The sequence below is a fragment of the Methylobacterium sp. yr668 genome (genome assembly GCF_900116245.1).
Taxonomy (GTDB): Bacteria; Pseudomonadota; Alphaproteobacteria; order Rhizobiales; family Beijerinckiaceae; genus Methylobacterium.
This window is the reverse complement of record NZ_FOZY01000036.1, coordinates 1-42,203: the sequence shown is the minus strand read 5'-3', so window position 1 is coordinate 42,203 and position 42,203 is coordinate 1. Positions and strand designations below refer to the sequence as shown.

At 64.3% G+C, this 42,203-nt stretch carries 42 protein-coding genes and 2 pseudogenes; 22 read left to right on the top strand and 22 right to left on the bottom strand.

All coding sequences use genetic code 11. The features are described 5' to 3' along the window. The coding region (locus tag BM419_RS27455) for a transposase (RefSeq protein WP_139257112.1) at positions 1–292 on the bottom strand (292 nt) is incomplete at its 3' end. Between the two features lie 44 nt (positions 293–336). On the opposite strand from BM419_RS27455, the gene BM419_RS27450 reads away from it, so the two are divergent. Further along, positions 337–1,731, top strand: a complete 1,395-nt coding sequence (locus tag BM419_RS27450) for an ATP-binding response regulator (RefSeq protein WP_244540887.1) — start codon at positions 337–339, stop codon at positions 1,729–1,731. Between the two features lie 81 nt (positions 1,732–1,812). Here the strand turns inward: BM419_RS27450 and BM419_RS27445 are convergent, their stop codons facing one another. Then, positions 1,813–2,256 (bottom strand): PACE efflux transporter, encoded by a 444-nt coding sequence (locus tag BM419_RS27445; protein ID WP_020094459.1) that lies wholly within the window; start codon positions 2,254–2,256, stop codon positions 1,813–1,815. A gap of 89 nt (positions 2,257–2,345) precedes the next feature. On the opposite strand from BM419_RS27445, the gene BM419_RS27440 reads away from it, so the two are divergent. Beyond that, positions 2,346–3,245: a LysR family transcriptional regulator gene (locus BM419_RS27440; protein WP_056527083.1), complete on the top strand. Its 900-nt coding sequence runs from the start codon at positions 2,346–2,348 to the stop codon at positions 3,243–3,245. Between the two features lie 167 nt (positions 3,246–3,412). Then, a complete protein-coding gene (locus BM419_RS27435) occupies positions 3,413–4,315 on the top strand; it encodes a LysR family transcriptional regulator (protein WP_020094457.1) in 903 nt (300 codons plus the stop codon). A gap of 168 nt (positions 4,316–4,483) precedes the next feature. Here the strand turns inward: BM419_RS27435 and BM419_RS27430 are convergent, their stop codons facing one another. From BM419_RS27430 to BM419_RS27410, 5 genes are all read right to left on the bottom strand, one after another. After that, positions 4,484–5,176: a helix-turn-helix domain-containing protein gene (locus tag BM419_RS27430; protein ID WP_056527092.1), complete on the bottom strand. Its 693-nt coding sequence runs from the start codon at positions 5,174–5,176 to the stop codon at positions 4,484–4,486. 156 nt (positions 5,177–5,332) lie between these two features. Further along, on the bottom strand, positions 5,333–5,671 hold the full coding sequence (locus BM419_RS27425) for an SPW repeat domain-containing protein (RefSeq protein ID WP_082557873.1): 339 nt from the start codon (positions 5,669–5,671) through the stop codon (positions 5,333–5,335). A gap of 343 nt (positions 5,672–6,014) precedes the next feature. After that, positions 6,015–7,703 (bottom strand): methyl-accepting chemotaxis protein, encoded by a 1,689-nt coding sequence (locus BM419_RS27420; RefSeq protein WP_091928300.1) that lies wholly within the window; start codon positions 7,701–7,703, stop codon positions 6,015–6,017. A 207-nt stretch (positions 7,704–7,910) separates the two neighbouring features. Beyond that, positions 7,911–8,456 carry a P-loop nucleotide/nucleoside kinase family protein gene (locus BM419_RS27415; RefSeq protein ID WP_091928299.1) on the bottom strand — a complete coding sequence of 182 codons (546 nt, stop codon included), beginning with the start codon at positions 8,454–8,456 and terminating at the stop codon, positions 7,911–7,913. Positions 8,457–9,217: 761 nt separating this feature from the next. Then, a complete protein-coding gene (locus BM419_RS27410; RefSeq protein WP_091928298.1) occupies positions 9,218–10,606 on the bottom strand; it encodes an MFS transporter in 1,389 nt (462 codons plus the stop codon). A gap of 91 nt (positions 10,607–10,697) precedes the next feature. On the opposite strand from BM419_RS27410, the gene BM419_RS27405 reads away from it, so the two are divergent. The 6 genes and pseudogenes from BM419_RS27405 to BM419_RS33030 all read left to right on the top strand — a co-directional run. Then, a complete protein-coding gene (locus BM419_RS27405; protein ID WP_091928297.1) occupies positions 10,698–11,612 on the top strand; it encodes a LysR family transcriptional regulator in 915 nt (304 codons plus the stop codon). 329 nt (positions 11,613–11,941) lie between these two features. Next, positions 11,942–12,511 (top strand): hypothetical protein, encoded by a 570-nt coding sequence (locus tag BM419_RS32105; RefSeq protein WP_139257139.1) that lies wholly within the window; start codon positions 11,942–11,944, stop codon positions 12,509–12,511. A gap of 364 nt (positions 12,512–12,875) precedes the next feature. Further along, positions 12,876–13,214 carry a hypothetical protein gene (locus tag BM419_RS32100; RefSeq protein ID WP_139257138.1) on the top strand — a complete coding sequence of 113 codons (339 nt, stop codon included), beginning with the start codon at positions 12,876–12,878 and terminating at the stop codon, positions 13,212–13,214. A gap of 328 nt (positions 13,215–13,542) precedes the next feature. Beyond that, entirely contained in the window at positions 13,543–13,944 is a 402-nt protein-coding gene (locus BM419_RS32095) for a hypothetical protein (protein ID WP_139257137.1), read from the top strand. A gap of 337 nt (positions 13,945–14,281) precedes the next feature. Further along, a complete protein-coding gene (locus tag BM419_RS27400; protein ID WP_091928296.1) occupies positions 14,282–15,229 on the top strand; it encodes a helix-turn-helix domain-containing protein in 948 nt (315 codons plus the stop codon). Positions 15,230–15,447: 218 nt separating this feature from the next. Beyond that, a pseudogene (locus BM419_RS33030) lies at positions 15,448–15,651 on the top strand (chemotaxis protein); the annotation flags it as partial. A gap of 179 nt (positions 15,652–15,830) precedes the next feature. On the opposite strand, the gene BM419_RS27390 reads toward BM419_RS33030, so the two are convergent. Next, positions 15,831–16,187 (bottom strand): stability/partitioning determinant, encoded by a 357-nt coding sequence (locus tag BM419_RS27390; protein ID WP_244540886.1) that lies wholly within the window; start codon positions 16,185–16,187, stop codon positions 15,831–15,833. Beyond that, positions 16,187–16,870: a ParA family protein gene (locus tag BM419_RS27385; RefSeq protein ID WP_091928294.1), complete on the bottom strand. Its 684-nt coding sequence runs from the start codon at positions 16,868–16,870 to the stop codon at positions 16,187–16,189. Before BM419_RS27385 ends, BM419_RS27390 begins: the two co-directional genes overlap by 1 nt. Before the next feature lie 865 nt (positions 16,871–17,735). On the opposite strand from BM419_RS27385, the gene BM419_RS27380 reads away from it, so the two are divergent. The 3 genes from BM419_RS27380 (at position 17,736) to BM419_RS27375 (ending at position 19,337) form a co-directional block, all read left to right on the top strand. Further along, positions 17,736–18,569, top strand: coding sequence for a helix-turn-helix domain-containing protein (locus BM419_RS27380; protein WP_091928293.1), 834 nt, complete (start codon positions 17,736–17,738; stop codon positions 18,567–18,569). Positions 18,570–18,744: 175 nt separating this feature from the next. Further along, complete coding sequence (locus BM419_RS32620; RefSeq protein ID WP_175556384.1) at positions 18,745–18,906, top strand: hypothetical protein; 162 nt, start codon at positions 18,745–18,747, stop codon at positions 18,904–18,906. 203 nt (positions 18,907–19,109) lie between these two features. Further along, positions 19,110–19,337: a hypothetical protein gene (locus BM419_RS27375; protein WP_091928292.1), complete on the top strand. Its 228-nt coding sequence runs from the start codon at positions 19,110–19,112 to the stop codon at positions 19,335–19,337. A gap of 291 nt (positions 19,338–19,628) precedes the next feature. Here BM419_RS27375 and BM419_RS27370 read toward each other — a convergent pair whose 3' ends face one another. Continuing rightward, positions 19,629–20,069 carry a ProQ/FinO family protein gene (locus BM419_RS27370; RefSeq protein WP_244540885.1) on the bottom strand — a complete coding sequence of 147 codons (441 nt, stop codon included), beginning with the start codon at positions 20,067–20,069 and terminating at the stop codon, positions 19,629–19,631. A 979-nt stretch (positions 20,070–21,048) separates the two neighbouring features. Between BM419_RS27370 and BM419_RS27365 the strand changes: the two genes are divergently transcribed. Both BM419_RS27365 and BM419_RS32090 read left to right on the top strand, forming a co-directional pair. Next, on the top strand, positions 21,049–22,869 hold the full coding sequence (locus BM419_RS27365; protein WP_244540884.1) for a type IV secretory system conjugative DNA transfer family protein: 1,821 nt from the start codon (positions 21,049–21,051) through the stop codon (positions 22,867–22,869). 434 nt (positions 22,870–23,303) lie between these two features. Further along, a complete protein-coding gene (locus BM419_RS32090; RefSeq protein WP_139257136.1) occupies positions 23,304–24,626 on the top strand; it encodes an N-acetylmuramidase domain-containing protein in 1,323 nt (440 codons plus the stop codon). A 292-nt stretch (positions 24,627–24,918) separates the two neighbouring features. On the opposite strand, the gene BM419_RS27355 is transcribed toward BM419_RS32090, so the two are convergent. From BM419_RS27355 to BM419_RS27345, 3 genes are read right to left on the bottom strand one after another with little or no spacing between them, the layout of a single operon-like run. Next, a complete protein-coding gene (locus tag BM419_RS27355) occupies positions 24,919–25,491 on the bottom strand; it encodes a hypothetical protein (RefSeq protein WP_091928289.1) in 573 nt (190 codons plus the stop codon). A gap of 4 nt (positions 25,492–25,495) precedes the next feature. Next, positions 25,496–26,224: a P-loop NTPase family protein gene (locus BM419_RS27350; RefSeq protein WP_091928288.1), complete on the bottom strand. Its 729-nt coding sequence runs from the start codon at positions 26,222–26,224 to the stop codon at positions 25,496–25,498. Positions 26,225–26,228: 4 nt separating this feature from the next. Continuing rightward, a complete protein-coding gene (locus BM419_RS27345; RefSeq protein ID WP_091928287.1) occupies positions 26,229–26,705 on the bottom strand; it encodes a hypothetical protein in 477 nt (158 codons plus the stop codon). A gap of 227 nt (positions 26,706–26,932) precedes the next feature. On the opposite strand from BM419_RS27345, the gene BM419_RS27340 reads away from it, so the two are divergent. Together BM419_RS27340 and mobF are read left to right on the top strand one after the other, a co-directional pair. After that, a complete protein-coding gene (locus BM419_RS27340; RefSeq protein WP_091928286.1) occupies positions 26,933–27,229 on the top strand; it encodes a hypothetical protein in 297 nt (98 codons plus the stop codon). Then, positions 27,226–30,171, top strand: a complete 2,946-nt coding sequence (mobF, locus tag BM419_RS27335; protein WP_091928285.1) for a MobF family relaxase — start codon at positions 27,226–27,228, stop codon at positions 30,169–30,171. Before BM419_RS27340 ends, mobF begins: the two co-directional genes overlap by 4 nt. 159 nt (positions 30,172–30,330) lie before the next feature. Here mobF and BM419_RS27330 read toward each other — a convergent pair whose 3' ends face one another. Next, positions 30,331–30,510 (bottom strand): helix-turn-helix domain-containing protein, encoded by a 180-nt coding sequence (locus BM419_RS27330; RefSeq protein ID WP_210188183.1) that lies wholly within the window; start codon positions 30,508–30,510, stop codon positions 30,331–30,333. Between the two features lie 144 nt (positions 30,511–30,654). On the opposite strand from BM419_RS27330, the gene BM419_RS27325 reads away from it, so the two are divergent. From BM419_RS27325 to BM419_RS32085, 3 genes are all read left to right on the top strand, one after another. Beyond that, entirely contained in the window at positions 30,655–31,131 is a 477-nt protein-coding gene (locus BM419_RS27325; protein ID WP_244540883.1) for a hypothetical protein, read from the top strand. Beyond that, a complete protein-coding gene (locus tag BM419_RS27320; protein WP_175556383.1) occupies positions 31,128–31,601 on the top strand; it encodes a hypothetical protein in 474 nt (157 codons plus the stop codon). The genes BM419_RS27325 and BM419_RS27320 overlap by 4 nt, the downstream gene beginning before the upstream one ends. A gap of 523 nt (positions 31,602–32,124) precedes the next feature. Next, positions 32,125–32,553, top strand: a complete 429-nt coding sequence (locus BM419_RS32085) for a hypothetical protein (RefSeq protein ID WP_139257135.1) — start codon at positions 32,125–32,127, stop codon at positions 32,551–32,553. Positions 32,554–32,559: 6 nt separating this feature from the next. On the opposite strand, the gene BM419_RS27315 is transcribed toward BM419_RS32085, so the two are convergent. Beyond that, the gene (locus tag BM419_RS27315; RefSeq protein WP_139257134.1) at positions 32,560–32,985 is read right to left on the bottom strand and encodes a hypothetical protein; all 426 of its coding nucleotides are present in this window, start codon (positions 32,983–32,985) and stop codon (positions 32,560–32,562) included. Between the two features lie 351 nt (positions 32,986–33,336). Here BM419_RS27315 and BM419_RS27310 point away from each other — a divergent pair. After that, positions 33,337–33,698, top strand: a pseudogene (locus BM419_RS27310) (resolvase); the annotation flags it as partial. Positions 33,699–33,711: 13 nt separating this feature from the next. Here the strand turns inward: BM419_RS27310 and BM419_RS27305 are convergent. Continuing rightward, positions 33,712–34,884 (bottom strand): AAA family ATPase, encoded by a 1,173-nt coding sequence (locus tag BM419_RS27305; RefSeq protein ID WP_091928282.1) that lies wholly within the window; start codon positions 34,882–34,884, stop codon positions 33,712–33,714. Between the two features lie 130 nt (positions 34,885–35,014). Here BM419_RS27305 and BM419_RS27300 point away from each other — a divergent pair, with 130 nt between their 5' ends. Further along, positions 35,015–37,558 (top strand): S8 family peptidase, encoded by a 2,544-nt coding sequence (locus tag BM419_RS27300; RefSeq protein WP_091928281.1) that lies wholly within the window; start codon positions 35,015–35,017, stop codon positions 37,556–37,558. 29 nt (positions 37,559–37,587) lie between these two features. Continuing rightward, a complete protein-coding gene (locus BM419_RS27295; protein WP_091928280.1) occupies positions 37,588–37,941 on the top strand; it encodes a hypothetical protein in 354 nt (117 codons plus the stop codon). 272 nt (positions 37,942–38,213) lie between these two features. Here BM419_RS27295 and BM419_RS27290 read toward each other — a convergent pair whose 3' ends face one another. The 6 genes from BM419_RS27290 to BM419_RS27260 form a co-directional block, all read right to left on the bottom strand. Next, on the bottom strand, positions 38,214–38,378 hold the full coding sequence (locus BM419_RS27290) for a DUF1883 domain-containing protein (protein WP_244540888.1): 165 nt from the start codon (positions 38,376–38,378) through the stop codon (positions 38,214–38,216). A 218-nt stretch (positions 38,379–38,596) separates the two neighbouring features. Further along, positions 38,597–39,064: a hypothetical protein gene (locus tag BM419_RS27280; RefSeq protein WP_091928277.1), complete on the bottom strand. Its 468-nt coding sequence runs from the start codon at positions 39,062–39,064 to the stop codon at positions 38,597–38,599. Positions 39,065–39,166: 102 nt separating this feature from the next. Next, complete coding sequence (locus BM419_RS27275) at positions 39,167–39,748, bottom strand: recombinase family protein (RefSeq protein WP_091928276.1); 582 nt, start codon at positions 39,746–39,748, stop codon at positions 39,167–39,169. Positions 39,749–39,987: 239 nt separating this feature from the next. Then, the gene (locus BM419_RS27270) at positions 39,988–41,040 is read right to left on the bottom strand and encodes an HD-GYP domain-containing protein (protein WP_244540882.1); all 1,053 of its coding nucleotides are present in this window, start codon (positions 41,038–41,040) and stop codon (positions 39,988–39,990) included. Positions 41,041–41,098: 58 nt separating this feature from the next. Next, positions 41,099–41,446: a hypothetical protein gene (locus BM419_RS27265; RefSeq protein WP_091928301.1), complete on the bottom strand. Its 348-nt coding sequence runs from the start codon at positions 41,444–41,446 to the stop codon at positions 41,099–41,101. Between the two features lie 7 nt (positions 41,447–41,453). Continuing rightward, positions 41,454–42,203, bottom strand: a 750-nt coding sequence (locus tag BM419_RS27260; protein ID WP_244540881.1) for a methyl-accepting chemotaxis protein, incomplete at its 5' end; no start/stop codon positions are given.

Here is a 42,203-nt window from a genome sequence, read left to right as displayed (position 1 = left end):
CGGTCAGCCACATGACCTCGACGTTGCGGCCCGCCTCGCGCTCCAGGCGTCGGCTTGACGGGACCCGGTTGAGATAGCCGTAGACGTACAGCTTCAGCAGGGCGGCCGGATGGTAGCCCGGTCGACCCGTGCGTGCCGCATCGACACCCGCAAAGCCGAGCGCGCCGAGTTCCAGGGCCTCCACAAAGGCATCGACGACGCGGACAGGATTGTCCTCGGCGATCCAGTCCTCAAGACAAGGCGGAAACAGCGTCGTCTGATCGCGCTCGGCACCGACAACGAACCGTCCCATGCCATCCTCCGGTCGTGCAGAGGAAAGCTACCACCTTCGGGGTTTTGACACAGCCAGGGTCGCTCGGCGGCGCGCCCTACCGCGCCCTGGCAATCTGCTCGATCCTCTTCGTGGTCGGGCAGTACGGTCAGGTCGTGCTCGCCAGCCGCCGCGTGCGGGAATCGATCGAGCTCCGCTTCGAGAACGCGGCCCTCGTGGAGCAGCTGCGCGCGGAGACCGCCGCGGCGCACCGGGCCCGCCGCGACGCCGAGCACGCCAACACCGCGAAGTCGCAGTTCCTCGCGGCGGCCAGCCACGACCTGCGCCAGCCGGTCCACGCCCAGGGCCTCTTCCTCCAGGCGCTGAGCCAGACGGATCTCGCCGCGCCGCAGCGGCGGATCCTGCAGAACGCCCAGACCGCGAACGTCGCGTCGACCGACATGCTCAACACGCTTCTGGACTTCTCGCGCCTGGAGGCCGGAGTCATCACGCCGCGGCCCCGCGCCTTCGAGCTCCAGCCGCTCCTCGACAAGATCGAGAACGAGCTGGCGCCGCTGGCCGACGCCAAGCGCCTGATCTATCGGACGCCCCAGACGGACCTGGCGATCGTCTCGGACCCGGCCCTGCTGGAGCTGGTCCTGCGCAATCTCGTCCTCAACGCCATCCGGTACACCGAGCGCGGCGGCGTCCTCATCGGCTGCCGGCGCCGGCGCGCGGGCGTGTCGATCGAAGTCTACGACACCGGGATCGGCATCCCGGTCGACAAGCGCGAGGACATCTTCCGGGAGTTCTACCAGCTCGGGAATCCGGAGCGCGATCGTCACAAGGGTCTGGGGCTGGGACTCGCGATCGCGCGCGGGATCGCCGCCTCGCTCGATCACCCGCTCTCCCTCTCATCGAAGGTGGGGAGCGGCAGCGTCTTCCGCATCCTCGTCCCCCGGACGCTCGATGCCGGGCGGGACGCGAGGCTCGACGACGCGCCCGCGGCCGCCAGCGCGGAGAGCGGCCGCCTGGTCGGCGCCCGCATCCTGATCGTCGACGACGATGCCATCGTCCGCGACGCGATGGTGGCGCTCCTCTCCGGCTGGGGTTGCCTGTGCTGGGCCTTCGAGGACCCGACCGACGTCACCGAACGGCCGCCGCAGGGGCCGCCGCCGGACGCGCTGATCTGCGACTACCGCCTGCGCAGGGGCCAGACCGGCGCCGAAGCCATCGCGACGCTGCGGCAGCATTGGGGACGGCCGATCCCGGCGATCCTCATCACCGGCGACACCGCGCCCGTCCGCATGCGGGAGGCCTTGGACAGCGGGGTCCCTCTGATTCACAAGCCGGTCCGGCCCGACCTTCTCCAGAAGGCGCTCGCCGCGCTGATCCTGCCGGGCCGGCCACCCGTCGGTCCCGTGGGCGCGGAGGTTCGGCGCGGACCGGAGACGACGGATCTCGTCCGCGCGGAGGGATAGCGGGCGCCTCACGCGGCGCCGCGGACCCTCGAACGCCCGCCGCGCCGCCGTCGCGGTCTCGCCGCGCGGCCGGCGCGAGCGTCAGCGGGACGGCTCGGCGGCAGCCTCGGTCCAGCTCGGAAGCGGGAAGGTTCGATCGTAGGCGAGATTGAACACGAAAGCGTAGGCCACGTAGAAGGCCGCGATCGCCAGATCCATGAAGAAGGCCTCCACGAGGCCGATGCCGAGATACCACGCGATCGGCGGCAGCAGGATCAGGAGCAGCCCCGCCTCGAACAGCACCGCGTGGGCGACCCGCAGGACGAGGCTCTTGCGCGTGTGCCCGGCGAGCCGCTGCATCGTCCGGTCGAAGCCGAGATTGTAGACGTAGTTCCAGCTCGTCGCGACGAGGGCGCTGCCGATTCCGATCACGCCCATGTCGGCGGCGTGCAGGCCGAAGGCCGCGGTCCCGAGCGGGACGATGAGGAGCAGCCCGATCACCTCGAACAGGATGGCGTGGCGAATGCGGTCGCGGGTGGTGCGCATGGTCTCGCTCTCGAGAGGCGGATTGGTCGGCCGCTCTCTATCTGCGATAAGGCGATCCACAAGTTAGGAAGTATCGGGTAATCAGATAGATGGCGGTCTCGCTCGACCAGCTCCAGGCTTTCGTGGCGGCGGCCGAGGCCGGGTCGTTCTCGGGCGCGGCGCGGGTGCTGCGGAAGGCGCAGTCGGCCGTCAGCACGCAGGTGGCCAACCTCGAGACGGATCTGGGGCTGGCGCTGTTCAGCCGCGCGGGCCGGAACCCGGTGCTGACCCCGGCGGGCGAGCGGCTGCTGCTGGAGGCGCGCGTGGTGCTCGACCGGCGGGAGCACCTGATCGGTGTGGCGAGCAGCCTGGAGCAGGGCGTCGAGAACCGGCTGGTGGTCGCCATCGACGAGCTCTACCCCGAGCACGCCCTCGGCGCCCTCTTCGCCAGCTTCGCCCAGTGCTTCCCCTTCGTGGAGCTTGAGCTGCTCTTCCCGCTGATGGAGGATGTCAGCCGCATGGTCCGGTCGGGCGCCGCCGACCTGGGCGTGATGTGGCGCCAGGAGGGGCTCCCGACGGAGCTCGGGTTCCGGACCATCGGCTGGGTGCCGCTCAAGCTGGTCTGCGGCCGCGATCACCCGCTCGCGAAGGAGCGGGTGGCGTGGGAGGAGCTGAAGCGCCACCGCCAGATCCTCGTGGCCGCCCGCGGCGACGGGGCGGAGAAGCGCCGTCTGCGGGTCGCCGCCGAGGTGTGGTGGGTGGAGAGCCACTGGGTCATCTTGGAGATGGTGAAGCACGGGATCGGCTGGGCCTTCGTCACCGACCACGTCATCGCCGCGTCCCTCACGGCGCCGTACCTCGTGACGCCCGACCTCCAGTTCGATGAGGGCGACTGGCCGATCGCCCTGGAACTGGTCTGGCACAAGCAGCGGCCCTGCGGCCCCGCCGCGGCCTGGCTCCGCGAGCGTTTCGCCGCGGAGCGCGTCGGGATCCACCCGGGCGGGACCTGAGCGCGGTGCGGGACGGACGCCTGCCGGGCCCCGCCTCGGCGACACGCCGCTGTCGACGGTCCTGACGGGCCGGCGAGATCCCGGCCGTCGAGGACGTCCACCCCGCGAGTCTAGACGCAAAAGACCTTCCGTGCTTCTATCCATTCGAAATTCCTATGGGTCGGCCCATGGAACTCCGGCATCTTCGCTACTTCGCCGCGGTGGCGGAGCATCTCAGCTTCACCGCCGCCGCCCAGAGCCTGGGCGTGTCGCAGCCGCCGCTGAGCCAGCAGATCCGCGATCTCGAGGTGGAGATCGGCGTCAACCTGTTCGAGCGCTCGAGCCGGCGCGTCGTCCTGACCGCGGCGGGCGAGGATTTCCTCGGGAACGCGCGGGCGGTCCTCGCGCAGGTCGCCGACGCCGTCGACCGGGCGCGGACGATCGGCACCGGAACGGCCGGCATCCTCAACATCGGCATGACGAGTTCCGTCCTCGCGGGGCCGGCCGGTTGCCTGATCCGGGCCTTCGAGCAGCGCTTCCGGGCGGTGGACGTGCGCATCCACGAGATGGCGCCGGCCGACCAGATCGCGGCCCTCAAGGCGAACCGGACGGATCTCAGCTTCCTCCGCAGCCCCCCCGAGGATCCGGATCTCGTCGCCCACCTGGCGTGGCCGGAGCGGCTCTGCGTGGCCGTGCCGCGCGAGCACACCCTCGCCGCCGGTCGCAGTGTCGCGATCGACGTCTTCCGCAGCGAGCCGCTGATCTCGCTCGGCCTCGAGAGCTCGCGCTTCGCGGCGGATATCTACCAAGCCTGCATCGCGCGCGGGTTCACGCCGAGCATCTCGCAGCAGGTCCGCGAGGCCTCGTCGCTGATCAACCTAGTCGCGGCGGGCTTCGGTCTCGCCATCATCCCAGAATTCGTCGGCCGACCGAGGCATCCGGACGTCGTCGTCCTGCCGATCAAGCCGCCGTTCCTGTCGGCGGACGTCTACGCGCTGCATCATCAGCGCCGGAACCCGGTGATCGACAATTTTCTCGGGCTGATCCGCGAGGAGGCCCCGGGCTTGATCGCGCGCTTCCAGAGGCGGTGACGCCCTTCGTCTCCGCACCCGCTCGCCGGCGCCGTCCGCGACCGTCTCCGAGGCAGCGTCCTGCGCGCAGGCGCCACCCCGAAGCCACCCCGAAGCCACCCCGAAAGCCAACGCGAAACCACGCGGTAGCCCGCAGCGGCGTTCCCGGTGGCGTCCGCGGCGCCTGTCTCAATCCTCGACGAGCCGGCGCAGCCGGGTCCGATGCAGGCACACCTGTCGGCCGCCGTCGCGTCGCAACACCCCGTCCTCCTCCAGCTGCGAGAGGGTGCGCGATACGGTCTCGATGGTCAGGCCGAGGTAGTCGGCGATGTCGCGGCGGGTCATCGGCAGCGCGAAGGTGCCGGCGGAGCCGAGGCGGTCATCGACTTCCAGCAGGAAGGCAGCGACCCGCTCCTGGGCCGAGCGCCGTCCGAGCAGGAGCGCCAGGTCCTGCGCATGTCGCAGGTCGCTCGTGGCCATGCTCCAGAGTCGGCAGGCGACCTCGGCCCGCCCGGTCGCGGCGCGCTCGACCTGTCGTCGCTTGAAGATCAGCACCTTGGTGCTGGTGAGGGCCTCGGCGGTCTGGCGATTGGTCTCGCCCTGCCCGAGCCCGAACAGGTCGCCGGGCAGGTGGAAGCCCGTGATCTGGCGGCGCCCGTCGCTCAGGACCCGGTGGGTGCGCACCGCGCCGCTGAGGACCTTGTAGACGAACTCGGCCTCCTCGCCCTCTCCGTAGATCTCCTCCTCGCGGGCGTAGGAGAACGGTGTCCCGACGACGTCGGGGCATCCCGCGAACAGGGTGCTCCCCTCGATCTCCGGGACGGGAGCGGGACGGGCTGCGGGCCCCTCCGGTGCTGTCCGTGCCGTGAACTCGGTGCTCATCGCTGCGCTCCTCGCCTGCGTCGGTCGGGACGAGATTGGCAGCGGGCGGGAGGCGGAGAAATTCCGGTCGGAGCCTTAAGGCGCGCCCCTTAAGGGCAATCCCGTAGTCGCGGGTGCCGGCCGGATGCCCGCGGCCGCGGCGGCGACGGGCGCGCCTCAGACGGAGCGCGCCTGGGGCGACACGAAGAGCCGCCACAGCGCGTACGCGGCCAGGGCGGCCACGGCGAGCCCGGTCAGGCCGTGCACCCACACGGGTGCCGTCGCGTCGGCGAAGCCGAGAACCCAGGGCGCCATGGCCGCCCAGAGCCCGAGGGCGACGTTGAGGTATTCCTCCCAGGCGCAGGTCACGCCGAGGGCCAGGAGTGCGACCACGGTGATGGCGCCCCCGGTCACGAAGGCGTTGCGCGCGGCGGCCGTCTCGTAGCCCAGATTCAAGTACCACGGTGCGAGGAGGAGCGCGACGCCGAGGAGCATGTTGAGCGCGTTCGGGACCATATCCGCCGTTCGGTTCTCGATCGTTCTCACCGGATTCCCCGCGCGGGCTGACGGCATCGGCGGCCCGATGTCCGGGCACCCGAGCCCTGAGCGACAGACGACCTGCCATCTTTCACGGCCCGAGCATCCGGTATCCGTGCAGCCGATCATTGATCTGGCTCAAGTCGATCGCGGCCTTGCCCGCGTGTCGGGATCCGGCAAGCTTGGCGCGCCGCGGATTTGCTGCGCGCTGTGGGTGGCAGACTCGATTCTCGAGATTGTCGTCGCCGACGGGACGCGCGCGTCGGCGAGATCCGCGTCCTCCCGTCGGACCGGGCGGACGCGGATCTCGGGCGTGGCGACCTCAGGCGGCCCGGACGGTGGCGAGGAAGCGGGCGACCTCGGCGCCGAGATGCTCGGATTGCCGCGACAGCTCCGAGGCCGCCGACAGGACCTGCGAGGCCGCCGCCCCCGTCTCCTCCGAGGCCTGCGCCACGCCGGCGATGTTGCCCGTCACTTCGTTCGTCCCCGCCGAGGCCTGGGCCACGTTGCGCACGATCTCCTGGGTCGCCGCGCCCTGCTCCTCGACGGCCGCCGCGATCGAAGTCGCCACGCTGTCGATCTCCCGGATCCGGCCCGTGATCCCGCCGATCGCCGTCACCGCCTGCGCGGTCACCCCCTGGACCTCGCCGATCTGGCGCGCGATCTCCTCGGTCGCCTTGGCGGTCTGCTCGGCCAGCGCCTTCACCTCGGAGGCCACCACCGCGAAGCCCCGCCCGGCCGCGCCGGCGCGGGCCGCCTCGATCGTGGCGTTGAGCGCCAGCAGGTTGGTCTGGCCGGCGATGCCGGAGATCATCCCGACCATGTCGCCGATCCGCGCGGCGTTCTGGCTGAGCGCCTGGACGAGGTGGGCGGTCTGGTCAGCCTCGCCGACCGCGGCCTGGGCGAGGTGGGCCGAGCCGGTCACCTGCCGGCCGATCTCCTGCACGGAGGAGCCGAGCTCCTCGGCGGCGGCCGCGACCGTGTTGACGTTGGTCGACGCCTCCTCGGCGGCCGCGGCCACGGTGGTCGACTGGGATGCGGTCTCCTGGGCGGTGGCGGTCATCTGCTGGGCGGTGGCCTGGAGCTCGGTGGCCGAGGACGAGACCAGGCCGACGATGCCACCGACGGCGCGCTCGAAGCCGTCGGCGAGTTCGATCATGGTGCGGCGGCGCTCGGCGGCGGCGGCCTCGTCGGCGCGGCGCTTAACCTCGGCCTCCTCGGCGGCCTTGCGGGCGACCATGGCCTTGATGCCCTCGACCGCCTTGCCAACGGCGCCGATCTCGTCGCCGCGGGCCGCCTCCTTGATCTCAGCGTCGATCTCGCCCTGCGCCATGCGCTGCAGCACGCTGACGAGACGCCCGAGCGGGCGAACGATCATCCCGAATACCAGGATCGAAAGCAGTATCGCGATCACGACGCTCGCGACGCTTCCGGCGATGCTCGTGAGATACGCCGTGTCAAAGGCCGATCGCTGACTAGCGCTGCGTAGGTCGAGCAGACCGCGCTCGGTCTTCGCCATCTCGGCGGCTTCAGCACGGAGGGCATCCATTGAGGCTTTGCCGGCGCCGCTCGCTTCCAGAGCTTGTGCCTTCTCGAGGTTTCCGCCCTCGACGAAGTGGATCTCCTTGGCCGCGATCTCGTTCGACCAAGCCTCCGCCGCGCGCTTGAGCGTCCCGAGCCGATCCTGCTGAGCTTGATTGTCCGAGGTCAGGCTCGCCACGCGCTCAAAATTTTCGCGAAAAGCCGTCTGACCCGCCTTGTATGGCGCAAGAAACTTCGCGTCGCCGCCGATCAAGTATCCTCGTACACCGGTCTCTTGGTTGACCATTGCAGTGATGACGCCGTCGAGTGATTGCAGGACAGCATACGAATGTACTGCCTGCGCGCTGCTTTGATCGATCGATGCCAACCGCGTGTAGCTGAACGCGCTGACACCAAGAGTGACTGCGGACAACGACATGAATGCCACCGTCAGCTTGGTGACGATCTTGGCATCAGAAAGGGCGAACATAATCGAAGCCTAGCCATAGGATCCGAGGAGAACGGAACCTGCATTGTATAAAATATGCTTCATGTATGAAGAAGGAATTACTGAGGGACCGAGTTTGTATACAATCATCCGTGATCCGTAATGAGCGACAGGATGCCGACCAAGAGTTGCCGTACCTAAGCGCCGCTATCTACCTCTGGTAGATTTGGGGCCGCGTCGACTTGAAGTCTAAAATGTTGCTCCTTGCGCCGAGGGACTCGTATCCCCTCCCGAAATCCCGTCGATGGCTGCTTCCGCCGCAGCGACCGCCTCATCCGGCGTGAGAAGGGCCGTGTCCACCACGAGCCTGGGTGAGGTCCATGGCACGTAGTCGCGTCCCATGACGGATGACCAAGATGGGAGCGTGAACCCCGCTATGTCCGCGGTTCTGGTTTCGACACGGCGTCGATGTTCGACCCTATCGCTACAGATGACCTCGATTTCGAGGAGGCGTGCGGTCTCTCCGTGCGCCACGTCCCGCCAGCCCTGTCGGCTCTCCGGGACTGGATTGACGCTGTCGGCGATCACGAGGCCGCCGAGCCTGAGGTTCGACGCGGCCACGGCGAAGGCCACCACGTAGCCTGCCGCACCGATGTTGGGGCCGAGTTTCGCATGGTGGGTCAGCGCATGCTCGATCTCGTCCAAGCGGACGTAGGTGGCGGAACGCTTGAGCGCGAGGGCCTTTCCCAGGGTCGTCTTGCCTGTGCCGGGTAATCCGCCAAGGACGACGAGCATGCGGGCCTCCAGGGCTCTGCTTCGTCCGCTTATAGGGGCAGCCGCGTTGGTCGTGAACGACCGCGTCGGGTCGCTATCGGAAAGGCGGCTCTATGGATTTGCGACGGTCGGCTTTCGCGTAAGGGCCATCATTCGCAGACGTTGCCGATGCGATTGCTTGCGAGCTTTTCGAAAACTAAATCACTTAAGGGGTTGGGGCACGGCATTCGTCCATAATCGTATTGAAAGAGCCTTTTCTGCCGTCAAAATCGGTTGGTGTTCCCCAAGCGTTGACCTCCCAAGAGACTTCGCGACACCCTAAGCTCTGACTGAAATATATGCCAGGGCAAATGACCGACCATCCCAATCCGGATCTGCCAGTCATTGAGCATTCGCTACGTCTGATTTTGACTATATTTCGCTCCTGCTCAAACGCAAGGATTGATAATCGAAACGCTTCATCATCCGTGGGCACGATTATTATTGCCCAGACGTAGCGACTTATGATAGCAAAGAACAGAATTCCGAACAATATCGCCGAGAGCCATAGCTTATCCCGCATGTTCCAAGCAGCAGGCGTGTCAGGGGATCGATCATCCATAGCCAGTTCTACATAACACTCCGAGTTGAGGTTGCCAGACAATCAATCCATGGCTGCTCATGGGAAGCCTACATGGCGATGCAGGCGACTGGGTTGGGTCGCAAGCAGCCGCCGGCTGCCTCGGCGCCCCTCGTCCCATAAGCCGACGTTACGCGAACGACAGCCGCTGCCTCTGTCCATATCAGGGTCTGCTGCGGACGGTCATTCGGGAGGGCAACAGAAGGCAGGCGAGGACGCCACCTGCCGCTGCCGCAGCTGCAGCTCCGAAGGGCCAGACGAAAGCGCTGACATGGAGGGGTACGGGGGTTAGAGCTCCAAGCGTGGCGACACCGAGCGCAAAGCCCGCCTGCCGCGCTATGATGGTCAGGGCAGATGCCATGCCGCTGACCTCCGGCGGCGCAAGCGCAATGACGGCTCCGGAGAGTTGCGGATGGGATAGCGCAGCCCCCATCCCGATCAACGCCATTCCGGCAAAGGCACACACATAGGCTCCCGCCGGTTCGCTCAGCGCGGACAGCGCGAGGATGCTCCCGCCGGCCGCGATCAGCGACAGTGCCACCGCAAAGAGACGCCGCCAGCCCAGGCGGGGCGCAAGGGTGCTGCCGAGGGGCGGGATGACGAGCATGGGCAGCGTTGCAGCCAGCATCGCCAAGCCAGCGGCTCCGGTAGCCCAACCGAAGGCGGTAGCTAAGAACAAGGGGAGGTAGACGAGGACGGCCCAGTAGCCGACAGAGACAGCAAGCAACAGGAGCGTCACGCCGCCCATGGGCCGGCTGGCAAAGACGATCGGGTCGAGCATCGGCCGCAGCTGTCGGCGCTGCCGGGCAGCGAACCACGCGATCAGTCCGGCACTCGCTGCGAGCCCGATGGCTAGACGGATCGGCGCGTGCCTGGCCTCCAAGATCGCCTCGATGGCAAGCCCCAACGCCAGGGTCAGGATCGCGATCCCGGGCCAGTCCAGCGGCTTGTCGGTATCGTCGCGCATCTCGGCCACGAGGCGCGGCACCATGAGTGTGATCAGAATGCAAAATGGCAGGTTGGCTAGGAAGATCCACCGCCAGCCCAGACCAGCGCCGATGATGCCGCCGAGGCTCGGTCCCATCGCCATGGCGACCCCGGAGGCGACACCGACGATGCCGAATGCGCGTGTCCGGGCCTCTGGAGCCGGAAACGCCGTCGCGATCGAGGCGAAGCCACCAGTCACGAGAAAGGCCGCGGCGGCACCCTGTGCCGCTCGAGCGGCAAGAAACAGCGGGCTGTTCCAGGCGAGGCTGCAGGCGAGCGATGCCATGAGGAACCCGGCGTTGCCGAGGAGAAGCGCTCGTCGCCGGCCCAACCGGTCAGCCAGAGCGCCCGCGATGAGCAGAGTCACGGTGAAAGCGAGGCTGTAGGCGTCGATGATCCACGCCCAGCTCGCCACATGGATGCCGAGAGTGGTGCCGATCGACGGCAGGACGACCACGACCGACGTCACATCGAAGTTCGTTAGGGCGGCAGCCAAGCCGATCGTGGCTGATGTCAGGCGGCTCCGGGTGTTCCAGGCATGTTCGACGGCGCGCTGCATGGCCATGCATGGGCCAGCCCACATCGTTACGGCAAATGAGCATTGTTCCGTGCCGCATGAAACGATTTAATGCGGTGTGTCCTCGCCTCCACCCCGCATGCCCCCGTTCGCGGGTCTTCTCGCCTTCGAGGCCGTATTGCGACACGGCAGTATGACGGTAGCTGGTGACGAGCTGGGCCTGACCCAGAGCGCCGTCAGCCATCGCATACGGGCCTTGGAGGATTTCTTCGGCGTCGCCCTGCTTGAACGGCTCAATCCGGGCCTGCGCATGACCGATGCGGGCACGCAGCTTGCTCAGGAACTCGCCCCATTGCTGGGTGCGCTCGCGGGCATGCGGCGGCGGATCACGGGGCAATCGGGAGCGCGCGTGTTCCGCCTAGGCCTCAGCACGCCTCTCCTGGCTTGGTGGCTATCGGCTCGCCTGCCCACCCTGTGCGATGCCTTCGCCGACCTATCCGTCGAGGTCGTGACCTGGGACACGCCGGCGGAGGCGGCGCGTGCCGGGGTCGATCTCGCCCTGCTGTGGCTGCCCCTCGAAGGTATGGCTCATGGGGCCTGTGAGTTGCCCTTCCCGACTGAGAGCATCTTCCCCGTTGCCGCGCCGGCGCTGCTAAGGGCCGCACGTCCAGGGCAGGACTGGCCGGCTTTGCCGCTGCTCGTGAAGGGTCGGCGCGGGGAAGAAACGGGACGGGAATGGTCCTGGGCGACGTGGCTCAAGGGGAGACCTGGTCGCGAAGCGATCCGTTTCCGCGACATCGGCAGCTCCCTTCAAGCCGCAGCGGACGGTAACGGTGTGGCTCTGGCTCGTTCACTCCTCGCCGCAGATGCCCTGCGTCAGCGACGTTTGGTGCAGCTGACCGATCCGGATGAGGTGTACGCCTGCTCGAAGACGCAAGTCGCTCGGTGGCGTGATCCCCGAGATGAAACGGCCGCGCGCATGGCGGCTTGGCTCGTCGCATCGGCAGGACAAGCCATCACTTCGATCAAACAAACGCTACCAAGGATAACTTAACGCGAGGGAGCTGGGCGACTTCGTGCCAGCTCTTACCAGCGACCTGAGCCCGCTTTGCCGAACGGACGACGAGTGGCAACTTCTTGGATACCGTGAAGACTTCCCGTGTCACCGAATTGGATCGCGAGCAAGCCGCTTGAAAATCGCAGTCGAGCTTCGGCGGCGTCCTCCGGAAGCGGACGTTCCGCATGCGACCCAACTCGGTCGCCTGCACGGCGCTCAATTCTTCCCGGAAGCGGACGCTGTTCCCTCGTCTGACGCCTATGGATCAGGCTGGTTGAGTAACGTTCACTGGACTACCTTCGAAGCCCTGAGGAGGTCCCTCGCGCATGAACGACGCCTCGTGGATCGACGCAACAGGCGCAGCGATGTGGGCGCTCGTGGAGCGGTACACCGGACAGGTGGGCTACAAGCGGGGAACCAAGGCGAGCGGGCTGAACGATCATCCTCCCGTCATCGACTGCTCGGGCTGGACCGCTCTGCTCCTGTCCGAAGGTATGGCTGCTGCGAACCGAAAAGCCGGACGCCTGCTCTTCAGCGATGCAGACGTGGCGGCGGTCCACACTTGGTCGGACCGCTTGATCGAAAACTTGGAGCGGCGCTCCGGCTTCATAGTGACGGGTGACCATATCACCGTCGCGGAACTGCCGCCCTTTGCGACTATCGGCTTGCAGCAGGGCGGAGGTACTTGGGCGAAGAACCACCCTCGCCCTCGTGGCATCACGCATGTTGTTCAAGTCGTCCATTGCCCCGGCGATCATGCACCGTATGTTTCGGAGGCGCAGCGTATGGCCGAGCCCTACGGCCTTCGGCTGTTGCCTTTAGCTGAGTGGATTGCAGGAACGCAGGACAATCTGAAGCCCGGCATGGCGTGGGCAGTAGCCCCTTTCGCGGGATGAGACTTCGGCTGATGAGAGGACCTTAGCGGGCGAGGTGCGGTGTCCTCTTCAACATCTTGTTGCTCGGAAGCAGACCGTCGCGAAACTACCCCGAGCCGCCCTTCCACACTCGACCCGTATCAGCCATTAGGCCGCTCGGCGGCGCTCCCCCAAAGCGGCCATTCCTCGGTCTCTCGGCAAATCCGGCACAAGGTAGATACCAGACCTAATTATATAGGTTCTCGATCCGAATTCCGCATCGTTCTCTCCATGCTCGCGGCAAAACATTCACAGCTGCTCTCATTGGCAATGCATAGAATTCGAGCGCTCGATAGCTCCAGGCATAAGGCTTGCAGCTCTTAAGCGCCGCCGTGTGCAGAAAAAATTGAAGATCTTCTGGCGCTTTGCGGATAGACGTGAAGAAGGAATGCTCTTCAACTTCGTCTGCGTCAAAGGCAATGACGGTCTGATGCCTAACCGTATCGGCAAGCAACCCAACAATTATAGTCGGCATAAGAACGCCAAGGATAACGAATGCTGTCGGCCGCAAGACGGCAGGGATCATGTTTCTGGGGACCTTCATGACGACCAAGGTGGAGGCCACAACGGAGATAACGGCGATCACTCGCCAGAAAGGAATGCCGAGCCGGTCAGCCCATCTGGTTGCAAGACCGATCGGCTGCAATGGGTCGCCGAAAAGCAACACGGTAAGAGTGAGATATGAAAGCGCGGCCAACCAAAGCTTCACTATCAACCTCTCTGCATGACCTTGCGTCTCTAGGCGCTTTGACCTTGAGAACAGAAGAAAGCACGCTGTGGTCACTTAACATGTATTACTATTGAGGTCACTATGCGCGGCGAGGATGTGTGCTTCGAAGCCTTGATGCCTGAAAGCGGACCAGCGGGAAACCACCCCCTGCTGCCGTTCCGGGAGCGAACCATGCCAGTCGCTCATGCCATCGTTGACCTTTGCCAAAAACAGCTATTCGTCGGCCGTCGGGGAACTGCGTGTCAGACTGGAAACCTGAACTTGAGCGTTCCATGATGCCACTATGGGAAGACGCACTCTCGTTCGCTCGCTTGGTACATCGGTCATCGGGCTGATTGCGGTCCTCGGGGTCTGCTACTGGCTTAAGCGTCCTGAGCACGTGTTCTTGCCATCCCTCGCACAGGGATTGCCTGCCGAATTCGAGAAAGCCAACGAAACCTTCAAGGCTCGTATAAACGAGAATTTTCCTGTTGGATCATCAGAGTCAGTATTAGTACGGCGGCTCCACGAGGACGGATTTAAACAGGGCGGACCATTCAGGGAAAATCCTGGCAAACCTGAAATGTATTCGGCAAGCTTCGTGCAACCGGGATTTCCTTGCAAGCTGGTGTGGGCGATCTATTGGCATGCAGAAAATGATAAGCTTACATTGGTGACAAGCAGCTACACCGGCACGTGCTTGTGAACGGACGATCCTATCGATCGATGGCTGGTGCGCGCAGCTTCAGCGGGGGGAGTGGTCCCAGCATGTCCGCTTCGATGCATGCGCTGTCTGGAACCAGACGAGCAGGAAACCACCCGAACCGGTCGTAGGCCTCTACGTCGTCGACAGCTTGGAAGCGGACCTTCCCAGGTCGCACACCGGGGCCCCGGCGGCCGCGGACTATCACGGCGCGCCTCGTTCCGTAGCGTGCCCCTCAACGAGCGGTTGCGCCTCTAGCAGATCAGTGTAAAGGCGGCTCAGGATTGGCCAAAAGCAATTTGAACTCAGTACCCGCAACCAATGGGCACGGGCACTCTCCATGCAACAAGTCTTCTCGAGCTCCGGCCATTCATTCCAAAAAGGGTTCAAGCTCTGGCGGGAATTCCTGAACGAGCGGCTGATACCGACTGAGATCACCTGTCTGAGTGAAGGTCCCTTCCATGCCAAGCTCGACATTGCGGAGATAGGTCCGCTCCAGCTCTCGCGCATCACGCAGGGTGCCCTGCGTTGCGAGACGACATCGGCTGGCGCCAGACGCCACAACAAGGCCGACATGGTCGCAGTGCTCCTCAGGAGGTACGGCGCGTCGACGAGCCTTCAAGACGGCCGAGAAGCTGTGCAGCGCGCCGGCGATATTCTGGTGCTTGACCCGCGGCCGTGTGTGGTGGCCACCCGCATTAAGAGCCAATCCTTGTTTGTCGAAATGCCACGAGAACGCCTTGAGGGCATGCTCGGCTCGACGCGGCTCTACAGCGGGCTGACAATCGGGGCGAACCTTCCCTCTACCAAACTGGCGACGAGCTTCATCCACGCGCTGACCGAGGTGAATCATCAACTCGCGCCAGATGGAATTGCTCGTATGGCCTCGATCACGCTTGACCTGATCGTTGCCAGCATCGCCGAGCGCCTTGCGCAAGATGTGCCTCGGCCTTTGTACGGTACTGTCGTGGTCCAGCGCGCCAAGGCCTTTATCGAGGCCAACCTCGGAGATCACGACCTCGATCCGCCTTACCTTGCAGCCGCGATGGGCATGTCGCTGCGAAGGCTCCAGGAGTTGTTCCACGAACGCGGCCGGCACATATCCGACTACATCTGGCAGCGTCGGCTGCAAGCAGCGGCCAAGCGCTTAGTTGATCCCGGTAGCGCTCATTTATCGATCGGGGCGGTGGCCTATAGTTGCGGTTTTGTAGATCAGGCGCATTTCTGTCGCCGTTTCAAGGCTTTGCACGGCATGACCCCGAGCGAATACCGGGTCTCAGCCCGGTGAGTCTACCATAGATGGCTATTTGAATTTGCCTATCTGCGTATCTTCGGACATGAATTCTCAGACCGGCATGCCTTGTCCCTGACTTGCCAACTTTAGAGCTATGCCTGAGCTTGGGGGACGACGGTGTGTTGAAGGCGGCGTATCGAGGCGGGTGTCGAGCCCGCCAGAACCTCTCAGCGAGAGCGATACGCCATACAGACACCTATAAACGTCGTCCGGCGACCTCGATTGCTGACACCGTGGAGCAACAGGGCGCGGCCATGCAGGAGATCGTGCGCAACGTCGCGCAGGCTTCGGCGGTCACCAACGCGGTGACGGGCAACATCGCGGGCTTGGCACAGGCGTCAGAGAAACCGGGTGCGGCAGCCAGCCAAGTCCTGCCGGCGGCGTCTGAGCTGTCGTGGCAAACCACCCTACTAGGTCGTAGGCCTCGTCGTAGCCCTCCCCCTCACCGACAGCCTGGGAGCGGACCTTCCAAGGGCGCGACCTGGACTCCAAGGAGCCGTGAAGGCACCGGGTCGCTCCATATCCTCCCCCTTATGCGAACAGAGATACCATCGCTAAGCCCCTCCGAGCCGCGGCATAAGCTGGTAGCTATCAGCTATCGTTTAACGGTGTCGTTCTGCTCTAGCAGAACGACAGCGCGTTCGAAGGCCTCGCCCAGTCCCCAGCCATTTGTGTCCGCGACGCGGGTGAACGCCTCGATGGTCTCTGGTTTTAGTTTAAGGTTTAGCTGGGCGGTGCGCCCGGTCCGGCGACGGCGCTGCTGCCGAGGCGTCACCGGCGCCTGCTCCATCTTGGTGGGTTCTCGGCTACGGAAGCCGGTCGCTTCGGCGGCCTGCCTCGTCATCTCGGGGGCAGGCTTGTCATCCCTAGGCTTTGGTTTGACCCATGCGGACGGATCAATGTCGTCAAGCTCGTCGCCGAAGCCGAGAGAAGCGCGTTCCTTGCCGGCCATCACGCTGCAGTCCTCGCGCTCGCCGCCTTCAGCTTAGAGACAACCTCCCCTGCGAACTCACGCGCGTTTTGGATGGCCTTTTCGAGGTTGCTTGTCTGCGCCGCGGCCAGCCCCGATAGTGTTCCGCCGAAATCGAACAGGTCCTTGAAGGCAGCCCGCTCCACGACCGCAGTTTCGAACATTTCGATGCCACCTGCTTGCAACTGCTCCTGCACGTTGCGCAGGGCGCGGGAGGTGACGGCCGCGCCGGTACGAGTGAGCAGGACCGCATGAGCGATCCGCCGGCGCGACAGCTTCTCGGAGTTGCGAATGAGGCGGATCGTCTTTGCCGCCCCTTTGGCATCCATGCTCGACCCTTGCGTAGGGATCACCACCAAGTCAGCCATGCCGATGGTATTGGCTACCAGCAAGCTAGCCGTACCCTCTAAGTCTACGATGACGAAGGCCGCTTCGCGCTCGGCGCTGTCGATAGCGTCCACGATGCTCTCTTCCGTCACGTCGCTGATGATTGCGACGTTCTCCGGCTTCCCGGGTAGTTTCGCCCATTGGCTGATCCAACGCTCCGGGTCAGCGTCGATGATGGTGACGGAAGCACCCTTCACGGCCAGCTCGGTCGCTAGCAGCAACGCACTGGTCGATTTGCCGGAGCCGCCCTTCGGGTTGGCAAAGGCTATAACAGGCATGGTTCCTCCGAATTCGGATGCCGCACTCACCACGTCATGCGAGGCTTAACAGCTAGCTAACGGATATCATGGAGTAGCCGCTAGCCACTAGATAGCTATCTGATAGCTACGACCTACTAGGTAGCCTTCAAGTGCCTCACAGCTACCAGATAGCTACCAGATATCCGTTAGGCTGATTCCCAGCTTCAGAGTTGGCACGTTCGAGCACCCGTTGGATCTGCGCGATCATGGCACCCTTCAAGCTGCTGGGATGCCAAGTGTGGTCAGCGCTGCTGCCCAAACGGCGGAGCGTCAGAACACCGGATAGGCGAGGGTGGGCTCCCGAGGACCGACCGGTCTGTTGGGGTCGTGTTGCACTCGAGGGATAGCCCGAGCCTGCTCGCCTCGACCGGATTAAAGGTCGAAATCTCGTGCTGACCGCGCCGGCGGAACGTCAATGATTCGCACGGACCAGGATTTCCCTACGAACGATCGGAATGATCATCCCTTCTGCCGTTCCTTCGTCAGCCAGCTCCGTTCCTTCGAGGAGGCGATCATGAGGTGGCAACGTTGACTTAACGGTTCGCTCCAGCCGACATGCCGTGTCCGGCGCTGATCGTGTACGCGAGTCGTGAGCCGGCATCAGGAGATTACGCCGCCGCAAGTCGACCCCTGAAAAGCCAACGGCCCCCCAGTCGCCAAACTGGAGGGCCGTCGAAACCGAAAGGCCTGTGAGGCCACTATCCACCCCTCACAAGCCATGAGATGCCCCCGGGCGTCAAGCGAAAGCGCCAACTTTCGCGACGGTGAGGCTTTGCCTGTGGACCGGACGCCCTAACCGGCAGCCCGGAACGACCTGTCGTGGCCCGACGAGGGCCGAGAAGGGATGTTTGCAGACGAGATCCGCCGCGCCATCGAGGCGGCGAGCCGAATCACACTGCCTCAGGTCACCGCCCTGCTGTGGCGCGCCTACGGGGAGGGGAAGCTCACCGAGGCCGAGGCTGAGAGCCTGTCCAGGCTGATCGACGCCCGCACGGTCGCTGCCTCCAACCCCCGCCTCAACAAGTTGCTGACCCCGGCGAAGTCACAGGTCGGTGGGGCAGGGGATGTCCTCCAGGATCGCGTAGCAGCGCCCAGGAGAGCGGTCGGCTCGCGTCCGCGCACGGACGCGTCGCTGGAGCGCCGCCGCCGCTGGGCGGCCTCCGGGCGGCTGCCGCCGGCGCTCGCAGCTCAGTTCACACTCGCCGAGCAGGCGGTGCTGGCGCTGGTGGCAGCCGAGACCACCCGACGGGGCGATTGCCGGCTTGCCGTTGGCCACCTCGCGGCGATCGTCGGCGTGGCTGAAACCACCGTGCGCAACGCCGTCCGGGAGGCGCGGAAGCTCGGGCTGCTCACCGTCGAGGAGCGGCGCATCACCGGCTTTCGCAACGACACCAACATCCTCCGCATCACCGCGCCTGAGTGGAACGCCTGGCTCAGGCTTGCGCGCAAGACCGCACCGCCGATGGCACTTGGACGGTCGGAGCGCTCAAGGCGGGACACGGCGGCCAAGGGGGGAGGGTGCAAATCCGCAAACCCCACGCATACTCAAGTTCCAGTCCTGTTAGATTCGAGGATGAAACAGCCGTCGAAGGGCTGCCGAAGGGCAGCGAGCGACCTCGACCATGCGGCTCCTCCCAGAATCCGACAGGGTGGTGGCGCGGCCAAAGCCATGCGCTGAGGGTCTGAGCCCGGACGTTCTGACGAACGGTCAGCGAAGCTGAGCTTTTTCTGCCCGCACCGCTCGGGGAGGCGAAGAGGCTTGAGCACGAATCGCTCAAACCGGGTCGACACCTCAGAAGCGGCTCGGATAGACGCGCGCCTCCCGATTCTGGAGCCGCGCCGCGCCCGATGCCATGAGCGACGACTTGCCAGCGCTGCTCCTCGCCCTGACCACGAAGTACGACGAGCTGCGCCAGCAGCTCGCGACCGTCCAGGACCTGCTCCTGGAGATCTCCATCGATGCCGGTCACTTCCACGCCCGCATCGAGGCCATCCAGAACGAGCGCGCCGCCTGAATTATGAGGCGGAGCGGCTGACCGTGTGACACAACCGCTCCGGTTGGACGCGCGTGGGCGTCGCGCTTTCAGCCATACAACCGTCGGTACCCGGCAAGCCGCGTCGGCGCATGGCCTGACCTGAAGCCCAGTGCCCGGCCGCCTTCCGGCCGCGGCGCACCTCCGGCATAGGCGCCGGCCCCGCCCCCATACCGAGCACGCTCATGATGCGCGTCGACCTCGATCAACCCGCCGACCTCACCCTGTGGCCCGGTGACCCTCCGAGCCGGATGGCGGATTCACGCAGCTTCCCGACACTGCGCGCCGCCTTGGCGGCTGCGGCCGAGGCTATCGACGAACGGAACGCCAAGCCATGGATCATCACCCAGAGCGGCGACATCCTCGCTCCGAACTGGATCCGTGCGCACACCGCGATGGTGGGCCCGCATTAGACGGCCGACAGTGATCAGCACGGCTTTCGTTAGGTGCGTTGATTTCGTTCTACGGCGCTGCGTGCCCGGCCGCACCGCACACAACGGGCCGATCCGGCATCTCACTTGCAGACAAATCCGGCGAGCTCACACCGGGCTCGCGATGCCAGCAACGGAGTGCAACGATGGCCCTGAAGGGTTTCTCCTACGCGATGATTGGCGCCTTCGTGTGCGGCTTGGCCATGACCGTCGCCGGCTCGGCCGGCGTCCTGCTCGGGGTGTAAAGCAGCGCAGTTCGCCCTGGTGCTCGCCTCAGGCGGGCGACCGACGCACGTCCGTTTCCGGGCGTGGGTCGTCAACGGATGAGGCTGTGGAGAAGGCCTGCGCCGCCTGTGCGACCCGCCGCGTCACCCGGATCCGCTCCCGGTGTGCCTTCACGGTCTTGAACCGCGTCCACGCGGTCCGACGGTGCTCCTCGCTCACTGGCTCCACCGGATTGCCGGCCAGATCGTGCCGCCATGCTCCGGATCGACCCTGGGCGAGCAGGTAGCCGAGGCCGAGGCAGTAGCCGCGCAAGGCTTGCTTCAGCTGCGCGTCGTCGATCTCCGGCCGAGTGAGAATTTTGAGCGCATCATGGATGCCTAACGCCAGCGGCTGGATCGGGGCTCCGATCTCAGTGGGGAAGACGGGTGGCCATTCCCGCAGCAGCGCGCACAGCTCTGCTGCCCGGGCGACTTCGTAGCGGGTGGCCACGACGATACTCGCGGCTGGCTCTACCGAGGCGGCAGGCTCCGTGTCTGAGGCAGTGACTGTAATCGGTCCATCGATCATCAGACCAAGGTAGCGGCTCCAACTGGAGCCGCAAAGTCGATACGGCGCCCGACGTTCTATCCCCTAGGTCTACGAATAGGCCGCGGAACTCGGGATCGGCGTAGTACCACAGCTTATCCGCGGAGATCGGCACTACGCCGGCGGTGAGCAGGAGGAGGCGCTCGCCCGACAGCCGCATCACCTCGACCGGCGGCAGCGGCGTCCGCTGTTCGGCGCGGCCACCAGTGTGGCTTCAGTCGCTTCGCTCAGTGACCGGCTGACCCAAGTTCTTGCCGGCTTGCTCATGGGTCCTAAATATTGATGAACACAACTCGGCGATCGGGGAAAATATCCAGTTAAGTTTAGGTTAGTTCTTTCTCTTGTTTGGAATCAGACGATTAATTATATGCTCCAAGATTGAGGATCTTCCTTTCTTATTGGCATCCGTTGAATTTGATTTCTCTGTGTTTGTGTCATTATCAATAAGTCTTGCGAGACGTTCTTCCTCGGATTTCCAACAATCTTCCAAGTGTTTTTCTATTTCTGATGGAAAATTATTATTCAACGTAACAAAAAGGTTATGGACCGATTTATCGTTAGCATCATTCAAAAAAGCGTCGCGAAATCTGTCAAATCTCTCGTTCTGATGCAGATTACATAATTCATCGTACGTAAGTTTAGCCAAGCGGGCTTCCTCAGCTAATCCATCCCGAGTGTTGAGAAAGGTGCCGAGAAGAACATGCCGTCCAGCATGACGGGATGCCGTCTGCGTGATGCAATAAGCAACTGCCCTCCGAGCAAAATTCTGCAGATCAAGGGGGGTGCCTACGCCGCTGTCAGGTTGAGAGTTCATATTCTGGGTCTATGGTCTGACTGTAACTTATAAAAGTTGTTATTCTTATAAGTTTATAAATCGTGAATTATGCTGTTATTCATGTATGAGCATGAAAAATCTTTTTACAAAAACTATCGATTAAAAGCCTTCGCGCGACACTTTTTATCAGACATCTCGGGCTACGGCGCCCGCATGTATCGCCTGGACCTCTCCCGCCGTATCGGCCTCGTCCTGTTGCTGGCGCTGGTGACCTTCTTCATCGGCTATCCAGCTGCGTACCTGGCCACCCACGGCTTCGACTCCCGGGTGTGGCCCGGCATCCCGGGCACGCCTTACGACTGGTTCGCGCCGGCCGGGTCCGGCTTGGGCGGGTGGCTCGGCACTGTCCTGCAGATGGCCCTGACCTACGGGAACATGGCGCGGGGCCAGACGAACAACCTGAGCGGCGGTGGCCTCCCCGCCTTTTTGGTGATCGGGGTGGTGGCGATCGTCCTGATGGTCCCTCTTGCCATGGGCGGACGGCTCGTGCCTCTGCGCCACCACCTGAGGCGCTACGGCGATGCGCGCTTCGCCGGACGGCGAGATCTCGCGCGGATGCGCCGGGGGCTCCAACTCGGGCTCGACCCGGACACTGGCCGCGCCGTCAGGATCGCGGTCGAGGGCAACCTGATCACCATCGCTCCCCCGCGCACCGGCAAGACTGCTGGTCTCATCTTGCCGAACCTAGCATTCCCGGAAGCCGGGGCGTGGGCTGGCCCGGTCGTCGTCATCGATCCCAAGGGTGACGCCGTGCGTGCCGCACGGCGGCGGCGCGAAGCCATTGGCCAGACTGTGCGCGTCCTCGATCCACTTGGTCTCTCAGGTAGCTTCGACCGATGGGATCCGTTGCTCGGGCTTGATCCCGAGGATGTGCTCGAGCTCCAGAGCATGGCCCGCGCGCTACTCCCGGAGGTGGATCGGACCAGCGAAGCGGGGACGTTCTTCCGCGACCGCGCCGTCATCCTGATCGTGGCCGCGCTGCAGGCCATGATCCGGGCCGGGCACGGAGTGGCCGACGCCGCAACCCTGGTGAGCGAGGGTGGAGAGGGGCTGCTGGCCGCACTGAAGGGGCGTACGGATCAGGTCGCTAAGGATGCACGGGGCATCCTCCGCTCGAAGGACGAGAAAACCCGCTCCAATATCCTCTCGACCGCGGCCCAGGCGTTCGGCTGGCTGCTCGACCCGCGCATGCGGCGGGTCGTGACCGACCACACCTTCGCACTCGACGCCGTGTGTGCGGGCGATACCGACCTGTTCATCGTCCTCCCGGCCGACGAGCGACGCACCGAGATCGCCCCCTTCGTGCGCTGGCTGCTGGCCAGCCTGTTCAGCACGGTGCGGCGCACGCCGGTGGCCGAGCGGGTGCTGGTGGCGGTCGACGAGGCGTTCGTGCTCGGTCGTTTCGACGCGATCCTGCGCGGGGCAGGTGAGCTGCCGGGCTACGGCGTATCTTTATGGACCTTCTGGCAATCAGAGGCCCAGCTGGTCGAAGCCTACGGTGAGGCTGGGGCGGCCATCCTGCGCGACACCGCCGAGGTGATCATGCTGTTCAATCTATCCTCTGCGCAGGGTGAGGAACGGGAGCGCTGGTCGAAGGCGCTCGGGACGTTCACCGGGGTGCAGACGACCGAGACGACCGATCCTGCCACGAGCAAGAAGAGCCGGAGCTCGACCGCGGTAGCGGACGCCCTCGTGCCGGCTTCGGATCTGGCCGCGCTGACCCAGCGTCATACGCTGGTGTTCCTCAATGGCCGGGCGCACACCACCGACCCGCTCAAGCTCAAGAAGACACTCGCCCACGAAGATCCGCGCTGCAGCGGGCTGCTCGACCTCGTGAAGCCGGTGAAGGCGACCGCCTCAATTCGGTGAAGACTCGTGTGCTGCGGCGTATAATTCCTGTTCGCACGTTTGGCAGCGAAGGCTTCCAATAAGATACCGTTCACGGCCAGGGTCGCCGGCACGACTCGTGCCGGCGACCCTGGCATCGTGTGGATGAAATTCCGATCATATCCCACTGTCTAAAGTGACCGATAGCTGAACCGGCCGTCCGGCTGAAGCCAATCGACTCTATACGCGCGCAACGATCATATATATTTGTGCTAACACTCTGTGTCTGTGCTAGATTGTAGTCACGTCAATTGAACTACATCGGATTATTTGTGTTAATAAGCGTGTAGAATTGCACCATTTTGCAATGGCTGATAGGGTAGTCAAACTGCTGAATATATGAAAAATAGGTCGACAAAGAAAGAAATTAATATTTAATGGGCCTCCCAAGCAATCTGTCCGCAAAGGGGGCTGGGATGTCCAAGGCAGAAGAGTACAGAAATTTCCGTGGAAACGCCAAGCGACTCGAAGACAGAGATATTCCCTGGATAGGTTCGGCTATTGGGGTAGGGGAAGACGAACTTCACGCATTTATGGATGTTGAGTCTCGGGGTCATGGTTTCGATCCATCAAATAGACCTATAATATTGTTCGAGCCGCATCGTTTTTGGCATAATCTCCCTTCAGATAAGCGCAAGGAGGCTGCCGCACAAGGTATAGCTGCTCCGAGATGGGGTATGATTCCGTATGGTAAAGAAAACGAACAATATGACAGGCTTATAAAAGCCCTAGAAATTGACGAAACGGCGGCATTAAAATCTGCTTCGTGGGGTCTGTGTCAAGTATTAGGCGAAAATTATAGGACGGCAGGATACGACTCCATCAAAGAATTCATCGAAGCGATGATGGATGATGAAGAAAATCACCTAAAAGCTTGCGTTAATTTTCTCAAAGCGAACGGCATCGACGATGATCTCCGAGCCCATCGATGGGATGCTGTGGCGCGAGCTTACAACGGTGCGGGCTATAAGAAAAATAATTACGATACAAAAATGAGAGAGAGGTTTGAGTGGTGGAGGAAAAAGCCCGATACGCCATTCAATCGGAGTGATGCTCAAAATATATCCAAAGGTCCAGCATCTGTTCAATCCAAGGATAATTTTACGAATAATGAGGTTGAGCAAATACAGAAAAGATTGCGAGAGCTGAATTATTTTGAAGTAGGTAAGATAGATGGCCTGTGGGGTACTAGAACGATAGGTGCTATCGCTGCTTTTCAGGCGAACGAAGGCTTGCCGGTAACGGTCAATACAACGCCTAATCTGGATGCCGAGACACAACAACGTCTTGCTGTGGCATCTCCAAGAGAAGTTGCCCCAGAAAGAAGAAATACAACTGTAAGAGATTTGAGAAATCAAGGTTCTTCGACGATCAAGCAGGCCGATAGCATAAATTGGGCCCAGTGGGGCCAGTTCGCCATGGCAATTTTGGAATCGATCGTTCTCGCGTGGCAACACTATCCGGAAACAAATTTGCCATTCGGGGCGACACTGCTGACTATGTTTGGCACGCCGGCGTGGGTAATTCCTCTTATTCAATTCGGAATTGCGCTATACACCAGGATAAAATCAAATTCCGTGATTATGACGAGGATTAATTCAGAACGTTCAGGGCTGCATAATGGCGAGCCTGATCCCGCTCCGTCTCCTCCGACTGTATATCCACCAGAGAGAAATGAGGGTCTAGGTCCTACGGGTTTTTCATTAAATTCGCTAGATCTGTTGCGCGGCCCAAGATAAACGTAATTTCGATTGTTTGTCTCGCAGGTAGAATTCGAAATAAATCTGTCAATAGCACAGAATATAATTCTGTGCTATTGACAGATAGTAAATATTGTCCGCGGTTGTATAGAAAATATTACGGGTTTGACATTGAATAAGCAAAGATCACATACGGCTATGTATTGCATATGGCCATCGATAGGGCTACGGCTGTCGCATTAAAGCGGTTCAAACCTTCAGAGACAAGAAAAATCTAAGCCAATAGTGCGGTGTATGAACTGGGAGGGATGGTGAATATGCGCTCCTCGGATCAGCGGGTGGGCGACAGATTGAAGTCGGAGCGCCAGACCGCGCCGTACAGGTAGCCTTGCCTTTCATCCCAGACCCGGACCCAAGCGAGGTCGCCTTCCAGGTGTTCGACCGGGACCCAGGTCTTGACCGGGAACGTGTAGGACATCCTCGAGCCATCCGGTCGCGTGAGGATGGTGGTCAGCGGATACACTGAGCGTCCGACCTGCGGCGTGGCCCGGCGGGCGAGCTCGAACCAGCCTCCTGCGATCACCAGGAGGACCAGGACGGCCGGATGGAAGGCGCCACGCAGCAGTGCGACACCGAGGCGGCGACCGCGTGCGAGGAGCCGGCCCTGCGGCCACCAACGCCGCCGCGGTCTGGCAAATGCGGCCTGGATCGAGCGGCGCAGGCTGACCCGGTCGGGACCGGTCAGGGCCGGGTCGTCGAGATGGGTCAGGCGCTCGCGCGGCGCGAGCCGCAGCAACTCGGTCAGCCGCGCCCGGCTCGCCTCCCGGACCCGGCGCGCGGCCGCGCGTTCGGCCTCCTTGGCCGCTCGCAGCCGATCCTGCACGGTAGCGGGGGGACGGGCCACGGGATCAGCCCTCCAGCCACGCCGCCGCCGGGGCGGCGGCCGCCATCGCCCGGGCGCGAAACGCCGTGAGATCCTCGATGATGCGGCCGGCCTCGGCGAAGCCGAACTGTGCCGCGAGGTTATCCTCGGCCCCGGTGAGGTCCTCGCCGATGAACCGCAGGCCGCCCTTTTGCAGGAGCTCGTTGGCGCGCGCATCGAGGCTGAGCCGCTCCAGCCGGCCGAGGGTGATGCCCTTGCCCAGCCCCTTCAGGGCGGCCGGATCGACCGGGCCCTCGACCTGGTTCTCGACCACGAACCGCGCGGCCGCGAACGGCGCGGCGAGATCGAGGAGGACGGGGGCGTTGGCGAGGGCGCCGGGTTCGCTGGTGATCACGACGAGCAGGGCGAAGGTGATGCCGCGCCGGCCGTAGCGCCCGCTCGCCTCGCGGATCAGCGGCAGGAGCGAGCCGGCGGTGTTGGCCCCGACATCGACGATCACCGGTCCCTCGGCGGCGGCCATGGCGTTGAGCACACCGTCGAACTCGGCGCGCGCGGCCGCGCCGCCGGTGCGGTTGATCTCGCCGCGTTCGGCGCGGACCGGGAAGAACGTGAGCCGGTCGTCGAGTTCGACCAAGCGACGGCCGGCCTCGATCTCGATCAGGCTGGCGGCGGGCAGGCATTCGGCGAGCGCGCGCACCAGCACGGTCTTGCCGGAGCCGCCCTTGTCCTGGGCGACGAGGAGAATGCGCGGCATCGGGTCAGGCCTTCTTCAGGAGCTTGTGCAGGGAGTCGAGGCCCGCACGCCGGATCGCCTCTTCGCTGGCGCGTGCGGGGCGGTCGAGGACGGGTGACGGAGTGGACGGGACCGGAGCGACCGGCGCCGGGGCATCGGTTTCGCCGGCGAGCGGCGGCTTCGCGTCGGCGAGATCGGGACGTGCGCGGCGAACGGCGGCCTGCTCGGCCTGTCGGCGCAGCTGCGCCTCGACCTGACCGACGATGGCGGTCAGACGGGACGCCGTCAGGGGCTTTCCTGCACCCTGGGTGACACCCTGGGCGCTCATCGCCGCAGCGATGGCCGCCCAGGTGATGCCGCTCTCGCGCAACTGGCGGATCATCGGCAGGCCATCGCGCACGGCGCGGGTCACACCGGTGGTCTCCCGGCCGATGCCGCCGGCGGGACGCGCTGCCTGGACGCGCTTGGCGTCCCGGGCGAGGCGCTTGGGATCGAGGGTCATGGCCGGCAGCGTTGCCCGGCCTGGGGTTAACGGCAGCTTGGCCGTGGCGCCCTGCCAGGGCTGCCAGCCTTTGCCATTGGGTTTGCCGTTAAAAGACCATGGTCGAGATGGGTCACACCTCACGCACTGAAGTGAGCCGGCGTTAACCGCGCGGCGGCGCGGGCCTCGCCCGCCCGCCTCGGCCGTGCCACGGCTGCCGCCCCGATCCGCGCGCAGCAGGTACGCCGATGGCCCAGGAGGTCAAGCTCACCGTCACCCTCGAGGCGGCGCTCGCCGCCCGGCTGCGGGCCGCTGCGGCCGAGCGCGGCTGGTCCGCTGAGAGTCTGGCTGCCGAGTGCGTCGTCCAGAACCTGGAGGTGGCGATCCGTCACCGCGTTCTGATCGAGCGCTTGGAGCAGGTCGACGGCGCCATCCTTGAGATGGCCCAGGCTGTCGGCGAACTCGGCGCGCCATCGGCCAGCATCGACCTGTCCAAGGTCTGCCGCCTCCGCAAGGATGATGGCGTCGCCGATCCGGCGCCGTGACCGCCTCGCTGCACCGGCTCGGTGCCGGCTCACCTGCCGCGGCGTACTATACCCAGGACAGCCAGCGCGAAGCCAAACCCGACAAGCGGGACAACTACTACCTCTCTGACGGCGGCGGTGTCTGGTGGAGCAGCGGCGGGACGGTCGTGCGTCACGGAGCGGCGATCGATGCCGCCTCGTTCCGCAACCTGTGTGCGGGGATCCATCCAGGCACCGGCAAGCCGCTGGTCCGTGGTGCCGGCCCGGGTCACTGGGCGGGCGTCGACTGCACCATGACCCCCGGGAAATCGATTTCCATCCTTTGGATGGCCGGCACGCCTGAGCAGCGCGCGGCGATAGAGGCCGCCCATCGCGCCGCGGTCGAGCGGGCGCTGAGTTTTGTCACCGCGGAGGGGCTCATCACCGTCCGGACCGGCGCTGGCGGAACGGAGCAGCATCGCCCGCGCGACCTGATCGTCGGTCGGTTCGACCACTATACAACTCGTGAGGGCGACCCGAATATTCATACACACTGCGTATTCATCAACGTCGCCGCTGCGCCTGAAGATGCCGGCGCCGGTCGGTACAAGTCGCTGACGCACCTGACCATCGAGCCCGAGCGGTTATACGCTGCCCAGCTCGGGGTGGGAGCGGCATACAGGGCGGCCCTGGCCGAGGGGCTTCGCGAGCGGTTCGGCCTGCAGTATCGCGAGGCTGGGCGCGGGCAGTGGGAGGTCGCCGGCCTGCCGGAGACGCTGCTCGAGGCTTTCTCAAAGCGCTCGGAGCAGATCCTCGCCTATGCGGGCACGGGCGCCAGCAGCGCCCAGCGCGAGATCGCCGCCCTGGCGACCCGCCGGGGCAAGGAGGAGCTGCCGACCGGGCCGAAGCTGGAGGCACGCTGGCGGGAGGAGCTCGCCGCCTGCGCGATCGATCCGTGGCTGGCCGCGCGGCACCCCGAACGCGACCCCGCCCTGGCGATGGCCGCCGAGCGCGGTCGGGAGCGGGAAGCCCCGTTCGACCCGCCCGAGATCCCCGGCGACGGCGCAGTGGCACGCGCCGCCTCGGCCCTGTTCCGGCACGAGAGCGTCGTGGCGCGCAAGGATCTGCTCCAGCACGCCCTGGAGGTTGCGGGCCTCACCGGTATCGGGGTCGACGCCGTGGAGGCGGAGCTCGCCCAGCTCGAGCGGGATGGCGCGCTGCTGCCGCTGGCCGACGCCGCGATGGTGCCGGGTGCCAGCGCGTGCTGGACCAGCCCGGGCATCGCCGCCTGCGAGGCCGCAATGCTGCGCGCCGCCGATCGTCCCCTGGAGCGGACCTGGATCACGCTCGAGGCGGTCGAGGATGCGCTGGAGCATGCGCCTCACCTCAGCGCTGAGCAGGGCGAAGCCGTGCGCCACGCCGCGGGTCGGGACGGGGTGTCGCTGCTGCAGGCCGGTGCGGGGACCGGCAAGACCACGACGGCGGCCGCCCTGGTGGCCGCCGCCCGCGGTTCCGGTCTCCGGGTGATCGGCCTCGCCCCGTCGTGGGTGGCGGCCGACGAGCTCGGGCGCTCGACCGGGATCCCGGCGCAGGCGATCGCGCGCTGGCGCCACGACCGGACGCTGACGGCAGGTCCGGATACCGCCAAACGTCCCGACCGTCCGGCGGTGCTAGACGCCGATACCCTGGTGCTGGTCGACGAGGCTGGGATGGTCGCGACCCGCGACCTGGAAGCCGTGCTGAGCGCGGCCCGGTCGGCCGGGGCGAAGGTGGTCCTGATCGGCGATCGGCGGCAGCTCGCCTCGGTCGGGGGCGCGAGCGCTCTGCGGGCGGTCGCCGATGTGGTCGGGCGCTCGGCGGTGCTCGAACAGGTCCGCCGGCAGACGGTGGAGTGGCAGCGCGCCGCCTCGGTGCTGATGGCGCGGGGCGAGGTCGAGGCGGCCCTGCGCGCCTATGCAGGCCAGGACCGGATCGAGCTGGTCGCCGGCGCCGAGGCCGCGCAAGCGCGCGTGCTCGCGGTCTGGAGCGAGCAGCGCGCGGCGCACGGCGAGGACGTGCTGATCGTGACCCGGCGCAACGCCGACGCCGCAGCCCTGAATGCACGGGCGCGGGCCGTGCTGCGGACAGAGGGACGCCTCGGTCCCGATGTGGTCACCCTGCCAGCGCGCGACCGTGACGACAGGCCGGTGCCGCTCGCGCTCGCTGTCGGTGACGCCCTCCGCTTCGGTGAGAGCCTCCCGCATCTCGGGTTGCGCAACGGCAATCGCGCCCGGGTTGAGGCGATCACGGCCGAGCCGGAGGGAGGAGCACGCCTGCACTTGGCGCTGGAGGATGGTCGCGTGTTCGAGGCGGCATGGTCGGATCTGGCGCAACAGCCGCGGTTCGGCCGGAAGCGGCCGCCGCCCAGGATCGTGCATGCCTATGCGGGCACGGCCTACGCGGCGCAGGGCCGGACCTCCTCCGCGGCGGTGATGTACGTCGGGGCGGCGACCGACGCGCGGGAAGTCTATGTCGGCCTGACCCGGCACCGGCACGAGGCCAGGGTGGTGGTCGAGCGCGACCGGCTCGACGCCTTGTGCCGGCAGCGGCAAGAGGATGCGCGAATTCCGTCCACCGACGCGATGGTACTGGAGCGCCTGTTCCGCGAGGCGCGGACCTACAGTGAGAAGGTCAACGTGGTTGACCACGCCACGGACCGGGTGGCGTTCGTGCGGGATGGATCGCTCGGAACGCGCGAGCCCATCGGCCAAGGGGTCGATGTGCCGCGCGTGATGCGCGCAGCGCGGCTTTTACGTGAGGCGATGGCGTGGCTCGGCGTCGAGCAGATCATCGTGCCGACGTGGCGGCTGGTGGATGCCTACGGGCGTCGTCTGACACAGGCACCGGCCCGGGCGACGCGTGCTTTGGTCGACGAGCTTGCCCGCCACCTCGGTCGCCCCGATCCGCTACCCGAACGTGAGCGGGGTCACCAGATCGAGCGGTGAGGGTGGTCCTGGATCACGCATGATCGCTCAATGGCCAGGGCAGTCATAGCTCAGGGGCCAGGGACCCCATCCTATGGATGGCGTACGAATGCGATCGAAGCCCTTGCCTCCATAGGGAACGCGCCTGGAAGTAAGTGGCGTAGGCAGCACTTGATCTGACTAGTCGTCCTTCAGCAGACGCCAAGGGTCGATACTAAGCCCGTCGGCAATACGCGCGATGTTATCGATCGAAACGTTCCGCTCGGATCGCTCGATGCCACCGATATACGTGCGGTGGATCCCGCACACATCGGCAAGAGCTTCCTGACTGAGGGAACGGTCTGCCCGGAGGCGGCGCATGTTCTTGGCCAGAACGTCGCGCAGCGGACCTTTGTGTGTGCGCTTCACGCAGCCAAAGGGCCACGATGCAGACTTTATAGCGACAGCTTTTAAGTAGCATTAAGCGGCCGCCCCTAGGCTCCCTTCGAAGCCGGGAGCCTTTCTATGACCACCACCACATGTTCCGGGACCGTGATCGCCCTGGGTCAGTCGGAGCTCAGCCTCCAGGGAAGACGCTACGCCTACATCGAGATCGAACGGCAGGACGGGCGCATCCTGCGGGCCGACGACGTCGTCGTGCTGAACGAGGTCGGCAGCCTCCTGCACGAAGGCGTCCAGGGCCGGTTTCATTTCGATGCCGCTCGCTTGAAGACGGCGACGATCCGCCAGCTGTTCGGCATCCGGCGCAGCGACGGGCGGTGGGGCTACGACGCTGCGCAGGTCCGCGTCACAGCGGCCATTCACAACATCGTCCAGGGCGCGCTCACAGCGTTCGTCTTCGTCGGCATCCCCTTCCTGCTGCTCGGGCTGCTGCAGCTGGTCTACTCGATCGGTACGGCGCGGCTCCGCCACGACGAGTTCTTCGGCTCCGAAGCGCAAGGCGATGGTCCGAAGCGCCGGGATGAGGTCATTCGGATATGACCGTCCATCGTGCTTGCCCGAGTGGCGCTTTCAACCGGCTCCTCGGTTCCGGAGGAGGCCTCTGTATCAGCGCCCTCAGCCTCTCTGCGATCCTGCTAAGCCACGCCGCGTCCGCGGCGGACGGCGACTTCACCCGAAGATGCGAGTTCGAGGCGCAGTACGCCTACCTCGATGTCCCCGCCGGTGCGCCGGCACAGGACTGGATCGCGATCCATGCCAAGCGCGATGGCAGCGGATGGCGGATCGAAGCCGTCGGTTCGAACCCGAAGCTCGCAGCCTCCGTGCGCACCTGCCGGAAGGTGTTTCGGGGGCGGACCGTCGGACCGGGGCGGCTGCGGGCGACGGATCCGTCCGGTGAATTCGGCACTCTCGAGCTGCGTCGTGAGGGCGAGTATGTGCGGCTGGTTTCGCTCTCCACGGGCGAATGTGCCCGCCAAGGCCTCTATCTCGTTCCATCCGTGCAGGATTGATCAGCTTGATATAGAGCGTGGGGACGAGGAGCCCTCAGTGCGGGCTGACCGGTGTGGCATATTGCTAGCGTAGAACAAAAAAAGAACAAATGGCAAGCTGTTGTGGGTCCGCCGCGGCGCGTTCCGGGCAGCCCGGCCAGAAGCCTGCTTGCGTTCGGTGTCAGCCAACGCCACGTAGTGCGACCCGTGGTCTTTCGCGTCCCGCTTCTATCTCTGATAGGGAACGTGCCTGCGTCGACCGGAGCGGGACATGAGTCTTGAACGATCGCCTCCAGCGCGAACCGCCGCCCAATGGCCGGAGCCGCGCGATCAAGATGCAAGCTGCGTCGGCGTGGCGAATGCACCACCTGCCCTTGGATCTAACGCGTCCTTCTATGCTCGGCTGTGTCGTCCTAGTGACAGAGCTCGGCAAGGGGTTCTGCTACAGTCCATCCTTCAAGGCCTATAGATACTCGGGCATAACTCACATTAACTTATTGGAAACAACTTGCGCATGAGATGATATCTGGCAAAGGTCATTACGATGAACTCCGACTTGCTGGAAAGACTGGAGACGCGAGCCCACCATGTCACGGGGGCGGAGCCGTGGGAACGTAACGACCATGACCCCCGGGTCGCGACTTCGGTCAACAACGCCAAGGCTTTCCTGGAAAAAATCGGTTCTGCCCTGAGGGAGCCAAGTATCACGGGCGGCACTACAGCCAACCCGGGCACGATCGTCACAGTCTATTGGATCGTCCAGAATATTAATAAAATCTTTGGCGTGTACGTTTCCTTCAAGGATGACGATACATGCCGCCTGGAAGTTTCAGGGCCGGGAATGAGCAGCTTCGCAGTCGACAATCTATCGCTCGACGAACTCCTCAACTATGACGTCCCGTATCAATTCCACAAGATCGAGAGCAAGGCTCGGCAGGCCGGCGGCGACCTGCACAAGCCTGGGTTATCATAAACGGTATCAGGGGCACTGATAGGCGTCCCACCAATCCTCAAAAATCTGGCCGGGCAGATTGCCGTTGTTGTGGCCCCTGATGTCCCGCAGGACGCGGCACATGCACTTCTGGGCCTTCTCCTTGGCCTCGTCCAGGGCGCGATCGGTCTTGGCCCTGCCCCTGGCCTCAATGTAGGTTCGTTCGCACTTATCGGCCTCGTCGGCCAGCTGGGACAACAGTCTCTGGGTAATGACCATCATCCCGATCGTGGATTGAACCACTTGCGGATCCTGTAGCTGTTTCAGCTGTTCGGGGGTCGCGGTCTCCTTGAATTTTTCGAGCGCCTGAGCAGGCTGCAGCTGGTTCTTCTGCGACAGGTTCTTGACCGACGAGCCGATGCTGAGCACCGCGGCGAGGCCCCGCAACCCATCCATCACGAGATCGGGACTCATCTCCATCACCCTGCCCTTTGTTGGCGTCGCGGCAACTCGCGAAGCATGGCTATTGTAGGCTGCACGGCCATCCCGGCAACTCGCGGGGAGCACGAAAAATGGGCGGGCGGGCGGTCAACAGGCGGCTTTTGTGACAGGCGGTGTTCCACCGAATTTCACGCGGTCTAACGCGGCGGCAGGCGCTTAGGGTCCACCTTCAACCGTGGCTATCGCAAGCGCGGCGACGATAGAGCCGGACGATTTGCCCTGCCCCTGCAAAGCTCGCACGGTGGCGGTGATGGCGGCCAGGCATTCGCCGCGGTCGTCGGCTTCGCCAGTCGGCCCACCGCTGGCCAGGTCGATGAGTCCGCTGTCGTGGCCCTCGACCTGCCGACCTCGTGGAGCATGGCCACGGGCGAGACGGACGCGTTCACCACCCGGATGTTTGAGGCGGTCAACGCGATGCTGCTCGACATGCTCGCGGCGGTGGCGCGCAAGGACTACGACGACCGCCGCCGCCGGCAGGCCGAGGGCAGGCGCGGGCGAAGGCGGAGGGCCGCTACAAGGGCCGTGCGGAGGACGTAGCGCGCAACGCCGGGATCTCGCGCATGCTAGGGGCGGGGATGTCCTGGTCGACGATTAGCACTACGACCGGGGCCAGCCGCGCCACGATCGCAAAGGTTGCCAAGAGGATCCGTCTCGCCGACCAAGCGTCCGAGATCTCACGTGTCTAGACAGTATTCTTCGCTAGACCTTTGCCACAGCTCGACTGATGGATGATTTGTCTCTACCAGCCATATCGCCGATATCTTCGTATGACAATTTCAGTCTTTCATCCTGGTTCAGTGCTCGAAATAGATTGCCAGGCTCGGTGAACAGAAGCTCTCTCCGTGCCGGATCAAGGCGAGCACTGTTCAAAATGGCAAACTGGCGCAATGTATCTATCAATTTTCCTCCTTCTTTATCTTTCATGACAGCTGCTCTCTTGTATGTCCTAACGACAGCTTCAATTTCAGCCCCGGTTGCTCCCTCAGTAAACCAAGCGATTAGCTTCACGTGAGTGCGCGGAGCTGGGACAGGGTGCATGAAATTCTCTGCCAGCTTCATTCTAGTATCAAAATCCGGCTTTGGGATGTGTAGTTGTACCTCAAACCGTCTCCAGACTGCAGGATCGAGCAGATTTTGATGATTTGTAATGCCAATGGTGATACCAATATCACGGCGTGTATCGAGATTTTGCAGCAATGCGTTCACGACGCGCTTTATCTCTCCAACTTCTTGAGGATCATCTCTAAGTTTGGCAATAGCATCGAATTCATCCAGAAGAAGAACGCACCGATATCTATTTGAAAATGCAAAAAGATTTCCAATATTCCTCGCTGTGGTACCAAGGAAAGACGATATCAGACCGTCTATACGCACCAGAACAACAGGGAGGCTGAGCTTTGAGGCCATCCACATGGCGAGGCGTGTCTTACCTGTCCCAGGCGATCCATAAATCAAGCAACTTCGTGACGGATGCACGCCGACAGCAGCCAGATTATCGAAATTGTTCCACTCCTCAATCAAAGAATTTATTGCCTGATGGATGGCATTCTCAAATATTGGTCCATGTGTATTAGTTTCTTCCGGAAAAACAAATTCTGCCAGCGGTGCAGATGTCTCTCTATCTACCGGGACTGGCGTGTTGCGCGTCAAAATCTCTCCCGGGATCTGAGCCCGAGAGGCTGTAATTCGACTTGGTGCCATTTCTACGTTGCGATCGGCCGCTGTGAGCAGACTCGATAGGGCCCCGGAGGACTTCGAGTCGCCTTCTTTAGCGATCGCGTCCCGCAGCCGCTCGATCTGCTTGCGGATGGCAGGGGTAGGCTGCGCGAGTGCCGCACGGCATAGCGCCTGGACGATCGGGAAATGTTCCATTTGGATCACCGTTGCGACGGAACGTTATAAGAACATCGTTTCACATAGTTTCGTTGCGTTGTAAACGCCGTTTGTTGCGTGTTATGGTCGTTTCGTTGCAGCATGCGGCTATGGCGTGACAGGGGGTGTGATGGCCGGCCCGATCCAGATCATCCTGAACACCGAGGATTTCGAGCAGAAGAGGGACGTCGGGGGCGGTGGGCCCCGGCGAGATTTCTTCGCGCACCGCGACGCCGAGTTCCGGGCTCACAAGCGCATGCTGATCACGCAGTTGGCGACGGTGGGGGCGATCATCCGCGACCAGCCGCAGGGCCCTATGGGCGTTATCAAGGTGATCCTCCGGCGCGACGCGTGGGCTAAGAGCCACCGCCCCTTTCGGGCGCTCTTCAAACCGGAACGCATCACCCTGGTCGGAGGCGGCGACCTCGGCGAGCTGTACTTCGAGGCGACGCTTCCGGTGCTGGAGGCGATCGCCCGGGAGATCGCGCGGGCGGAGGAGTTCACGCGCACCAAGCTTGACGAAAAAACCGGACGGCAGGTGCCGCACCCGACATCGTTGAAAAGCGAGACCGGCGCCGTCGAGCGCATCGAGCTGTACGGCCCCGAAGACCGTCGCGATTTCTCGGTCGAGGCGGCCGTCACTTGGCTGTCTAACCCGGTCACCGGCAGCAGCTACCAGGTGGAGCTGTTCGAGGTCCCTCCGCCCCACGAAACTTGGGATGCCAAAGGGGAAGCTCGCCGGCAGCTCTATAGGACCTTCATCGAGGGCCTCACCGCGATCGGCCAGGGACTCAGCGTCTACAGGCTGCCGCGCGGGGAACACGAGGACCCTCAGATCGCGGTGCGCGTGGCGCAGACTGCCGCGCCGGCGATGGTCCAGCTCGCTCGTCCGCAACAGGTTGACCGTCGGCGCGGTAGGGAGCTGGCGCCGTTCGACGCCGATATGAGCCGTCACCGACGCCTATTGTCATTCCTCGACAAGCATCCTCTGGTGCGTCGCGTCGAACTCCCGCCCATCATCACACGGACCACTGTCGGTGGTCGCCTGGGGCGCCAGGAGAGCGCCGGGCCTACCGCCGGCCGGCCGAACAACGTCACCCTCCCTACGCGCGACGCTCGCCGCACGTATCCTAAGATGGGCATCATTGACGGTGGCGTTGGCGACGCTCTCGCCGACTGGATCATCGGTCGATGGGACGTTCTCAGCGACGAGCACATCGACGCGGACCATGGCTCATTCATCGGCGGCCTAGCGGTGGCAGGCAGCTTGTTGAACCCCAACGTTTGTCCGGAACCTGACGGAACCGAGATCGTCGATCTTGCCGTCCTGCCTGACACTAACGCCAACGGCGCATTCCCGAGCTATTACCCGGACGGGATCGAGCAATTCTTTCAGGAGATCGACTACGCCGTCGCCGATGCGAAGGCGCAGCACAATGTGCGCGTCTTCAACATGAGCTTGAACGTACAATTGCCTGCTACACCAACCCGCTATGGCTCCTTCGCCAAGCAGTTGGACGACATCGCGACAACTCACAACGCAATCTTTTTCATCTCGGCCGGCAACATCGCCCCGCAGAACTTGCGTCCTGAGTGGCCCGCCGATGAGACGCAGGCACTTGTCGGGCTCGCGAACGCCCGTAACGACGGCATCCTGATGCCTGCCGAAAGCACCCGGAATGTGTCGATCGCGGCGCTCAACCCGCCAGGCTTGCCGAACGTCATCCCCTTCGCCCCAGCGCGTTACTCGCGGCGGGGACCCGGGCTGCGGGCCGGCGTCAAGCCGGACCTTGCCCACATCGGCGGGTCAGGCTCCCCTCACGGCCGCCTGGGGCACGGCCTCTACTCCATCACGCCGAACGGTGCGATCGTCGATGGGTGCGGGACGAGCTACGCGTCACCTCTCGTGGCCAAGACCGCGGCCGTTCTGGAGCACAGCATCGAGGGCGAGGTCTCGCGCGAGACCCTAACCGGGTTGCTTCTGCACCACGCGCGCATGCCGGACGTGTTGGCGGGCAAGCGGCTCTCGGCGGTGGCGAGAGATCTCGCCGGCTTCGGCGTCCCGCCCTCGGCCGATGAGATCCTCAACGGCGGTGACCACCAGATCACCCTGGTGTTCGCCACCCGCATCCGCCCTGACCAGGAGATCTCGTTCCGCTTCGCCTGGCCCACGTCCCTCGTCACGCCGGAGGGTAAGTGCCGAGGTGCCGCGCGCCTGACGCTGGTCTCGACACCGCCGCTGGATACGCGCTTCGGCTCGGAGTTCGTGCGCGTGAACATCGACGCGGCCTTGCAGCAAGAAGAAGTCGATGGGGATGGGGTCCCGCATTGGAGAGGTCGGCTCGATCCCGTCTACCTGCCCGGCGCGGCCGAGCGCCGGACCATGGAGGCGGAACGCATCGAGCATGGCCTCAAGTGGAGCCCGGTGAAGGTGTTCTCCAAGACGATGCCGATCGGGGTCGGCAGATCGTCGAACTGGCGCCTCTTCGTGGAATACCTGACGCGGGCGGGAGAGCGCATGCCGATCGATGGTGTGCCCTTCACTGCCCTCCTCACGATCTCCGATCCCAGAAAGGAGGCTCCGGTCTTCAACGACATGCGCCTGTCCCTCAACGCGCTGGGCGCGCGCATTGAAGACATCAGGACCGCCGCACGCGTCGCGGCTAGGACCTAGAAGATATTTGACGATTACGGAGATGTAAGATGGCTGTTTATTTCAAGACGAATAATCCGTCGGATCTCTTGAAGAATTTCGATAGCCGTATCGCGCAGACTGAGCCGAAAGGGAAAATCACGACATGGGAAAAGCTGAGTGACGGCGTGCACTATACACACAAATCTTCTAATTGGAGAAATCTGGCATTCTTTAAAGCTAAAATCGAAAACGGGCAGTTAAAACTCAACATAGTTAGACCAAAAGACAAAAACGTTAGCGTAGAAGCATATGGATATTATCACGGCCATTTGGTTGAAACGTTCTTAAATCACTTCGATAAATCATTCACCGATGCGATATTGTCGCCATTGCCTCGCGATGGGGATGACACGATCGCTTGAAGGTCTGAATAGGAGAACAAAAGATGTTATTATATATAGATTAGTCTGGAAAGGCCCGAACCGTTATGGCGGTCCGGGCTCGTCCGGGAGCGTCACTTGCTCCAGTGACCGAGCATCCATTCCCAGGCGCGTCGGTTGTAGTCGTAGCGCCAATGCGCCTTCACCCATTTCGTCGCCCCGAGCGGCCGGAGCGTCTTCAAGTTCTGCAACCGGTCGATGGGCTTGGGCGGACGTGGCGGATGGAGGGGTCTGAGCTTGCGCATCGGCACCCCTCAACCCAGCACCCGGACCCCGGCCCGCACGCTTCCCGCGTAGCCGCCGAGATCGATGGCGACATGCCAGTGACCGGAGTTGGGAACCGTCACCCTGTAGGGCGACTCCGTGATGTAGCCACCGTAATAGCCGTGCCGGCGCCTGCTCCGGTAAGCCTGCCACAGCTTGGCCTTGAGGACAGTTCGGCACCTCCGCAGTTCGACGTCACCGAGGGCGGATAGGCCACAACCCGCGAACCCAAGCCGTCGTCACGGTGCCGGCGAAGAGCAGAGTCGCGTTCAAGCCGAGCAAAGCCATGCTGGAGCTGCTCCAGGCGAAACCCCTCAGCGCCGGGCACGGACCTGCGCCATCACTACAGACCCCGTAGGATCCGGGTCGACCATCAGGTGCCGGTCTGCGTGAACAGGTCGAGCTGGCCGTGCATGACGCGAGCACGTGAGCGCGGTACCGAGCCCGGACGCCTCGCGCGCGGTATCGGCAGGACCGGCAGGGCGACGCCCGGCTTGCCGTAGAGCACAGCCCCGACGATCCGGCACCCATCGCCGCGGTGGAACACGTTCACCGTATGCGGCCCGGCCCGCAGGATCTCCTGCATCAGCGGCTCGTCGAGGCTGAGGTCGGACAAGGTCGTGAGCAGGCAGGTGAGGCCCGCCACCTCAACGGCGAACGACTGGAATTCCGCGGTCCGCTGTCGCCAGACCTGAGAGACGGCGCCGACGCTGGTTTCCGGGAACGGGTTCGGCGCCGGCTGCGTTGCGGCCTGGGCGACGAAGGCGGCGATCAAATGCCGATCAGCGATGTGGTCGGCGGCAAGCAAGGAGGCGGTGAGCTGACGGGGGCTGATCGGCATGTTGCTCCGGCTATCAGGCTCTGGGGCGGGCAGGGGCGCCTGCGGGCTGCCAGCTGACCCCGTCAGCAGCAGAAGGAGGGTGGGCTCCGACAGGCCGGGTGCTCAGCCCTTTGCGGCCACGCTGTTGGCACGGGCACGGGGGAAGTAGCTGTAGAAGGTGTCGCGATTGACGCCGAGCCGCTTGGCGATCTCAGCGACGCTGATCGTGCCCGCCGCCAGCATGGCCCGGGCCGCCTCGAGGTCAGCCTCCTTTAGCTTCCTCGGCCGGCCCCCCTTGCGGCCGCGGGCGAGAGCCGCCTTGAGGCCCTCCATCGTGCGCTCGCGATTGAGGTCAAGGAAGTACTCGGCCATGGCGCCGTGCATCTGCAGGGCGAAGCGGCCGTGGGCGGTGGCGCTGTCGAACTGCTCGGTGAGCGAGCGAAAGTGGACCTCCTTCACCCGCAGGCCGTCGATCGTACGCATCATCTCCACCAGCGAGCGGCCGAGGCGATCGAGCTTCCAGACGACGAGCACGTCCTCTGGACGTAGGAACGCCAGCGCCGCCTCGAAGGCGGGGCGCTTGGTGCCAGCCTTGCCGGACTTCTTCTCCTCGAACAGGCGCTCGCAGCCGGCGCGTGTGAGCGCGTCACGTTGGAGGTCGAGGTTCTGATCCTGAGTCGAGACGCGGGCATATCCGACGAGCATGTCGGGACAGTGCTACAGCTACGTTTCTCCGGCAATAGAAAGGCCGACACGTTTATCCGACAAAAGAGGGGCCGTTTCAGGCCACTCATCGGCCGGTCCGTCTCATTGTCGGAAATACGTTCGATTTCCGGACATCGCGGCTTGTAGGACGAATGTCCGGGATGGGTGGAAAGCTGGCGGTCCGCTCTGGAGCAGCAAGCGCATCGAAGCGGACGTCGCTGTCCCACTCAATTCCGATCCTAGGCTGCAGCAGTGCCGGCCGGATCAAACGTGGTCATCACTGGGCGGAATGCCATGACTAGATCAGGGTCGAGCCGTCCCGTCATAGACTGCACGATCCCGTAGGCCTCCCCGCCCGGCATCGGTGCCCGGTAGGGCCTCCGCTCGATCAGCGCGCCGTAAATGTCGCAGATCGTTACCAGCCGGACGAGGTCCGGGATCTCAGGTGCCCGCAGCCCATCCGGGTAGCCGGAGCCATCGAGCATCTCGTGATGCGAGCGGACCACCTGCAGCATCTCCGGCGAGAAGCCGCTATCCACCAGCATGTCGTAGCCCAGCGCTGCGTGCGTGCGCATCACCGTCATCTCCGCGTCGGTGAGCCGCCCGGGCTTGTTCAGGATCGCGGTCGAGATCCGGGTTTTGCCGACGTCGTGCAGCAGCGCGGCCTTGGTCAGGCGGTAGCTGTCCAGATCGGCAAACCCGAGCTTGGTGGCGAACGCGGCAGCGAGACCTGTAACGATCAGACAGTGCCGGTGCGTGGCCTCGTCGAAGCGCTGTACCGCCCCGATCCAGTCGCGGATGCCACAATGCTGCACGGCTCGGGCGATCAGGCCGGTGCCGGTGCTCGCGAGCTCGGGCGTGACCAGCTGGCCGGAGAAGAAGGTCTGGTCGAAGAACTGCCGGGCCTCGTCCGCCATTCGGGCAGCGACGGCGGAGCCACCGACCTCCAGAAGCCGGTCGATCCGGGCCAGCAGGCGCTCGAGCATGGTCAGGGCCGGGAAGATGTCGGTCGGAGCGAGGAGTCGAGCCTGAGCCTCAGCACGGGCGGCGTTGCCGTGGGTCAGGAACAGGAAGGGGGCGCCGGCCGCGCGCAGCGGCTCCAGCATCCGCCGCAGGCGCGCGATCGCCTCGGAGGTAAGCTGGGCGACGTCGCCGACGATCAGATCCGGCTGCACCGACGGTAGGCTGTCGTCGTACAGGTCCTGGACGGTACAGCGCCGGGTCGGGCCGAGGGACCGCGCGAGGCGGCCGGTCCGGGGCAGGTCGTCAGAGATCAACAACAGCCTGCCCAAGGCGGCCTCCATCGGATGACGGGTCGGTCCCATGTCCGGCCCGAAGTCGCAGGCGCAGTCAGGGACCGGCCGGAAACCGCTGCGCTGGGACGGTGAGGGCCTGCGCGGCGCTCGCGAAGCTCTGCGCGGTGCTGGCGAGGCTCTCCGCCTTGACGACGAAGCCTCGCAGGGCTTCACGCGTGTCCGGATCCTGGAGACCGAGCTCGACCAGCGAGAGGTCTAGATCCTCGAGCGCGCGTTCCAAGGCGCAAGTCAGTTCGAGCAGCCTGTCGCCACCTGCTTGGATGTGGGGGGCTCGGGAGCCAAGATCCGTGCCACGTTCGTGCGCGGCGGCTAAGTCCGCGTGCAGCCGGTCGAACTGGTGCGTGCCGTGAGGCCGGACCGGGAGGGCGAGGATCTCGACCATGGCCATCTCAGGCCGCGCGCACGGTTGCGAGGAAGCGGCCGACCTCTGCGCCGAGATGCTCGGACTGCCGCGACAGCTCCGAGGCCGCCGACAGGACCTGACCGGCCGCAGCCCCCGTCTCCTCCGACGCCTGCGCCACGCCGGCGATGTTGCCCGTCACTTCGTTCGTGCCCGCTGAGGCCTGCGCCACGTTGCGGACGATCTCCTGCGTGGCCGCGCCCTGCTGCTCCACCGCCGCCGCGATCGACGTCGCCACGCTGTCGATCTCGCGGATCCGCCCGGTGATGCCGGCGATCGCCGACACCGCTTGCGCGGTCCCCCCCTGAACCTCGCCGATCTGGCGGGCAATCTCCTCGGTCGCCTTGGCGGTCTGCTCGGCCAGCGCCTTCACCTCGGAGGCCACCACCGCGAACCCGCGACCAGCCTCACCGGCGCGCGCCGCCTCGATGGTGGCGTTCAAGGCCAGCAGGTTGGTCTGGCCGGCGATGCCCGAGATCATCCCGACCATGTCGCCGATCCGCGCGGCGTTCTGGCTGAGCGCCTGGACGAGGTGGGCGGTCTGGTCGGCCTCGCCGACCGCGGCTTGGGCGAGTTGCGCCGATCCCTGCACCTGCCGGCCGATCTCCTGCACCGACGAGCCGAGCTCCTCGGCGGCGGCAGCCACCGTGTTGACGTTGGTCGACGCCTCCTCGGCGGCCGCGGCCACGGTGGTCGACTGGGATGCGGTCTCCTGGGCGGTGGCGGTCATCTGCTGGGC

What these genes read in the sequence shown, in the direction of transcription:
- BM419_RS27445 (WP_020094459.1), bottom strand. Translation starts at nt 2,256, where the DNA reads ATGCGCACCACCCGCGACCGCATTCGCCACGCCATCCTGTTCGAGGTG.
- BM419_RS27440 (WP_056527083.1), top strand. Translation starts at nt 2,346, where the DNA reads ATGGCGGTCTCGCTCGACCAGCTCCAGGCTTTCGTGGCGGCGGCCGAG.
- BM419_RS27435 (WP_020094457.1), top strand. Translation starts at nt 3,413, where the DNA reads ATGGAACTCCGGCATCTTCGCTACTTCGCCGCGGTGGCGGAGCATCTC.
- BM419_RS27430 (WP_056527092.1), bottom strand. Translation starts at nt 5,176, where the DNA reads ATGAGCACCGAGTTCACGGCACGGACAGCACCGGAGGGGCCCGCAGCC.
- BM419_RS27425 (WP_082557873.1), bottom strand. Translation starts at nt 5,671, where the DNA reads ATGGTCCCGAACGCGCTCAACATGCTCCTCGGCGTCGCGCTCCTCCTC.
- BM419_RS27420 (WP_091928300.1), bottom strand. Translation starts at nt 7,703, where the DNA reads ATGTTCGCCCTTTCTGATGCCAAGATCGTCACCAAGCTGACGGTGGCA.
- BM419_RS27415 (WP_091928299.1), bottom strand. Translation starts at nt 8,456, where the DNA reads ATGCTCGTCGTCCTTGGCGGATTACCCGGCACAGGCAAGACGACCCTG.
- BM419_RS27410 (WP_091928298.1), bottom strand. Translation starts at nt 10,606, where the DNA reads ATGGCCATGCAGCGCGCCGTCGAACATGCCTGGAACACCCGGAGCCGC.
- BM419_RS27405 (WP_091928297.1), top strand. Translation starts at nt 10,698, where the DNA reads ATGCCCCCGTTCGCGGGTCTTCTCGCCTTCGAGGCCGTATTGCGACAC.
- BM419_RS32105 (WP_139257139.1), top strand. Translation starts at nt 11,942, where the DNA reads ATGAACGACGCCTCGTGGATCGACGCAACAGGCGCAGCGATGTGGGCG.
- BM419_RS32095 (WP_139257137.1), top strand. Translation starts at nt 13,543, where the DNA reads ATGGGAAGACGCACTCTCGTTCGCTCGCTTGGTACATCGGTCATCGGG.
- BM419_RS27400 (WP_091928296.1), top strand. Translation starts at nt 14,282, where the DNA reads ATGCAACAAGTCTTCTCGAGCTCCGGCCATTCATTCCAAAAAGGGTTC.
- BM419_RS27390 (WP_244540886.1), bottom strand. Translation starts at nt 16,187, where the DNA reads ATGGCCGGCAAGGAACGCGCTTCTCTCGGCTTCGGCGACGAGCTTGAC.
- BM419_RS27385 (WP_091928294.1), bottom strand. Translation starts at nt 16,870, where the DNA reads ATGCCTGTTATAGCCTTTGCCAACCCGAAGGGCGGCTCCGGCAAATCG.
- BM419_RS27380 (WP_091928293.1), top strand. Translation starts at nt 17,736, where the DNA reads ATGTTTGCAGACGAGATCCGCCGCGCCATCGAGGCGGCGAGCCGAATC.
- BM419_RS32620 (WP_175556384.1), top strand. Translation starts at nt 18,745, where the DNA reads ATGAGCGACGACTTGCCAGCGCTGCTCCTCGCCCTGACCACGAAGTAC.
- BM419_RS27375 (WP_091928292.1), top strand. Translation starts at nt 19,110, where the DNA reads ATGATGCGCGTCGACCTCGATCAACCCGCCGACCTCACCCTGTGGCCC.
- BM419_RS27365 (WP_244540884.1), top strand. Translation starts at nt 21,049, where the DNA reads ATGCTGTTATTCATGTATGAGCATGAAAAATCTTTTTACAAAAACTAT.
- BM419_RS32090 (WP_139257136.1), top strand. Translation starts at nt 23,304, where the DNA reads ATGTCCAAGGCAGAAGAGTACAGAAATTTCCGTGGAAACGCCAAGCGA.
- BM419_RS27350 (WP_091928288.1), bottom strand. Translation starts at nt 26,224, where the DNA reads ATGCCGCGCATTCTCCTCGTCGCCCAGGACAAGGGCGGCTCCGGCAAG.
- BM419_RS27345 (WP_091928287.1), bottom strand. Translation starts at nt 26,705, where the DNA reads ATGACCCTCGATCCCAAGCGCCTCGCCCGGGACGCCAAGCGCGTCCAG.
- BM419_RS27340 (WP_091928286.1), top strand. Translation starts at nt 26,933, where the DNA reads ATGGCCCAGGAGGTCAAGCTCACCGTCACCCTCGAGGCGGCGCTCGCC.
- BM419_RS27330 (WP_210188183.1), bottom strand. Translation starts at nt 30,510, where the DNA reads ATGCGCCGCCTCCGGGCAGACCGTTCCCTCAGTCAGGAAGCTCTTGCC.
- BM419_RS27325 (WP_244540883.1), top strand. Translation starts at nt 30,655, where the DNA reads ATGACCACCACCACATGTTCCGGGACCGTGATCGCCCTGGGTCAGTCG.
- BM419_RS27320 (WP_175556383.1), top strand. Translation starts at nt 31,128, where the DNA reads ATGACCGTCCATCGTGCTTGCCCGAGTGGCGCTTTCAACCGGCTCCTC.
- BM419_RS32085 (WP_139257135.1), top strand. Translation starts at nt 32,125, where the DNA reads ATGAACTCCGACTTGCTGGAAAGACTGGAGACGCGAGCCCACCATGTC.
- BM419_RS27315 (WP_139257134.1), bottom strand. Translation starts at nt 32,985, where the DNA reads ATGAGTCCCGATCTCGTGATGGATGGGTTGCGGGGCCTCGCCGCGGTG.
- BM419_RS27305 (WP_091928282.1), bottom strand. Translation starts at nt 34,884, where the DNA reads ATGGAACATTTCCCGATCGTCCAGGCGCTATGCCGTGCGGCACTCGCG.
- BM419_RS27300 (WP_091928281.1), top strand. Translation starts at nt 35,015, where the DNA reads ATGGCCGGCCCGATCCAGATCATCCTGAACACCGAGGATTTCGAGCAG.
- BM419_RS27295 (WP_091928280.1), top strand. Translation starts at nt 37,588, where the DNA reads ATGGCTGTTTATTTCAAGACGAATAATCCGTCGGATCTCTTGAAGAAT.
- BM419_RS27280 (WP_091928277.1), bottom strand. Translation starts at nt 39,064, where the DNA reads ATGCCGATCAGCCCCCGTCAGCTCACCGCCTCCTTGCTTGCCGCCGAC.
- BM419_RS27275 (WP_091928276.1), bottom strand. Translation starts at nt 39,748, where the DNA reads ATGCTCGTCGGATATGCCCGCGTCTCGACTCAGGATCAGAACCTCGAC.
- BM419_RS27265 (WP_091928301.1), bottom strand. Translation starts at nt 41,446, where the DNA reads ATGGTCGAGATCCTCGCCCTCCCGGTCCGGCCTCACGGCACGCACCAG.